Here is a 55,661-nt window from a genome sequence, read left to right as displayed (position 1 = left end):
CGCTGCCTCAACCGGATGAACGACACCATCGACATCTGCCGCGTCAAGGGCGACATCCTGCTGGATGGCGAGGACATCTACGACAAGCGCGTCGATCCGGTGCAGCTGCGCGCCAAGGTCGGCATGGTGTTCCAGAAGCCGAACCCGTTCCCCAAGTCGATCTATGACAACGTGGCCTATGGCCCGCGCATCCACGGTCTGGCCAAGAACAAGGCGGAACTGGATGAAATCGTTGAAAAATCCCTGCGACGCGGTGCGATCTGGGATGAGGTGAAGGACCGTCTGGACGCCCCCGGCACCGGCCTGTCCGGCGGCCAGCAGCAGCGCCTGTGCATCGCCCGCGCCGTCGCGACTGAGCCCGAAGTTCTGCTGATGGACGAACCCTGCTCGGCGCTCGACCCGATCGCCACCGCCCAGGTCGAGGAGCTGATCGACGAGCTGCGCAGCCGGTATTCGGTGGTGATTGTCACCCACTCGATGCAGCAGGCCGCCCGGGTCAGCCAGAAGACCGCGTTCTTCCACCTCGGCAATCTGGTGGAATTCGGCCCCACCGGCCAGATCTTCACCAACCCCGAAGATCCGCGCACCGAAAGCTACATCACCGGCCGGATCGGCTGATCTATAGGAATATCAACATGGTAGAACAGCATATTGCATCGGCATTCGACCGCGATCTGGAGGCAATCCAGGCCCGGATTATGAAAATGGGCGGCCTGGTCGAGGACGCCATCCGCGAGGCGGCCCGCGCGCTGGAAACCCGCGACGAGGAACTGGCGCTGACGGTGCGCCAGGGCGACAAGGCGATTGACGGGCTGGAAGAGCTGATCAACGAGGAAACCGCCCGGCTGATCGCGCTGCGCTCGCCCACGGCCTCCGACCTGCGCCTGGTGCTGTCGGTGATGAAGATCGCCGGCAACCTGGAACGCATTGGTGATTATGCGAAAAACATGGCCAAGCGCACCGCTGTCCTGGCCCAGGGTCCTGACATCACCGAAGGCGCCGCCGCCCTGCGCCGGATGGCGCGCGAGGTGGAGCGGATGCTCAAGGATGCTCTGGACTCCTACATCCAGCGCGACCCTGAGCTGGCCGCCGACGTGATCGCGCGCGACCGCGATGTGGACCAGATGTACAACGCCCTGTTCCGCGAATTCCTGACCCACATGATGGAAGACCCGCGCAACATTTCGGCCTGTATGCACTTGCATTTCATTGCAAAAAACACCGAGCGCATGGGCGACCACGTGACCGCGATTGCCGAGCAGGTGATCTATCTGGTGACCGGCGAGAAGCCGGAGGAAGACCGCAAGAAAGCTGACACGACCTCGACGACACCGCAGGAGATCTGACCGATGGCTGCCGATCAGCCCACCGTTCTTGTTGTTGAAGATGAAATGGCCCAGCGGGAAGTGCTGGCCTACAACCTCGAGGCCGACGGCTTCCGGGTGCTGCGCGCCGAACATGGCGAAGAGGCGCTGCTGGTGGTCGAGGAGGACATGCCCGACATCATCATCCTCGACTGGATGATGCCCAACCTCAGCGGCATCGAAGTGTGCCGCCGGCTGAAAACCCGTCCGGAAACCCGCAACATTCCGGTGATCATGCTGTCGGCCCGCTCGGAAGAGGTCGACAAGGTGCGCGGCCTGGAGACCGGCGCCGATGATTACGTGGTCAAACCCTATTCGGTGATCGAGCTGATGGCGCGGGTGCGCACCCAGCTGCGCCGGGTGCGGCCTTCGACCGTGGGGGTGCGGCTGGAGTACGACGATATCGTGCTGGATGCGGAAACCCACAAGGTCAGCCGCGCCGACAATCCGCTGAAGCTGGGGCCGACGGAATTCCGTCTGCTCTCCACCTTCATGGAGAAGCCGGGCCGGGTGTGGAGCCGCGAGCAGCTCTTGGACCGGGTCTGGGGCCGCGACATCTATGTCGACACCCGCACCGTCGACGTTCACATCGGGCGGCTGCGCAAGGCGCTGACCCAGCACGGCGGCAGCGACCCGGTGCGCACGGTGCGCGGCGCGGGCTACGCGCTCGGCTGAAACGGCATCAGGGGGTGTACAGGCGGTGCACAGGGGGTGCACACATGTCACCCCCTTGATTTCCGCTGCCGGTCAGCGCGGCAGCGGATCCTCTGGCTGCGCCTGGCCCGCCAGCCACTCCCGGAATTTCATCAGCGCCGGCGCGCCTGACTTCCGCTCCGGCCAGACCAGGTAATAGGCACCGGCGGACTCCAGCGGCTCCGGGTGCAGCGCCACCAGACGGCCTGTCGCTAGGTCCTGTTCCACCAGGTAATCCGGCATCAGTGCCACCCCAAGGCCATGCAGAGCAGCCTGGGTGATGGTTGCGAATTGATCATAGATCGTGCCGCTCAACCCGTCATCGGCGACGATCCCTTGCCGGTCGAACCAGTCCCGCCAGGCGGTGGTCCGGGTTTGAATGTGCAGCAGCGGCAGTTTCAGAATGTCCTTGGGGTCCGTGACTGTCCGGCCCTCGAGAAGCTGCGGCGCACAGACCGGCAGCAGCTGTTCGTGCTTGAGCAGCAGGGATTGCGTGCCGGGCCATTGAGCGTTTCCGAAATGGATAGCCGCATCAAAGGGTTCCGTGGAGAAATTGAAAGGCTCCAGCCGGGTGGCCATATTGATTGTCACATCCGGGTGCAGCCGGGAAAATTCCGGCAGCCGCGGCATCAGCCAGCGCATCCCGAAGGCGGGAAGAATGGCCAGGTTCAGCGTGCCGGCCAGCGGCGCGGCCTGCAAACGCAGGGTGGATTGCACGATCTGGTTCAGCGCCTGGCGGATCTCCGCTGCGTAATCCTGCGCTTCGGAGGTCAGCATCAGCCGTTTCTGATCCCGCTGCACCAGTTCCATCCCCAATTGCCGTTCCAGCGTTTGCAATTGGCGGCTGACGGCGCCTTGTGTCAGCGCGAGTTCCTCGGCGGCAGCGGAGGCGCTGCCCAGACGGTCCAGCGCTTCCAGCGCGCGCAGGGAGGAGATGGACGGCAGAAATTTGCGAGGCACAGACATGTATGAGTGTTTGTCATGGATCCTTGCGAAAGTCTCGCTGTTTTTTCCGTTCACCTCCCGTTAGGGTTTGGCCAAATCGCGAACCACTGAGGTGACAAGATGACCGACAAACCCGCACTGCGCGCCAAAGATGCCCCGGACCTGGGCCGTTTCAACTGGGAAGACCCGCTGCGGCTGGAGGACCAGTTGACCGAAGATGAGCGGATGATCTCCGCCTCGGCCCGCGCCTATGCCCAGGAAAAGCTTCAGCCGCGCGTGCTAAGCGCTTATGAAAACGAGGAAACCGATCCGGAAATCTTCCGCGAGATGGGCGAGATGGGCCTGCTCGGCACCACCATTCCGGAAGAATACGGCGGCCTCGGCGGCGGCTATGTCTCTTATGGCTTGGTCGCGCGCGAGGTGGAGCGTGTCGACAGCGGCTACCGCTCGATGATGTCGGTGCAAAGCTCGCTGGTGATGTATCCCATCTACGCATACGGCAGCGAAGAGCAGCGTCAGAAATACCTGCCGAAACTTGCCACCGGCGAATGGATCGGCTGCTTTGGCCTGACCGAACCAGATGCCGGTTCGGACCCCGCCAGCATGAAGACCCGGGCCGAAAAAACCGAAGGGGGCTATCGGCTTACCGGCTCCAAGATGTGGATCTCCAACGCGCCGATCGCAGATGTTTTTGTGGTCTGGGCCAAGTCCGAAGCGCATGGCGGCAAAATCCGCGGCTTTGTTCTGGACAAGGGCCTGAAGGGTCTGAGCGCGCCGAAGATTCAGAACAAGGCGTCGCTGCGCGCGTCGATCACCGGCGAGATCGTGATGGACGGCGTTGAAGTTGGCGAAGACGCACTTCTGCCTCATGTTCAAGGGCTTAAGGGTCCTTTCGGGTGTTTGAACCGCGCCCGTTACGGCATCAGCTGGGGCGCAATGGGTGCGGCAGAGGCCTGCTGGCACGCAGCGCGCCAGTACGGGCTGGACCGCACGCAGTTCGGCCGTCCGCTGGCCAACACCCAGCTTTTCCAGCTGAAACTGGCGAATATGCAGACCGAAATCACCTTGGGCCTGCAGGCGTCCCTGCGCGTCGGGCGGCTGATGGATGAAGCCAATGCGGCGCCTGAGATGATCTCGATTATCAAGCGCAACAACTGCGGCAAGGCGCTGGAGATTGCCCGGATGGCCCGCGACATGCATGGCGGCAATGGCATCAGCCTGGAGTTCAACGTGATCCGCCACATGGTGAATCTGGAGACCGTGAACACCTACGAAGGCACCCATGATGTGCACGCTCTGATCCTGGGCCGGGCACAGACTGGTTTGCAGGCGTTCTTCTGAGGACTGCGAGCAGCGCGGGATACGGTCTCGCGCTGCATTTTTGCATTATGGTCCTGCAGATTTGCCGGTGATGGTTATCCGGTGAGTTTTGCAATGGTTCCTGGCGCGGCTTGCCGGTGAATTGCTCTGCCATCGGATCCAAAACTCTTAGCCCGAATTTGACAGCTGGCCGGGAAAAAGGGCTTTTCCTGCTGGTGCCAGATTCACTGGTTAACGTCATGGGGCATGCCTGCACAGAAGTGCAGCCTATGGCCGTCAATCCGTACCTCTGCTTTGCGTTTCCTCAGGCTGTGGTTTCAGCGCCTTTGGGGCGATTGTGTTTTGCATACTTCCAACGGTGCTAATCGTCCGAAGACTCCGGTAACACTGCTCGTTGCATTTTCGCAGGATGGTTTTGCAGAAATGCGCCTGAAAAATTGCAGGCCTAACCCCGTTTCTGAGCGCCGCTATTTGCAAAACATCCATTATTAACAAAGGGTTATCACAAGGTTGGTGGCTGTGAAAGCCAATAGTTTAAGTTTTAGTGGTTTCAGGTTCGCTGTGCGGAAGGAGCAAGGCCAAACAAGCGCTTTGCCCAGCTGGCAGGGATTTGCCAAAACGGCACAGAAAAACGGGCCGGAATTTCCGGCCCGTTTGCACGCGGTAATGCCGGTTACGCCGGCAGATAGATGTTGAACTTCTCCCGGATCGCCATGTCGGTAGCGGCGTCAAACCGGGCCGCGGCGCGCTGCGACAGGATCTTTTCCTTTTTCACAATCGCCTTCTCGATCAGGTCCGGCTTGTCGCGCTCCGCCCATTCCTTGGGCGAGGTCCGGTCGCCCAGGTCGGGATAGACATAATCCATCTGCATCCGGCTGAGGGTCTGGTCGGTGCCAAGATAGTGGCCGGGTCCGCCGAGGCAGGTTGCACGCATCTGGTCCAGGGCCAGTGTCTCTTCGTTCACCTCGATGCCGCGCACGCAGCGTTGCGCCTGACCCAGCAGATCGTTGTCGAGGATCAGCGACTCATGACAGAAGCCCAGCAGCGAGGCATGCATGCCCGCGGCCTCGTAAACCATGTTGAGACCGGATAGCCCTGCCATCACGGCTGAGCACATCTGCTCCCAGCCGGCCTGCATGTCGGGCATTTTCGAATCCGAGGCGCCTGCAGCGGCGCCGCCGGGCAGGTCGTAGAACTTGTGCATCTGGGCGCAGCCAGCGGTCAGCAGCGCTTGCTCGCCGGAGCCGACGGACATCGCGCCGGTGCGCAGGTCCAGGCCGAACGGCCAAGTGCCGAAAATCGCTGGGGCACCGGGCTTTACAGCGTTTACGTAAACCAGTCCGGCCAGGCATTCCGCTACCGCCTGGGCAATTGCGCCGGCAATGGTGGAGGGAGCGGTGGCACCCGCCATGCCCGCCGACAGCAGCAGTACCGGCATGCCGCCCTTGATGCATTCCTCCATCACTTCGCAGGATTCCGTGGCGAATTTCATCGGCGGAACCACAAAGCAGTTGGAGTTCGAGACAAAGGGGCGCTCGCGCCACTTGTCTTCGCCGCCGGCAATCATGTGCAGCAGTTCCAGCCCCGGCTTCACGAACCCCGGCTCGGTGAAGGAGACACCGACATGCTTGGTGGTGCCGGCGGTGGTGGCGTAGATCGAGTTCAGATCCATCTCGCAGTTGTCGGCGATGTCGCGGCACACCATCGGTCGCTGGACGAAGTGGATATTGTCGAGCTGGTCGCAGATGCGGGCCGCGTCGTGCAAGTCCTGCACGGTGGAATCGCGGTAGGTCTTGCCGTGCACGTCCACCATGCTGACCGCGGCGCCGGCGGTGCCGTAATGGACGCGCCCGCCGGAGAGCTGCAGGTCGGTCTTGCCGTCGCGGCTGTAGAGGGTAACGGAGCGGTTCGCCTTGGCAATGGTGTCCTCGACCAGGGCGCGGGGGAAGCGGATACGGCCGTCATCGCCCAAGGTGCAGCCTGCTGCGGTCAGGTAATCGATGCCGCTTTGGGGAGCATCGGCCAGGCCGATCTCTTCAAGAGCGGTCAGCGCGGTCTGGTGGATCTGCTCCATGTCCGCCTGGCTGAGCATCTTCAAAGCGGTGGATTCCATTCCCGGGCGCACGGGGCGCAGATGGTCCGGCAGTGCGGCAGCCCGGGCTGCACGGCGCGCATTGCGCCCGCCGCTGCGGCCGGCGCGGGAGGAGGAGGCTTGGTCGTTCATTATTTTGAGCCTTTCAGGTGGGTGAGTGGAAGTTTCTGGATTTCCAACTCAAAGCGGCCGTCCTCTGGCCGCACGCCCGCGTGCTGCACCAATGGTGCGGCAAATCAGGCTGACAAGGCAGCGTTCTCCCTGCATGCGGACTCCCGTCTGTTTTGCTGCAAATTGCCACGCTAGGAGGGGGTTTCTAGCACATTAGCGACCAGGATGAAAAAAGCGACAAAAATTTCACTCGGCTTGGGAGCGGCGTCCGCGAAGCCTTGAGACAGTGATTTTAAATAAATGCACTTACTTTTAATGGTGTAACTGCAATTTTTAACGCTATGCGGGGCGAGCGGATATTGGCAGTATGGCTCCGGGAACCAAATATTAAGCGTTAATGGCGATACTGGGGCCCAAGGGATGGCGCGCTGAAACGGCGCATTTCGAAAAGGCACAGCCACATGCCAATGGTTAGGACAACCGCACTTATTCATGCTTTTGCCGCTGGCCTCGCGGTGGCGGTCACTTTAGGCCAGTCATGTTCGGCAGAAGGGTGGACCGGGCCGGTGTTCAGTAACCCCGTTCACACCGCATCCGGCGCCGGCAGCGCGGAGACTCATTCTTTCCAGCTGGCATTCATTCAGGAGGTCGGCAACCTGATCTTTGGCGGCACGGTTGCCTCCGGCCAGACCGGCCTGCTGACACAGGCCGTTCAAGCAGACGAAACGCACCAGCTGCGGCTCCATGCCGGCTATGATTTCGGTCCGGCAACCGGTGTAGTCACCCTGGGCGGGCTGCAGGCTGAGACCTCAAACGGCAAGCGGCAGGGGCCGCTGTTTGGGTTGGGCATGCGCGTCTCTCTCAACCGGGCGCTGCAGCTGCGGGGGGAGTTGCTGCACCACGAAGCGGGGCCGAGGGACGGCAGCGGCCGCCCGCGCGGCGAGACTCTGTCTGTCACCGCTGCGTTCCGCTTCTGACAGTTGTTGTCCAATGGGCAGCCTTGCACCAAGGCAGCCCGATGCGGCGCTAGGTGCGTCCAAACGAAATTCAATGGGTTAGCAAAACTCCGCCAGTGAAATCCGGCGGAAAAGCGCACGTTTCAGGGGAATTTCGGCCAGTCGTTGCCAGTTCAAGGCAACGTGAGCCGGAGGGGCTGGAAGTTCTGAGGCAGAGACCTTTTGTAGGCTCCAACGGCGCACAACCTGCGCCGGGACTGCAAAAGGAGAAGTCTGAATGACTCGTTTCGTAGCTATGACAGCCATCGCAGCCGTAATGGGCAGTGCAGCATTTGCCGGTAACATCAGTGAACCGGTGGTTGAGCCTGTGCCGGCTCCGGCGCCCGTGCCGGTGGCCAATGATGGCGGCGACTGGACCGGTTTCTACCTGGGTGGCCAGATCGGCCAGCTGGACGCGGACGCAACCAACGGTGCCTCGGGTGATGATGCCGCATACGGTATTCACGGCGGCTACAACTATGACTTTGGCCGTTTCGTCCTGGGCGGCGAACTGGATTATGACACCACCGACCTGGACCTGGGCGGCGGCGCATCCGTCGACTCGGTTGCCCGTGCCAAACTGAAGGCCGGCTATGATTTCGGCAACGTTCTGGCCTATGTGACCGGCGGTGTGGCTGAGGCCGACAGCTCGCTGGGCAGCGAAACCGGTGAGTTCTACGGAGTCGGCCTGGCCTATCAGGTGACCGACCAGTGGCAGATCGGCGGCGAAGTGCTGGAGCATGAGTTCGACGAGTTCGGCAGCTCCGGCGTTGGCGCAGATGCCACCTCGGTCTCGCTGCGCGCGTCGTTCAAATTCTAAGCTGACGCAAACGCGGGCGCGGCACACACCTGTTGCGCTGCGCCGCTGGCCGCCCGGTCTGTACCCAAGGCAGACGGGGCGGCCTTTGCTTTTTGAGGCAAAAGGCTTGGCGGGATCTCTGACCCGTGCTAAGCAGCCTCTATGAACCAGAAATGCACCGCCATCATCTGCTGCATTACCTGCTGACATATCAGCGGGCTGGTTTCTGTCGTTTTCATTTCCCTGACAAGTTGCTAAGCCCGCGCTGCGCGCAATGGGTGATGCCGGCCGTTTTGAGCTGGGCATGGGAAAGGAACCGGGCATGGGAACCAAGGACATAGTGATCAAGCTGCACAATACAAAGACCCGCAAGAAAGAGGTCTTTGAGCCGATCGACGCCAGCGACGTGCGGATGTATGTCTGCGGCCCCACCGTCTATGACCGGGCGCATCTGGGCAATGCGCGTCCGGTGGTGGTGTTCGATGTGCTTTACCGGCTGCTGCGTGAAGTTTATGGCGCGGACCAAGTAACTTACGCCCGGAACTTCACCGACGTTGATGACAAGATCAACGCCCGCGCCGCCGAAAGCGGACGCCCGATCGGCGACATCACCGCGGAAACCACCCAGTGGTTCCTGGATGACATGGGCGAGCTTGGCGCGCTGCAGCCGAACCACATGCCGCGGGCAACCGAATACATCCCGCAGATGGTGGCGATGATCGAGGATCTGATCGCCAGGGGCCACGCCTATGCGGCGGAGGGCCATGTGCTGTTTGCTGTCGACAGCTGGAAGGAGCTCTATGGCAAACTGTCGGGCCGGTCTGTCGATGACATGATCGCCGGCGCCCGGGTTGAGGTCGCGCCTTACAAGAAGAACCCGATGGATTTTGTGCTGTGGAAACCCTCCACTGACGATCTGCCGGGCTGGGACAGCCCCTGGGGCCGCGGGCGGCCGGGCTGGCACATCGAATGCTCGGCGATGTCCTACGAGCTTCTGGGCGAGACCTTTGACATTCACGGCGGCGGCAACGACCTGATGTTCCCGCACCACGAGAATGAAATTGCGCAAAGCTGCTGCGCCCATCCGGAGGGCGAGTTTGCACGTTTCTGGCTGCACAACGAGATGCTGCAGGTGGAAGGCAAGAAAATGTCCAAATCGCTGGGCAACTTCTTCACCGTGCGCGATCTGCTGGACCAGGGCTATCCCGGCGAGGTGATCCGGCTGGTGTTCCTGCAGACCCATTACCGCAAGCCGATGGACTGGACCGACAAGAAGGCCAAGGAGGCCGAGGCGACGCTGCGCAAGTGGCGGGCGCTGACCGCGGGCATCGAACCCGCGTCCAGCGCTGCTGCCGCGGTCCTGGAGGCACTGGCGGATGACCTCAATTCCGCGGGCGCCATTGCCGAGCTGCACAAGCTGGCAGCGGCGGGCGATGCGGCGGGGCTGCTGGCCTCGGCCCAGTTGCTGGGGCTGCTGACCGAAGAAATGGGAACCTGGGCCTCCACGCCTGCCATCGATCTGTCTGCCTTTGAGGAAAGGCTGTTCGCAACGCGCCAGAAGGCGATGGAAAGCAGGGACTTTTCCGAAGTCGACAGGCTAAAGGCGGCTTTTGTCGAGGCAGGCCTTGAGGTACGGATGAGCAAGACCGGCGTGGAACTGGTGCCGGGTGCGGGGTTCGACCCCGCCAAGCTGGGGGCGCTTTGATGGCCAAGGAACGCCTCTATCTTTACGACACCACCCTGCGGGACGGGCAGCAGACACAGGGCGTGCAGTTCTCGACTGCGGAAAAAAAGCAGATTGCCCAGGCGCTGGACGGCCTGGGGGTTGATTACATCGAAGGCGGCTGGCCGGGTGCAAATCCGACCGACAGCGCCTTTTTCGGGGAGGCGCCGGAAACCCGCGCCACCATGACCGCTTTCGGCATGACCAAACGGGCTGGGCGGTCCGCGGAAAATGATGATGTGCTGGCGGCGGTGATGAACGCAGGCACTCCGGCGGTCTGTCTGGTCGGCAAGAGCCACGACTACCACGTGACCCATGCGTTGGGGATCACGCTGGAGGAGAACCTCGACAACATCCGCGCCTCGGTCGCCCATATCGCGGCGCAGGGGCGCGAGGCGCTGTTTGATGCCGAGCATTTCTTTGACGGCTACAAGGACAATCCGGATTACGCGCTGGCGGCCTGCCGCGCGGCGCTGGAGGCCGGGGCGCGCTGGGTGGTGCTGTGCGATACCAACGGCGGCGCCTTGCCAGCCGAGGTGAGCCGTATCGTTGCGGAGGTTGTCGCCGCCGGAATTCCGGGTGAGAAACTGGGGATACATACCCATAACGACACGGAAAATGCTGTTGCCTGCTCGCTGTCAGCGGTGGATGCCGGGGCGCGGCAGATCCAGGGAACGCTGAACGGTCTGGGCGAACGCTGCGGCAATGCCAACCTGACCGCGCTGATCCCGACACTGCTGCTGAAGGAGCCCTATGCCAGCCGGTTCGAAACCGGTGTGAGCCGGAAGGCCCTGGCCGGGCTGACCCGGATCAGCCGGATGCTGGATGATATCCTGAACCGGGTTCCGGTGCGGCAGGCGGCCTATGTGGGGGCCTCGGCCTTCGCTCACAAAGCGGGGCTGCATGCCAGCGCGATCCTCAAGGATCCTTCGACCTATGAGCACATCGAGCCGGGCAAGGTCGGCAATGCGCGGGTCATCCCGATGTCGAACCAGGCCGGGCAGTCGAACCTGCGCAAGCGTTTGACCGATGCGGGGCTGATCGTTGAAAAGGGCAACCCGGCGCTGGCGCGGATCCTGGAGCGGATCAAGGAGCGCGAGGCGGAAGGCTATTCCTACGATACGGCGCAGGCCTCGTTCGAACTGCTGGCGCGCGATGAGCTGGACCAGTTGCCGGAATTCTTTGAGGTCAAGCGCTACAAGGTCACCGTCGAACGGCGCAAGAATAAATACAACCGGATGGTGAGCCTCTCCGAGGCGGTTGTGGTGGTGAAGGTCGACGGCGAAAAACGCTTGTCTGTCAGTGAGTCACTGGACGAAACTGGCAGCGACCGCGGGCCGGTGAACGCGCTGGCACGGGCGCTGATCAAGGATCTGGGGCGTTATTCCGCGCAGCTGGAAGACATGCGGCTGGTGGACTTCAAGGTGCGGATCACCCAGGGTGGCACCGAGGCGGTCACCCGCGTCATCATCGACAGCGAAGACAGCCAGGGCCGCCGCTGGTCCACCGTGGGTGTCAGCCCCAACATCATCGACGCGTCATTCGAGGCGCTGCTGGATGCGATCCGCTGGAAGCTGGTGCATGACTGCGGGGCCGGGCAGGCGGATGCAGTTTGACGCCGACCTGACGGCCTGCGCGGAGCTGGTGCAGAAAAGCGACCCGGACCGGTTCCTGGCCGCCATGGCCGCGCCGGTCCAGGCGCGGCCCCTGCTGTTCGCGCTGTACGCCTTCAATATCGAGCTTGCCCGGGCACCTTGGGCCAGCCAGGAGAGCATGATTGCCGAAATGCGGGTGCAATGGTGGCGTGACGTTGGTGCAGAGATCGCCGAAGGCAAACCGGTCCGGCGCCACTATGTGGCAACACCTTTGTCGCAACTGCTGAAGCCGGAACTGGCGGCGTGTATTGACGGCATGGCGGAGGCGCGGCGCTGGGACATCTACAAAGACCCCTTTGAAGATGAGGCCGCCTTTGACAGCTATATCGACCGCACCAGCGGATCCCTGATGTGGATGGCGGCGGCGTCTTTGGGGCAAGCGGATGAGGCTGTGGTGCGCGATTTTGCCTATGGCACGGGCGTTGCCAATTGGCTGCGCGCGATTCCCGAGCTGGAGTCCCAGAAGCGGATACCGCTGTTGGATGGCACCCTTGAAGGTGTGCAAGCTTTGGCGCGTAAGGGGCTGGAAAAAATTCAAAATTCCCGTTCCTGCGGCGGGGTGATTTCGGCGCAGTCGGGCGCTGCGATGCTGGCCGGGTGGCAGGCGGAAAGCATGCTGAGACAGGCCATCCGTCAGCCGGAACGGGTGGCCCAAGGTGCGCTTGGGCAGAGCGAGTTCCGGCGCAGGGCCGGATTGATGTGGCGGGCCGCCTTGGGGCGCTGGTAGAGATCGGACCCAAAGAAAAAGGCGCCTTCCGGGGCGCCTTTGTTGTTTCTTGCGGTTACGGCGTCAGGCCTCTTTGGGGCGCAAGACCAGCCACATCAGTGCGCCGCCTGCCAGCACCAGGAAGGGGGCCATGGCCATGTTCACCGCGCTCCAGCCGTCCACCGGGCTGCCGCCCGAACAGTTCATCAGCCCGCCAGACGCCAGCGACGCCATGGTGACGCCGCCAAAGACCAGCAGGTCGTTGAGCCCCTGCATACGGCCGCGCTCATAGCTTTCATGCGCGCCGGCCAGCATGGTCGTTGCGCCGATGAAACCGAAGTTCCAGCCGATACCCAGCAGCACCAGCGCAATGAAGAAGTTTTCAAGCTCAACACCTTGCAGCGCGACGGCGCCGGCACCTGCGAGGATCACCAAACCGGCAGAAACGATTTTCTCAACCCCGAAACGGGCAATCAAATGGCCGGTGAAGAAGGAGGGCACATACATCGCCAGTACATGCCAGGTGACCACATCCGCGGCGTTGCCCTCGGTAAAGCCGCAGCCGACCACGGCCAGCGGCGTCGAGGTCATCACCAGGTTCATCAGCGCATAGGAGACCATGGCGCAGATCACCGCCACCGCGATCACCGGGGTCTTCAGCAACTCCATACGGCTGCGGCCCTTGGGACTGTCTACAGCGGGGACAGGTGGTTTGGGGATGTCGAGGAACAGAAACAGCGCAGCCCCCAGAACGTTGACCGCAATCACCGCGAGATAGGTGCCAAGGAACGGAATAACAAAGGCTTGGCTGGTGGCCTTCACAATCTGCGGGCCGATGATCGCCGCTGCCAGACCACCGGCCATGACGTATGAAATCGCCTTGGGCCGGAAGGCATCGGAGGCGGTATCGGCCGCGGCAAACCGGTAAAACCCGTGCGCGCTCATGTATACGCCGGTCAGCAGGCTGCCGAGCAGGAAGATCGGGAAGGACCCGAGGTACAGACCGTAGGCGCCGACCAGACCTCCGACAGCGCCAAAGGCGGCCCCGACAAAGAACCCCGCGCGGCGGCCCCAGCGCTGCATGATCGCCGAGATCGGGGTGGCTGCCAGCATTGAGCCGCCGACGATCAGCGAGATCGGCAGCGTTGCAAAACAAGGGTTGGACGCCAGCGACTGCCCCGCAAGGCCGCCAATGGTAAAGATCATCGGCATCTGCGCGCCAAGGATCGCCTGCGCCAGCACCAGGATGGCGACGTTTTTCTTGGCGACGGCGTCGCTGGGGGTGGTCATGCTCATGGTCATGTGGGATGCGTAGCGGTGAATATGTTGAGGGGCAAGCCAGCGGAATTGGCTTGGCGATCACGCTTTCTTTCAACAGCCGCCAATCAGGGGGTGACGTGGCGTCAGAAGTGCAAACATTCCTCCCGGGCGTGGGCCGGATCATCCAATACGACGCCTGCGTGGCCGAAGGAGCCGCGTGGCTGGCGGCGCAGGACAGCCGGTTTGGCCATGCGCTGGAGCTGACCGGCGCGCTTCCGCTCAGGCGCAGGCCGGACGGGTTTGCGGAACTGCTGAGCGCGATTGTCAGCCAGCAGGTGAGCGTGGCCTCGGCGAATGCGATCTGGAAGCGGATGAAAGACGCAAAGCTCACCGGGCCGCGCAAGATACTCTGGGCCACGGACGAGGACCTGCGCGCAGCCGGTCTTAGCCGCCAGAAGATCCGCTATGCCCGGGCTCTGGCGGAAGCACGCATTGATTTCAAAGCCTTGCGCGACGCCCCTGATGCCGAGGTGATTGAGACTCTGGTCCAGGTTCCTGGGGTTGGCGTCTGGACGGCAGAGATTTATGCGATGTTCTCGCTGGGCCGCGCAGATGTGTTCGCCCATGGTGATCTGGCCTTGCAGGAAGCGGCACGGGTGCTGTTTGATCTTCCGGCCCGCCCCAAGGAGCGCGAGATGCGGCAAATGGCCGAAGCCTGGTCGCCTTGGCGGTCGGTTGCGGCGCGCATTCTCTGGGCCTATTACCGGGTGGCGAAGGACAGGGAAGGGATCCGATGACTCGTGTACTGAATGCCGGCCGCAAGGAGCCGGTCTCTGGCGAAACCCGCTCGATTGTTGTGTTCCTGCATGGCTATGGTGCCAATGGGGCCGACCTGCTGGGGCTGGCCGATCCGCTGGGGGAGCATCTGCCGGATACGCTGTTTGTCGCCCCGGATGCGCCGGAAGCCTGCGCTGGTGCGCCTTTTGGCTTCCAGTGGTTTCCGATTCCCTGGATCGACGGCTCCTCGGAAGAGGAAAGCATGCGCGGGATGCAGGCGGCGGTCGAGGACCTGAACGCTTTCCTGGATGCGCTGATGGTGGACGAGGATGTGCTGCCGGAACAGGTTGTGCTGTTCGGATTCAGCCAAGGCACCATGATGAGCCTGCATGTGGCACCGCGCCGCGAGGATCCGGTATTGGGGATTGTTGCCTTTTCCGGCCGGCTGCTGGAGCCGGAACTGCTGAAGGACGAAGCCGTCTCCAAGATGCCGGTGCTGCTGGTGCATGGCGACCAGGATGATGTGGTGCCGGTGCAATCGCTGCCCGAGGCCGCGGAAGCGCTGCAGGAAGCCGGGTTTCAGGACGTCTTTGCCCATATCCAGAAGGGCACAGCGCACGGTATCGCACCAGACGGGTTGAGCGTGGCACTGGCCTTCATGCGCGACAAGCTGGGGCTCTAACCAATTGAGAACTCTTGCCTTCCGGTTCTTCGGGATGTCAGGGGGTCCACAGATGCGGCTCGGCGATTTCTAGGGAATTGCCGGCCGGGTCTCGGAAATATATGGACCGGGCGCCGCTCGGCCAGTCGAACTCCGCGTCGATCGCAACGCCGGCCTCCAGGAGCCGGGCGCGCATCAGGAGCAGTTCGTCTCTCGGTTGCGAAAAACACACATGCCCCGGCCCGCGGGCACCATGCGGCGGTACCGGCAGGCGCGGGTTTCCCGGCGGTTTCACCGTTTCCTCAGCGTTGAACAGCAGCAGAACAGAGGCTCCGCAGCGGAAGAAGACATGCCGGTTGCCCACCCGCTGGATAGGCTCCAGCCCCAGGATTTCACCATAGAACGCCTCTGCCGCATCCAGGTCGTCCACATAGAGCGACGCTTCGAGGATGGCATTTGGGGCGGGGGCGTGCGGCAGCATGAGGGCAGGCTATCAGCGGCGGCGGGGTCTGTCACCTCTTGGCGGGCGCGCGGCTGACGCCTTGGCCCTGCGTGGCGGCTTCTGCGAGGGCTTTGGCGGGCCGGGAACCCGGGGCGGCTCCAGATCCTCCCAAGTGCCTTGCGCCAGGCCGTCGAGGGACCAGGCGCCGATGCTGTAGCGGATCAGGCGCAGTGTCGGATGCCCGGCCGCTGCCGTCATCCGGCGTACCTGGCGGTTGCGGCCCTCCCGGATGGTAAGTTCGATCCAACTGTCGGGAACGGTCTTGCGCACCCGGACCGGCGGGGTGCGGGCCCACAGGCCCGGCGGTTCCGGGATCAGCCGGACCTTGGCCGGCATGGTCATTCCGTCTTTTAATTCAACGCCCTCCGCTAGGCTCTTGAGGGCTTGCCGATCCGGAACACCCTCCACCTGGACCCAATAAGTCTTGTCCATCTTGTGCTTGGGGTCGGTGATCCAGGCCTGCAGGCGGCCGTTGTCGGTCAGCAGCATCAGTCCTTCGCTGTCGCGGTCCAGCCGGCCGGCCGCATAGACACCCGGGCAGTCGATGTAATTGCTCAGCGTCGCCCGCGGGCTGTCCTGGCTGCCGCGGTCGGTGAACTGGGGCAGCACGTCATAGGGTTTGTTGAAACGGATCAGGCGGGTCATGGCATGGCAATAGGCGGGCGGAGGCTGCGGGGCAAGGGGGCCGCGCGCCATGTCCCTGTGGATAACTGTCACCGCGTTGTCACGGAATCAGCGCAACTTGCTCCCGACATATTGTGGATCATCAGGGCTTGTCAGGCGCTAACCACGAGATATAGTCAAAGTTAGGCTGGGGCGGGTTCCCCGCTCTGGTTCCGCAACACGGAAGATCAGGGCGAGGAAGACGTTCACAATGGATGGCGATTTCAGAGCAGAGTTTGTCAGATCTCCGGGCGCGCTCAAGCAGCACCCGGCGCTGGTGCTGAACGCGGACTACCGGCCACTGTCTTATTATCCCTTGTCTTTGTGGACCTGGCAGGATGCCGTCAAAGCGGCCTGGCTGGACCGGGTGGCCATCGTGGCCGAATACGACGAGGTGGTGCACAGTCCGAGTACCGAGATTCGAATACCGTCTGTGGTGGTTCTGAAAGATTATGTAAAACCTCAAAAGCGCGTGGCCTTCACGCGCTTTAATTTGTTTCTGAGGGATGAATTCCGCTGCCAGTACTGCGGCAGCAAGGGTGAGCTGACCTTTGACCATGTGGTGCCGCGCGCGTCCGGTGGGGTAACCAGCTGGGAGAATGTGGTCGCGGCCTGCAGCCCCTGCAACCTGAGGAAAGGCTCCAAGTCGCTGCACCGGGCAGGCATGTCCCTGCGAAAACCGCCGCGGCGGCCCGGGGCAGAGGAACTGCGCAACACCGGACGCAAGTTCCCGCCCAACCACCTGCACGAAAGCTGGATGGACTTCCTGTATTGGGATACTGAGCTGGACGCTTGAACTAGGCGGTGCAACTGTCTGAAAAATTAGGTTTCCGGCCTCTTTATCTGCATGCCTGTTCCCGAAGGAGGAAGCTGCTCAGATCCCCATGAGCAGTGCTGCAGGTGCCGCTCAATGCGATCTACAGACTAGGAGGCCGGAGGTGTCGGCGACCTCAGTTGAGCGGGCCGCCTTTGCATGGTGTCAGGGCTTGGCGCGCTGAAGCATGCCGAACAGATCGCGCGGATCGTCCGGATCGGCGAGCATGTCCAGGTCGATGAAGTAATCGGTGCCCTTGATGCGGTCGCGAATGTAGCGCAGCGCCGAGAAGTCTTCGATGGCAAAGCCGACGCTGTCGAACAGGGTGATCTGACGGTCACCGGTTCGGCCCGGCTTTTTGCCTGCAATCACTTCCCACAATTCGGTCACGGCGAAGTCTTCCGGCATCTGCTGGATTTCGCCCTCGATCCGGGTTTGCGGCGGATATTCCACAAAGACGTCGGAGCGGCTGAGGATGCCCGCCGCCAGTTCGGTCTTGCCGGGGCAGTCGCCGCCAATTGCGTTGATGTGGACGCCGCTGCCGACCATGTTGTCGGTCAGGATGGTCGCATACTGTTTGTCCGCGGTGCAGGTAGTGAGGATCTGCGCGCCTTCGATCGCCTCTTCCGGCGTCTTGCAGGAGACGACCTCTACCCCCATCCCCTGAAGGTTGCGGGCGCATTTCTCGGTCGCGGCCGGGTCCTTGTCATACAGGCGCACGGATTTCAGGCCGATGATCGCCTTCATCGCCAGCGTCTGGAATTCCGACTGGGCGCCGTTTCCGATCATCGCCATCGTGGTTGCACCTTTAGGCGCCAGATACTTGGCGGCCATTGCTGAAGTCGCGGCAGTACGCAGGGCGGTCAGCATGGTCATTTCGGTCAGCAGCACCGGGTAGCCGGTGTAGACATCCGCCAGCAGGCCGAATGCGGTGACGGTCTGCAGCCCTTCGGAGGTGTTCTTGGGGTGGCCGTTCACGTATTTGAAGCCGTAGGCCTCGCCATCCGAGGTCGGCATCAGCTCGATCACACCCACATCGGAGTGGCTGGCGACGCGCGGGGTCTTGTCGAACAGTTCCCAGCGCTTGAAGTCATCTTCCACATATTCCGCCAGATCACGCATCATCTGCTCGATGCCGACGTGATGAATGAGGCGCATCATATTGTCGACGCTAACAAAAGGCACCAGCGCCTTATCCGAAGGCTGTGTCATGCGGTTTTCCTTTCACGGGGGCTGAGGTGGATGCCTGCCAGCATGCAGCGCACCGACCCGCCTGCGGTTTCGATGGTGGGGATGGTCAGCGGCAGCGGCTCAGCGCTCTGCTCGATGACCGAAATCTGATCCGGGCGCAGCGCGTCCAGCGCCTTAGCGGAGAGCGCCAACAGCCGCCTGCGGCCCGTGAGTTCCAGCGCGTTCCCGGCGAAACAGGCGATCTGTTCCGGGGTGAGGTCAATGACACGGCGCCCGGTTTCTTCCAGCCGCGCAGCGACCTCGGCGCGGCGGGCGGGATCGACGATCATGTCCAGGCAGATCAGCGCATACTCAGTGCCGATGCCCATCAGAACATTGGTATGGTAAACGTCGCGCCCTGCCTCATCTTTGGCTTCGAACACCATGGGTTCAAAGTTGAAATGGGTGCAGAAGCGCTCCAGCAGCACCGGATCGGCGCGGTTGGATTTCACCGTGTAGGCGATGCGGCCGATATGGTCGAGTACCATGGCACCAGTGCCTTCCAGCGACAGCCCGTCCTGTTCCAGGCCGGAATAGTCGATCACGTCCTGAACCCGGTACTCCCGTTTCAGCAACTCGATCACATCCCAGCGCCGCTCCTTGCGGCGGTTCTCGGCGAACATCGGGTAGACCGCCACATGGCCGCCGGCATGGGTCGAGAACCAGTTGTTGGGAAACACGCTGTCCGGGGTATCGGTGCCGGTATCGTCAAACACATGCACCGCGACGCCCGCGCCACGCAGGGCTTCGACGGCGCCGTCGAATTCCGCCAGCGCCTGGGCAGAAGTCGCCTCTGCCGAAGTGCTTGCCAGAGTTTGGAAGGCGTTGTCGCCTTTGGTTTCAGGGTTGGAGCGGAAATTGTGCGGCCGGATCATCACGACCGCAGAGGGGGCTTGCAGGCTGGTCACTGGTAGCTCCGGGTCGGGCGGTCAAACACACGGCGGCCCAAGGCCGACGCGCAGAGGTCTACCATCAGATGCGCGGTGCGGCCGCGCTCATCCAGGAACGGGTTCAGCTCCACCAGGTCCAGCGAGGTCATCAGTCCGGAATCATGCAGGATTTCGCAGACCAGATGCGCCTCGCGAACGGTGGCGCCGCCGGGCACGGTTGTGCCAACAGCCGGGGCAACCGATGGGTCCAGAAAGTCCACGTCCAGCGAAACGTGCAGCATGCCATTGGCTTCGGCAACCTGATCCAGGAACCGGTTCAGCGGACCGGCGATGCCGTTTTCGTCGATGTCGCGCATATCATGGGTACGGATGTCGCTGTCCTCTAGCGCCAGCCGCTCCTGCGTGTCTACAGACCGCAGGCCGATCATGCAGACGTTTTCCTGCGGCACTGGGTTGGTAACTTCAGGAAAGTCCTCGAACCCCCTGCGTCCGGTGAAATATCCGACTGGCGTGCCATGCAGGTTGCCGCTGTCCGTGGTTTCCGGCGTGTGGAAATCGGTGTGTGCGTCCAGCCAGAGCACAAACAACGGCCGGCCAACCTTGGCTGCGTAGTTTGCAGCGCCGGCAACCGAGCCCAGCGACAGCGAGTGGTCACCACCCAGGAAAACCGGCAAACCGCACTCAACTGCGTCCTCCGCAGCCTGTGCAAGGCGCGAGGTCCAGCCGATGGTTTCATTGCGGGCATAGACCAGCCCGTCATTGGTGTCGGCGGCGTGTGTCTCAGGCGCGAGGTTGCCGAGATCCTCGACAGTGTGGCCAAGGCTTTCCAGTGCGGCGGCAATGCCGGCTGTGCGGTAAGCGTCCGGGCCCATCAGGCAGCCGGCACGGCGCTTGCCGCTGTCGACCGGGGCTCCAATCAGGATGCAATGTTGTGAAGTCACGGTTTTGCTCTCTCAAAAAGTCAGCTTTCTTCCTATAGACTTCCGAAATGCGATGGAAACCAGTCAGCATTTTGCTCATAATGGGTGCTGTTTGATCGAACTGAGGTGGGAAATGGACAAAACGGATGAGCGCTTGATCTCTGCGCTGCGCCACAATGCTCGGGCATCGCTTTCGGACCTCGCGCTGGAGCTGAACTTGTCGCGCACCACGGTGCGGGCCAGGATAGAACGCCTGCAGGCCCGTGGCGATATTCTGGGATTCACTGTGGTGCTGAAGGAGGATGTGCTGCGGGATCCGGTGCGCGGGCTGATGATGATCGGGATCGAGGGCCGCGGCACCAGCCGGATTACACGGCAGTTGCAGGGGCTGCCGGAAGTGCGGGCAATTCACACCACCAACGGCCGCTGGGATCTGATCGTGGAACTGGGCACCGAAACCTTGGAGACACTGGATGCAGCGCTGGCCAAGATCCGAACCTTCGAAGGAGTGGTGAGCAGTGAAACAAATCTGCTTCTGGCCACCAAGAAGGACACTTGACCCTGAAGTTTCTTAAATGCAGCCAGCGGGTTAGCGTCCGCATTTCAGCTTGCCAGCAGGTTAACCCTTCTTGCGGACATGGTTGGCGGCGGCAATCCAAAGCAGTGCGAGGCCAAAGGAGGCAACTGCATTCCAGCTGGCCATGGACAGGGAAAACAGCTCCCACGGCACCTCGTCGCAGCGCACCAGCGGCGCGGCCATGATCTGCTCCATCAGCTGATCAGGCGACAGCCCGCCGATCGGGCCGGAGGTGCAGGTGGAGGGGCCTTCCCACCAGCCGCGCTCAACCCCGGTGTGAAAGGCGCCGACCCCGGCGGTGGCCAGGGCTGCCAGTGCTCCCAGATACGGCAGCACCGCACCGGGAATGATCAGCGCCAGGATGCCGATGCCGGCGGCTGCTGCATGCGGATAGCGCTGCCAGTAGCAAAGTTCACAGGGGGGCATCTCGCCGATGTACTGGAACCCCAGGGCTCCAACAAGCAGGGCAGCGGAGCCGCAGGCGGCAATGACGATCAATAAACGGTGCATTATCAGATGAACCTCACCATCAGGAAACCGCCGAACAGGACCACCATGAAGGCCGAGAAGACCAGCCCCAGGCGGCGCTCAATGAAATTGCGGACCGGGGGGCCGAATTGCCACAGCAGGCCGGCAACGATGAAAAAACGCAATGCGCGTGCGAGGATAGAGGTGGCAACGAAGGTGCTGAGCGGCATTCCCGTCCAGCCCGACATGATGGTGATCACCTTGTAGGGAAACGGTGTTATGCCTGCGCCCAGAACCGCCCAGAAGCCAAAGTCGTTGAAGCGGGTGTTGAACTGCGCCATCGCATCGCCTTTGCCCATCGCCTGCAGCACCGGCTGGCCGATGCTGTCGTAAAAGAAGGCACCAATTGCATAGCCAAGCAAGCCGCCCGCAACGGAGGCCGCCAATGCCACCAGCGCAACCAGCCAGGCGCGGGACGGGCGGGCCAGGATCATCGGAATCATCAGAACGTCCGGCGGAATCGGAAATACCGAGCTTTCCACAAAAGCCACGGCGGCCAGACACCAGAGCGCCCTGGGATGGTCGGCCAAGGCCATTGTCCGGTCATATAGCGGTTTCAGCATGCTGCGCCCTGCGTCCTCAACGGCGTTTGCAGAGGGAGGTGGCATGTGTGCCGGGCTCCGTCAACCTTTGCTGCGGATGAATCTGCAACGGCATGTGTTTTCGGCGCAGAGGTGCCGTTTTGCCTCTGGACCTTGGCGGCGGGCTTGGCTAGGAACGGAGCGTGGCCCAAGTGGCGGAATGGTAGACGCAGGGGATTCAAAATCCCCCGATGGCAACATCGTGAGAGTTCGAGTCTCTCCTTGGGCACCACATTTCCCCGATACGTTTCAAGAGCTTGCCAGGCGGATCTAAGACGGCTTCAAGCCCGTTCCTAGTGTAAGTTCGTATCAGGATAAGACCGGTTTGCCTTGTCATCCCGGCCGTGGCGTCAGCGGCTGTCTTTCAATCCGTAGTCAGCGAAGGCAGCCATGACATCCGCCATTTCTTCCTCACCCAGGATATGCGGCTTGCCCAATGTGAGACTGGTCGCGTAGCCCTTTGCCAGCGTTTCAAGTTCCACCATCCGCCAGAGCGCTCGGGGAAGGCTTTCGCCCGTGGCCACCGCGCCATGATTGGCCATCAGGCAGGCGCTGCGCTGCTGCAAGGCCCGGGTGATATTCTCCGACAGCTGGCGGCTGCCGAACAGGGCGTAGTCCGCCACCGGCACGTCGCTGCCGCCAAAGGCCGCGACCATGTAGTGGCAGGCGGGGATTGCCTGCCGGTTCATCGCCAACGCGCTGCAATAGACCGGGTGGGCATGAACCACTGCGTTGACGGCAGGCTTGGCCTGCAGGATCGCCAAATGAAACGGCCACTCGGTGGAGGGTTTCAGCTGGCCCTCTGGCGCGGCGCTGCCGTCCAGCGGCATCCGGACCAGGTCCCCGGGCGTCATTTTTTCATAAGGCACGCCGGATGGGGTGATCAGCATCTGATCGCCGACGCGCACGGAGATATTGCCGGACGTGCCCTGATTGATGCCGGTGGCATTCATCTCCAGGCAGGCGTCGATCACCGCTTGCCGCAATTCGGTGCAGTCCTGATAGGGCGGTTTCACTTGCAAGTTTCCCGATCAGGCGGACTTCGCCGCGGCCATTTCCGGGAACAGCCCTGCCAGGCCTTTCTCGGAGGCGTCGCAGATGCCACGCTCGGTGATCAGCCCGGTGACCAGCCGGTTGGGCGTCACGTCAAAGGCCGGATTGCCGCCCGGGGTGCCATCGGGCGTGACCTGAACCACACCGATCTCACCGCTCTCCGTCTTGCCCTGGACATGGGTGATCTCGCGTTCGCCGCGTTCTTCGATCGGGATTTCGGCGACACCATCCGAGACAGTCCAGTCGATTGTCGGCGAGGGCAGGGCGACATAGAAGGGCACGCCATTATCCTTGGCCGCCAGCGCCTTGAGGTAGGTGCCGATCTTGTTGCAGACGTCACCGCGGCGGGTGGTCCGGTCGGTGCCGGTGATCACTAGATCGACCTGGCCGTGCTGCATCAGGTGGCCGCCGGCGTTGTCGGTGATGTAGCTGTGGCTGATGCCGTGGCTGCCCAGCTCCCAGGAGGTCAGCGCCCCCTGGTTGCGCGGGCGGGTTTCGTCGACCCAGACGTGGATCGGAATGCCCGCGTCATGGGCCTGGTACATTGGGCTGGTGGCGGTGCCCCAGTCGACGGTGGCAATCCAGCCGGCGTTGCAATGGGTGAGCAGCCTGACCGGCTCGCCCGCGGGTTTCCTGGCGGCGATTTGCTTAATTAGTTCAAGGCCATGAGCGCCGATGCTGCGGTTGATTTCCACATCTTCGTCAGCGATTTCATGGGCCAATGCCAGGGCCGCGGCAGCCCGTTCGCCTTCGGCCAGGGGCCGCAGATGGTTGCGGCAGCGGTCCAGCGCCCAGCGCAGGTTGATGGCAGTCGGGCGGGTGGCGTTGAGGAAGCTCCAGGCCTGATCCATCGCGCCATCCGACGGGTCCAGCCGCATCGCCAGCGCCATGCCATAAGCGGCGGTGGCCCCGATCAGCGGCGCACCGCGAACCCGCATTTCGACAATGGCATCGGCAAACTCCTGCAGCGTGTTCACCTGCTGGAAGCGGAAGTCATGCGGCAGCCAGCGCTGATCGATGATCTGCAGCGCGTCCTTATCATGATCCCACCACAGGGACCGGTAGTGGGTTCCATTCACTTTCATCGGAGAATCCCCTTCTCGTCTCAATCCCGCGGGGCGCCTGCACGCGCCAGGTTCGCTCCCGGTTTCCCTGAAATGGGCGCTGCACGCAAGCTTTGGATGCCGGAAGGTTCGGGAATAAACTGGCTTTCGCGCCGGAAAGTCTTTTCTGCAGCGTGTGCAACTTGCGGATGGAAGCCCTGCAGTATTCAATGAAAGCCACCAATTGGATACGGGGCAAAGTGCCGTCTGGCAGGCTGTCCGGATTTTTCTGTTAAATTGAAAGGCTCAAAAATGAATCGGTTTTGGAACAGGGGCCGGTCCGGCACAGCCGGGATTGCGGTGATGGCTGCACTGGCATTTTCGGTGCCCGGGCTGGTGGAAGCGCAACAGGGCGCCGCGCCGAAGGTCTCCGTTGCGCAAGCGGTCATCAAGCCAATCAAGGACACCGCGACGTTCATCGGCCGGGGCGAGGCGATCGACAAAGCTGACATCATGGCCCGGGTCAGCGGCTATCTGGAGGAAGTGCTGGTCGCGGATGGCGCCGAGGTGAAACGGGGGGATGTGCTGTTCCGCATCGAACGCAGCGCCTATGAGGCAGTGCTTGAAAGCCGCAGGGCGGAGCTGGCGCAGGCGGAGGCCAACCTCGAGCTTGCCTCGCTGGACCTGGCCCGCAAGCAGGAACTGTTCGAGCGCGGCTCGGTTCCGGAAACTGACCGCGACACCGCCCGCGCCAATGAGCTGGTTGCGGAGGCCCAAGTGCGGGCCGCCAAGGCCGCTATTCAGCAGGCGGAGCTGGATCTGAGCTATACAGTAGTCAACGCGCCGTTTTCGGGACGCCTCGGCCGGGTAGAGGTCAGCATTGGCGATGTGGTGAGCCCCAGCGGCTCGCCGTTGGTCAATATCGTGCGGGAGGCCCCGGTTTATGTCTCCTTCTCGCTGAACGAAAAGCAGTTTGTCGAAATCCTGCAGGAGCTTGAAGCCGAAGGCATTGACCGGTCGAACGTTGAAACCGCGCCGGAAGTGTTTGTTGTGCTGCCCAATGGCGAAGAACTGGAGGAAAAGGGCCGGATCGCCTTTGCCGGCAACCGGGTCGACCCGGACACCGGAGCCGTGACCGTGCGGGCAAAATTCGAAAACGATAACCGGCTGATCCTGGACGGTGCCTTCCTGACCGTTGGCTTGCAGTCGCAGGAAGCTGTTGACCGGATCATCATCAGCCAGGCTGCAATCCAGCGTGATCAGCAAGGGCCGTTTGTTCTGGTTGTAGACGACCAGAACCAGGTCCAGCAGCGCTATATCGCCACCGGCGACGTTCAGGGCACTGGCATCATCGTGCTGGATGGGTTGACCCAAGGGGAAACCGTAGTGGTGCAGGGCCTGCAAAAGATCCGGCCCGGCGTCGAGGTGGATCCGGTGCCGGCGCCGCAGGCTGGAGAGTAAGCGATGTTTTCCTCCATCTTCATCTCCCGCCCGAAATTCGCGATCGTCATTTCCCTGGTGCTGACGGTCATGGGGGTGATCGGTTACTTCGCGCTGCCTGTTGCGCAGTTCCCGGAAATCACTCCGCCAGTGGTGAATGTCACAGCGGACTACCCAGGCGCCAATGCGGAAACCGTCGAAAAGAGCGTCGCCGCGCCGATCGAGGCGCAGGTCAACGGGGTGGACGGGATGCTCTATATGTCCTCCACCTCCGCCGACAACGGCAGTTATTCGCTGTCCGTGACCTTTGAGGTCGGCACCGACCCGGACATCGCCTCTGTCAACGTTCAGAACAGAGTGGCGCAGGCGGTCGCGGCATTGCCCGCTGAGGTCACTGCCAATGGCGTGGTAACGCAGAAAAGCTCCTCCAACATGCTGCTGGTGACGGCGCTCACCTCGCCCAACGGGTCATATGACAGCGTGTTCCTGTCGAACTATGCCGCAATCAACATCAAGGACGCGCTGGCGCGGGTTGCAGGTGTTGGCAAGGCAGACATCCTGACCAATTTCGAATACGCCATGCGGGTCTGGCTGGACCCCAACAAGATGGCCGGCCTCGGCATTTCTCCCGGCGACGTGATCAACGCGGTGAAAGAGCAGAACATCGAGGTCTCGGCGGGGCAGGTGGGTGCACCGCCGGTGCCCGGCGACCAGGTGTTCCAGTACACCATCAAATCTAAGGGCCGCCTGACCGAGGTCAGCGAGTTCGAGGACATCGTGATCCGCACCGGCGGCGGCGGCAGCACGGTCCGGCTGAGCGATATCGCCCAGGTCGAACTGGGCGCCTCCAACTACAGCTCTTCCGGCTATTTCGACGGTGTGCCGGCCACCATTCTGGCCGTCTACCAGGCGCCGGGCGCCAATGCGCTGGCGGTGTCCGAAGCTGTGCTGGAAGAAATGGAACGGCTGTCGCACGACTTCCCTGAGGACGTGTCGTATTCCGTGCCGTTCAACACCACCGATTTTGTCGAGCAATCGCTGAATGACGTGATCACAACCCTGATGATGACCTTCGCGCTGGTGATCTCCGTGGTGTTCATCTTCCTTGGCTCCTTCCGGGCGACCATTATCCCGGCTGTGGCCATTCCGGTTTCGCTGATTGGCACCTTCGCTTTCCTGCTGGCGCTTGGCATGTCGCTCAACACCATTTCGCTGTTTGCGCTGGTGCTGGCGATCGGCATCGTGGTGGATGACGCCATCGTGGTGGTGGAAAATGTCGAACGTATCATCGCCGAGGAGGGGCTGAGCCCGGCTGACGCGACCCGCAAGGCGATGGGCCAGATCACCGGACCGGTCATTGCGACCACGCTGGTGCTGCTGGCGGTGTTTGTGCCGGTCACCTTCATGCCTGGGATCACCGGGCGGCTGTACTCGCAATTTGCGGTGACCATTTCGGTTGCGGTGGTCATCTCCTCGGTCAACGCGCTGACCCTGTCTCCGGCGCTGTGCGCCATCGTTCTCAAACCCCGCTCAGGCCCGCCCAAGGGGCTGCTGGCGATGTTCGAGAACGCGATCGGCGGGGTGCGGACCGGCTATCTGAGCATCGTCACGCGGTTGCTGCGGCTGCCGGTGATCGGGCTGGCCATCATCGCGGCTGTTGCCATGGGCGCAGGCGGCATCTTCACCTCCACCTCCAAGGGGTTCCTGCCGTCTGAGGATAACGGTTATCTGTTTGTCGACGTCCAGTTGCCCGATGCAGCGGCGCTGGGGCGGACGGAGACGGTGACAAGCCGGATTGATGAGCAGATCCGCCAGATCCCGGGCGTGCAAGGCACCGTGCTGGTCAATGGTTTCAGCCTGCTGAATGGCGCCAGCGCCAATGGTGCGATGATCATTGCCAACCTGGCCCCCTGGGATGAACGGAAAGACGAGGCCTTGCAGCCAAATGCGATCCTTGGCCAGATCTACGGCATCGCCAACAGCGAGGCCGCGGCCAGCATCGTTGCCTTCAACCCGCCGCCGATTTCCGGTCTTGGCATGTCGGCCGGTGTCGAAATGGCGGTGCAGCAGACCGCGGGCGGCACGCCGCAAGACCTGGCGCAGTCGGTTGGCTCACTGGTCTATTCCGCCAACCAGCGCCCGGAGATCGCCCAGTCCTACACCACTTTCCGGGCGAATGTGCCGCAGGTGTTTGTCGATCTGGACCGGGAAAAGGCCAAGACCCTGAACGTGCCGATTGCCGAGGTGTTTCAAACCATGCAGGCACACCTTGGGTCTTACTATGTCAACGATTTCAACCTGTTCGGACGCGTTTACAAGGTAATGCTTCAGGCCGAGGGGTCCTATCGGGACAAGATCGAGGATATCGGCGGCCTTTACGTGCGGGCGCAGTCGGGGGAGATGGTGCCGCTGTCGACCCTCATAGATGTGGAGAACGTCTTGGGGCCGGTTCTGCTCAAGCGGCACAACATCTTCCGCTCAGCTACTGTGACAGCAGTGCCCGCACCCGGGCTGTCGACCGGTGATGCCATCAGGGTGATGCAGGAGGAGGCCGCCACGGCGCTGCCGCCAGGCTATGCCTTTGAATGGACCGGCACAGCGCAGCAGCAGCTGGACTCGGCGGGGCTGGTGACGGTGATCCTGGCGATGGCGGTGCTGTTCGGCTACCTGTTCCTGGTGGCGCAGTACGAAAGCTGGACCATGCCAGTGGCGATCCTGCTGTCCGTTATTGTCGCCTTGTTCGGGGCGGTTGCTGCGGTGGCAATCGCGGGCAATGACATCAATCTCTACACCCAGATCGGGATGATCATGCTGATCGGCCTTGCGTCGAAAAACGCAATCCTCATCGTTGAATTTGCGATGGAGCAGCGCGCTGCGGGCCTGAGCATTCGTGACGCCGCGCAGGAGGCCGCCAAGCAGCGCTTCCGTGCCGTGATGATGACTGCGTTGTCCTTCCTGCTGGGGGTGGTGCCGCTGATGGTTGCCTCCGGTGCCGGGGCTGCCAGCCAGCAAGCCATCGGCATTGCCGTCTTTGGCGGCATGCTGGCGGCGACCGTTGTCGGTGTAATCGTTGTGCCGGTGCTTTATGCGATGATGCAGGGCGTTCGCGAGCGCGTCAAAGGCACTCCGGCGGCCAGCCCGGCAGAGTGATGAAACAGCCCCGCTGCCCGTCCGGCTGGCGGGGTCATTCTCACATCGGGCGCTTGGCGGTTTTGAGTTCAGGCCTGGCGCGCCCGCAGGCCGCGTTCATGGGCTTCCGACAGGATCAGGTCCCATTTCCGCGGCGTACAGCGGAATTCCGGCTCCACATCACAGGTCAGCGGCGCGCTGGCCTCCCGGGGTATTTTGCGGGCGGCGGCGGAGACACAGCGCTCCAATGCCCAGAAATCCGTCAGCGACGGGTTGTCGTGAATTACTTGGCTCAGCAGCATTGCCGCAAGCTCCCTGTCCTGTTGCCCGCAGTTTCGGAATTTGAACCGCCGGTCAATTTTTTGTGTGACGCTTGTTAGCGCCATCCGCCGGATTTGTCACCCGGCCAATCGTTTAACAGACATAATTCAGCGTAAAAAGCGAAGCCGGACATCATCCGGCAATCGCCCGTGAGAACACAATTTCTGCGGCGCGGGAATCGCGCCGGCGCAGATTTTCCTTGCAAGAAAATTCTTCGTATGCCGGTACCTGGACGCGCCCGGAAACTGACGGGGAAAATTATCTAACTGTCGTCAATACAGAGAAAAACGCAGTTTAAAGGGGTGCGTCAATAAATAGCACTCTTGACTTGAGAGGGTGCCGGTGAAACCCTTGGGAACGTGCAAAAAAAACCGCACATGCCTTGCTTGGGTGCCGAATTCTCCGGCCGCGCGTCAAGTAAACCACCGCTTTCGCTGAACTCCGGGCAGGGCTGCAAATCATAAGACAAGTGGGAGAGACTTGATCATGAAACACACCAAGCTGGCGATCGGTGCTTTGGTGACCGCAGCCTTTATGGCTCCGGCAGCATCTGCGCAGGACTTCATCACCATCGGCACCGGCGGCGTGACCGGCGTGTATTATCCGACCGGCGGCGCCATTTGCCGTCTGGTGAACAAGGGCCGCAAGGAGCATGGCTTCAAATGCGCCGTCGAATCCACCGGCGGCTCGGTCTACAACATCAACACCATCCGCGAGGGCGAGCTGCAATTCGGCGTGGCCCAGTCCGACTGGCAGTATCACGCCTACAACGGCTCCTCCAAATTCGAGGAAGCGGGCCCGTTCGAAGGCCTGCGCGCTGTCTTCTCGGTGCATCCGGAGCCGTTCACCGTAGTGGCCCGCGCCGATGCCGGCATTTCCACCTTTGACGACCTCAAGGGGAAGCGCGTCAACATCGGCAACCCGGGTTCCGGCCAGCGCGGCACCATGGAAGTGCTGATGGAAGCCAAGGGCTGGGGCATGGAAGATTTCGCTCTGGCCACTGAGCTGAAGGCGGCAGAGCAGTCCGCGGCGCTGTGCGACAACCAGATCGACGCGATGATCTACACTGTTGGCCATCCGTCCGGCTCCATTCAGGAAGCCACAACGGCCTGTGACTCGGTGCTGGTGACCGTTGATGGCGAAGCTGTCGACAAGCTGGTTGGCGACAACTCCTTCTACCGCACCGCCACCATCCCCGGCGGCATGTACCGCGGCACCGATGAAGACGTGAAAACCTTTGGTGTGGGCGCGACCTTCGTGACCTCGGCAGACGTGTCCGAGGAAGCGGTTTACGCGGTCGTCAGCTCGGTCTTCGAAAACTTCGAGGCCTTCCAGAAGCTGCACCCGGCATTCGCGAACCTGAAGCCGGAAGAGATGATCGCGGACGGCCTGTCGGCACCGCTGCATGATGGCGCGGCCAAGTACTACAAAGAAAAAGGCTGGATCGAGTAATCCGCTGAAACGATGGGACGGGGCGCATAAGCGCCCCGTTTCCAGCCCCGGGTCCGGGGAGGGAATCTGAGGCCGCGCCGCTTTGGGCCGGCCCAAGGGGAGATTATCCATGACATCCGATGCTCAGGGAAATCGACCGCTCAGCGAAGAAGAGCTGCAGGAACTGGTCGCGTCTTCCGACGCCGGCGCCCGCGCCCCGGTGGGGAGTGTAGGGCTGTTCCTGGCGATCGTCGCAGTCATCTGGTCGGTTTTCCAAGTCGTGCTGGCCTCGCCGCTGGCCAATCAGCTGCTGCCGGGCAGCGTGATCAACAATTCAAGGCAAATCCATCTGGCGTTTGCCATTTTCCTGGCCTTTGCCGCCTATCCCGCACTTAAATCCAGCCCGCGCGATTATGTCCCGGTGCAGGACTGGATCTTTGCAATCGCGGGCACCGCCATCGCGCTTTACGGTTATATCTTCTATCAAAAAATCGTCGACTCCGGCGGCCTTGCCGATGACGTGGACAAGTGGTTTGCGCTGGCCGGCCTTCTGTTGCTGTTCGAGGCCGCCCGCCGCGCGCTGGGGCCGGCTATGGCAATCATCGCGACGATCTTCCTTCTCTATGTTTTCTTCGGCTCATCGGAATACGTGCCCGAAGTGATCCGCTGGAAAGGGGCCAGCCTGAAAAAGGCGATGAGCCACATGTGGATCACGTCTGAGGGCGTGTTCGGCATTGCCTTGGGGGTTTCCACCAAGTTCGTGTTCCTGTTCGTTCTGTTCGGCGCGCTTCTGGATAAGGCGGGCGCTGGCAACTACTTCATCAAGATGGCCTTTGGCGCGCTTGGGCACCTGCGCGGCGGCCCCGCCAAGGCGGCCGTGGTGGGTTCTGCCGCCACTGGCCTGATCTCCGGCTCTTCGATCGCCAACGTGGTCACCACCGGGACCTTCACCATCCCGCTGATGAAGCGAGTGGGCTTTACGTCAGAACAGGCGGGCTCGGTCGAGGTTGCGTCCTCCGTGAACGGGCAGATCATGCCGCCGGTGATGGGCGCTGCGGCCTTCCTGATGGTCGAGTACGTCGGCATCTCCTATGTCGAGGTGATCACCCACGCCTTCCTGCCGGCCGCCATCTCCTACATTGCGCTGGTCTACATCGTGCACCTGGAGGCGGTGAAGCGGAACATGCCGACACTGGGCAACCGGGTGGTGTCCATGGGCCGCACCATTGGCGGCATGGCGCTGTTCTTTGCCGGCTTCGCAGCACTTTGCTATGGCGTGCAGTATCCGGTGAAGTGGATCGTCGCGGCCATGCCGGGCGCCTCCGGGCTGACCCTGTCGGCACTCGTTGTGGCGGCCTATTTCGCCCTGCTGTGGCTGGCCGCTGGTGTAGATGACCTGGTGCCGGATGACCCAAATGCCGAAGAGGTCGAGCTGCCCGTCGTGGCAGAGATCTACAAGGCAGGTCTGCATTACCTGTTGCCGATCATCGTGCTGGTCTACTTCCTGATGATCGAGCAGAAGTCGCCCGGCCTGTCCGCATTCTGGGCCACCGCGCTGCTGTTCGTGATCCTGCTGACCCAGAAACCGCTCAAGGCCATCTTCCGCGGCCAGAGCGACATGGCCAATGCCTTCATGCAGGGTGTCAGCGACCTGTGGCACGGGCTGATCGACGGTGCCCGCAACATGATCGGCATCGCGCTGGCCACGGCCACCGCAGGCGTGATCGTGGGCACCGTGACGCTGACCGGTGTGGGGCAGGTGATGTCAGAGCTGGTCGAGTTCATCTCGGGCGGCAACCTGATCCTGATGCTGGTGATGGTCGGCCTCCTGTCGCTGGTTCTGGGCATGGGTCTGCCGACCACTGCCAACTACATCGTCGTCAGCTCTCTGATGGCCGGTGTGGTGGTAGAGCTAGGCGCCCAGTCCGGCCTGATCGTGCCGCTGATCGCCGTGCATCTGTTCGTGTTCTATTTTGGGATCATGGCCGATGTGACGCCGCCAGTGGGGCTTGCCAGCTTTGCGGCGGCGGCTGTTTCGGGCGGCGATGCAATCCGCACCGGGTTCACCGCCTTCTTCTACAGCCTTCGGACTGTGGCGCTGCCGTTTGTATTCATCTTCAACACCGATCTTCTGCTGATTGATGTGAACTGGATACAGGGGATCCTGGTCGCCATATCAGCGACCATCGCGATCCTGGTCTTCACCGCGGGCACCATGGGCTACTTCATCAGCCGCAACCGGATCTATGAAAGCGTCCTGCTGATCTTTGCCGCCTTTGCGCTGTTCCGGCCGGACTTCTTCATGGACCGGATCATGCCGCCGTTTACCGAAGTGCCGCCGGCCCAGCTGGTGCAGGCGCTGGATGAGGCTGAGGCAGGCGCAGAGCTGCGGATCACCGTGGAAGGGCCTGATTTCGACACCTCCGGGATCACCTCCACCACGCTGCTTCTGACGGCCGACGGCAGCGGCGGCCAGCAGGCGGTGGATGCCTACGGCCTGCTTCTTCTGGAAGAGGACGGCGTGGTAAAACTGGAGGAGCCGATGTTCGGCACTCCGGTTGCGCCCAGTCTGGAAAGCTTTGACTTCTACGCCGACGAGCCGGTGCAGATCATCGCTATCCAGGCCCCGGCCAGCCAGCTGCCCAAGGAACTGATCTTCATCCCGGCGCTGCTGCTGGTGGCGCTGATTGCGTTTCTGCAGCGCGGGCGCGCGCCTGAACAGGAAGGAGTACCGGCATGAGCAAACCCGTTCTGTGTGCCCTGGAACTGAGCGATCAGGCCCTGGACGAGAAGGTGCTGACCGAGGCCGCCAGGCTGGCGGACCTAGACGGCGCCCAGTTGGATGTCGTCAACGTCCTGCCGGATTTTGGCGAGAGCTGGGTGTCGGGCTTTTTCGAAGAGCACCACCACGAAAAGGCGGTAGAGGATGCCACCAAGCGGCTGCAGGATCTGTGCAGGAAGGTGCTGGGGGAAGAGCGCAATGCCAAGGTGCGCCATCTGGTGGCCACCGGCACAGCGTACCAGGAAATCCTGAAAGTTGCCGAAACAGCGGGCAGCGGGCTGATCGTGATCGGCGCGCATAAGCCGGACCTGAAGGACTATCTGCTCGGGCCCAATGCGGCCCGGGTGATCCGGCACTCGGATTGCTCGGTCTTTGTGGTTCGCTGAAGACCTTGGGGGCGCCTTCGGGCGCCCTTATTCGTACCCGGTCATTTCAAGGTAGCCTTTGCCGGTGTGGCTGCCGGTGACAGCAACAGGCCCCTCCCAATACGAAAACGAGGTGCCCATCCAGCTTTGAGGGTTAAGTGCCTGGACTTCCACGGAAACACCTTTCTGCGGCAGGCTTGCGCTCCAGCGTGTCGGGATCCTCCGGCCCTGTACCTCGCTGAATTCCAGAGGATTGGCCTGAAAGGTCCCCGGCTCAAGCGGCTCAGCCGTCCCATCAGCAGAAATCCAGGTGCCGGAAGTGAAATCACCGCTTTCACCCCGTAGGACAAACCCCATCAGTTTGGCACCGCTCTCAAAGCTGAGCGAAAACCAGTCCCACCCGCTTTGATCCTCAGCCAGCGGCTGGCTGGACCATTCCCTGTCGAGCCACCCATGGCCCGTGACCTCAACCGCACCGTCCGGAAGCGTCACGGTGCCGGTGATCTGGTAATGCGGCTGGGAGTAGTAATAGCTCGCCTGGCCGCTTGCGGATTTGACGGAGTAGCCGTCCTCCCCATGCAGCACCAGAGGCCCATCCGCCGTGAGCTGAAGATCATAGGAGAAGGTTTCACCCGAGGCCGTAAGCTTCAGGCTCTCAAGAGATTTTCCGGTGGAAGCCATCTGCCAGTTGTCGATCCAGGCCACGAAGGGCTGTAATGTGACACCTGCCTGGCCGATGCCGCCGCGCGCAATGCGTTCGGCAAACAGGTGCTGATCCGGCCCGGTCACCGCCGCATGGGCCATCCAGATCTGCGGGCTCTGCCAGCCATTGCCTTCGCCCGGTGCGAGCGCCGAGCGGAACAGCGTCCACTGGATGCCGTAATCCTGGCCATCCGCGCCTTCAAGATTTGCGGTCAAGTACCACCATTCAATACGGAAATCCGGGTGCGCTCCGTGGTCTTCCGGAAAGGTCAACTGGTGGCCTCGCTGCGGAATGGCAAAACCTTCAGCCTCGGTGCCCAACCCGGCATAGCCTTGAGGCTGCGCAGCCGAAGCGCAACCAGCGAAAACAAGCGCGAGTGTAATTCTAGCGTTCATTGGCAAACACCTTGAGCAGTTCGGCCGGATCCAGCCGGCTGAGCCGGCGCGCGGGCAGGGCGGCGGCCACCACGGCGGCCAGCAGCGCCAGCAGGAACAGCCGCAGCCAGTCGCCCGGGAATACATGCATGGGCAGCTTCCAGCCAAAGGCCTCGACATTAATCACCGCCAGCAGCGCCCAGGCCAGGATCAGCCCCAGCGGCAACGCCAGCACCGCGGTGATCGCGGCGAGCAAGAGGCTGCGCAGCACTTCGGTTGCGGCCAGCTGGCGGCGGCTGAGCCCCATTGCCCAGACCGGCGCCAGCTGCGGCAGGCGCTGGCTCCACAAGGTCAGCAGGCTCGTCAGCATGGCAAAGGCAGCCACCCCAAGCGTCAGCAGGTTGAGCGCTGCAGTGATGACAAATGTCTGGTCAAACACGGCCAGTGACCGCGCCTTGAGGCTCGCCTGATCGATGATGTTTTCCCTCAGGATTTCAAACCGCTCCCGCATGGCGCTGACAAGCTGCGGAACCTCCTCCGGCGGCAGCCGCAGGCCGAACTGCCGGTTAGGAACATCAGGTGCGCGGGCAAGCAACTGGTGCAGCGCGACGAGAGCCTGGCCATTGGGGTTGCCATAGTCGGAATAGATCCCGGCGATGGCCAGCTCCCATCCGGGCTCTAGCTGGAGCATTCCGCCAGGTGCCAGATCGTGGCGGCGGGCAAGCTGCTCGTTGACCAGCACAGCCTCTCCGGCCGCCAGCCGGTCCCAAACTTGCGGCAGGGCCTCCAGCAGCGGCCAGTTTTCCCGGTAAGTCGCATCGTCCACCACGCCATAGATCCGCAGCGGCGCCCCTTTGAACCGAACATCGCTGCGGCGGATGGGCAGCGCAGTAATCCCTTGGCTGTCGAGCCAATGCGCAATCTCTGCGCCCTGGGCGTCGCTTCCGGCGGTGACGTAAACCTCAGCCGCCAGGCGCTGGTCCAGCCAGCCCACGAAGGTGAGCCTGAAACTGGAAACCATTGTTCCTACGCCGATATTGGTCGCCAGCGCCAGCAGCAGCGCCATCAGCGCAAGCGACATGCCCGGCAGCTGGGCGCGCGTATCGGCCCAAAGCCATTCCGCATATGGACGCCGGGCCAGCCGCGCGCCCAGCCGGAGGCCTGCGGAAATCAGCAAGGGCAGCAGCAAAGCAGCGCCCAGCATCAGGCCGCCAAGGAAAAAGAAGCCTGCGACAAGTCCTTGGAAAATTGCGAGAATTGTGCAGCCTGCCACGATGCAAGCGACACCGGCGGCAGCAGACAATAAATGCGACCGGCCAGCCTGCTGCCCGCGGGCCAGGGTCGCTGGTGCCGCCAGAAGCGGCATCCGCCACATCTCGAAAAGCGCCTTTGCCCCGGCCAGGAATGTACCGCCAAGCGCCATGGCCAGCCCGGACAGCACCCAGCCCGGGCGCAGGGACAAGCTGCCATCGACCGGCGCCCCGTACAGCCCGGCCAGCGTCGCGCTGACGTCCGGCAAGAGCGCCGCCGCTACCAGATAGCCGCCTGCCAGACCTGCCGCGCCCGCGATCAAAGCAACCGCCGCCAGTTCCGCGGCAAACAGGCCGGCCAGGACTTGCATCGGCACACCAAGCCCGCGCAGCGTTCTGATCAACCCGCGGCGCTGCTCCAGGCTGAGGGTGATGGTGCCCTGCACGATAAACAGCCCGACCGCGAAGGAAAGCAGGCCAAAGGCGGTCAGGTTGAGGTGAAAACTGTCGGTGAGCCGCGCGGTATCCGCCGCTGCGCTTTGGGCGGCAACGCGGGAAAGCCCTGGGGCGAGCTCTGCCAGCGGTGCCAGGCCTGGGATCTGGTTTGGAAAGACCAGCAGGTAACTCAGCGTGTCCGGCTGTTTCAGCAGGCGGCTGGCCAGGCTTAAATCGGCCACCAGCACACCGCGGGGCAAGGCGCTTGTTTGGCTGACCGGGTGCTGCTGTTGTACGGCCGCAAGCTCCGCCGCAGTGTCCGGATGCGCAAAGAAGCGGCCCGGCGACAGCAGCGCGTCCAATGGCGGCGCGCCGTCCTGTTCTGCAGCCGCTGCCAAGTCCGCGACCAGCGGATGGCTGAGCAGATCAACGCCCATGATATCAAAGCTTTGCCGCCCGAACCTGATGGTGCCTTCCAGCACCGGCGCCAGGGTCCAGCCCGCCCGGCGCAGGTCTGCATACTGGTGCAGCGGGATACCGCCGCTATCCGGCACCAGCCGGTCAGCCCCGGCCGTGCCCAGCTGCTCCGCCGCCCGGGCATAGCTGGCGCGGGCCTCGCCATTGATCGCCTGAACTGCCGACCACAGGCCAGTCGCCAAAGCCAGCCCGATGATCAATGTCGCCAGCTGCAGCGGGTGGCGCCGCCAATGGGACAGAATGGCTGTCAGCGCGGCGCGGATCATGCCGCCTTGCCGTGTTTGAGGTGCAGCTGCCGGTCCAGCATCTGTGCAATGGCCGCGGAATGCGTGACAAGGAACAGTGCGGCACCGCTTTCCCGGACCAGCTCCAGCATCAGCTCCATCACCGCCGCGCTGGCGGTCTCGTCCAGGTTCCCGGTCGGCTCATCGGCCAGCAGCAGTTTGGGACGCAAAGCAAGGGCGCGCCCGATTGCAACCCGTTGCTGCTGGCCGCCTGAAAGCTGCTCCGGATAGCGGTCAAGAAGCGCGGACAGGCCGAGACGGTCTGCCAGCTGCTGGCCCCAAACCGCGTCCCAGCGGCCCCCAAGCCGCGCATGCAGTGAGATGTTCTGCCGGACGGCGAGTGAAGGGATCAGGTTAAATTGCTGGAAAACAGAAGAAACATCTTGCCTGCGAAGCGCCGCGCGCTGGCTGTCGCCGAGGTCTGAGAGACGCGTCTCTCCGACCTCGATCTCGCCGCTGTCGAAATGGTCCAGCGCTCCGGCCAGGTGCAGCAGGGTGCTTTTGCCGGAACCGCTGTCACCCGTCAGGGCCAGGCTGGTTCCGGCTGCCAGGTCCAGGGAGACGCCGCGCAGCACCGCGGTTTCTGCGGTTTGGCCAGGATAAGCCTTGGTCACGTTGCGGATTTTCAGAACCATCCTGCGGCATCCTCCGGCGTTTGGCCGTCCGTTCCTGCAAATGCACTCAATACCTCTGGCCCTTGGAAGTCCAGTGCGGCACAAAGACAGGGCCGGATGCCCGCTGCTGGCGATCCTTGATACAAGTGTTTAAGAACAGAAACCAATTGAGCGGCCAGGAGTGGCCAGGCTACCGACGGACACGAGGGCCGGAATGACACTGTGGAACCAGTTGCTGTGGGGCTCGATCTATCTGAGCGTCTGTCTGATCCTGGAGATCTCGGTTCTGGTCTGGTGTGCGTCAGTTCTGAACAAGCTGTCCGCCCGCTTTGCCAAACCCTACCGGCGATGGCAGATCGGCCTGATGCTGGTGGCAGCGATCTTCATCATTCTTGGCGGCCACACTGCTCAGGTGTGGATCTGGTCCTCGGCCTTTGTTCTGGTTGGCGCGCTTGATGACTGGAACACCTCCGTCTATTTCTCGCTCGCGACCTATACCACGCTGGGCTACGGAGATGTGGTGCTGGGGCCGGCGCTGCGGATCTTTGCCGCCTTTGCAGCCGTAACCGGGCTGTTCGGCTTCGGCATCAGCACGGCCTTTCTGGTCAGCGCTATGGGACGGCTGTTTTCCCTGAATGGCCAGACGGATGACCACGAGGATTAAAGCACCGGAGCCAGCAGCCGGGCCACCGGGGCCAGCAGCCGGATGCTGAGTTTCTGGCGCTCCAGCGGCACGCTAAGCTCGGTAGAGCGTTGAAAATCCTGACCCAGCATTGCTGCAATTTGCGTGGCGGAATTCTGGTCGAAGAACAGCGCCATCGTCTCAAAATTCAGGCGGAAGGAGCGGTTGTCCAGATTGGCGGTGCCAACACCTGAGATCGTGTCATCAACCACAAAGCACTTCTGATGCATGAAGCCGCCCTGGTAGCGCATAATGCGCACGCCTGCGTCCCGCAGTTCGTCGAAATAGGCAAAAGATGCAAGCCAAGGCAGGACATGATCGACGGTTTCCGGCAACAGGATCCGGACATCCAGTCCGCGCAACGCCGCGTGCTTCAAGGCGGCAAAGACATCCTGATCCGGAACGAAATAGGGCGAGGCCAGCCACACTCTCTCCTCCGCCGCAGAAATGGCGGAGAAGTAGAGCATCGAGCCGTTGCCGGTGGTGTCACCGGGCCCGGTGGAGGCAATCAGGGCCGGGCGGTCCTGCGGCGAAACGGAAGCTTCCCAGTTCAGCAAGTCCAGAACCGGTTCCTGGGTGCGCCAGTGCCAGTCTTCCGCAAACGAAAGCTGAAGCTGCTGAACCACTGGACCGGTGAGGCGCACATGGGTGTCGCGCCACGGACCAAAAGCGGGGTCAAGCCCCATATATTCATCCCCGACGTTCAGGCCGCCGGTAAACCCGATGCGGCCGTCCACGACAACGGTTTTCCGGTGATTGCGGAAGTTGATCCGCAGCCGGTGCCAGGGGCCCCGCTGAACCGCCGGGTCGATGAGATTGACACCGGCGTCCTCCAGCGCGCTGGTGTAGGCGCGCGGCAGCTTGCGGCTGCCGATGCTGTCGGTCATGAACCAGATGGTCACCCCGCGCTCTGCCGCGGCGATCAGCCGTTTTTGCAGCGCCATGCCCAAGTCGTCCGCATGCAGGATATAATACTGCACAAGGATGTATTCCTGTGCGTTTTCAACAGCCTCGAAGATGGCTTTGAAGGTTTCCGGACCATCGGCAAGCAGCGTCATGCCATTGCCGCGGCACACGTTCATGCCGGCAATCACTTCAAACGGGCTGGTGTTGACCGGCAGTTCATGTGCGTCCTCAGATTGGGCGCTGGTATAATTGCGGGTGGCAATCACCGCCTGTTCCGCGCGGCGGCGGGCTTTCCAATAACCTCTGAACCTGTGATGCCCGAAGATCATGTAAGCGGGCAGGGCAACGACTGGCGCTGCCAGCAGGAACACCACCCAGCCGATTGCTCCTTGCGGTGTGCGGGCCGTCCGGGCCGCGCTCAGGGCGGCCAGCCCGGCCGCCGTCCAGGTTGCGATCAGCACGCCCGTGCTGAAAATTAGCCAGAACATTCCGGAACCCCGAATTAGCACCTTTGCATTTACCTAGTATGCGAACCGCCTGCACGCCATAGGCGGTTATGCTACAGGGATCAGTAAAACCGCATAAAGGGTCATTGCTGCTGGATATTTGCCGGCGGCTGTGGAACCTTGCCTGCATGCCGATCCTGCCCCCTCTGAGCCGCTGGCCCGCAGCTTTGCTGACCGCCGCCCGCCGTTTCGACCGGAAGAACGGCTGGGTCATGAGCAGCCATATCGCGATGTCGATGATGCTGGCGCTGTTTCCTTTTGTTCTGTTCACGGTTGCGCTGGCGGGCACGGTCGCCGAGATGCTGTCGCAAGAGGTGGAGATGGACCTGATGACCGAGCAGGTTTTCAGCGTCTGGCCGGACGCCGTGGCGCGGCCAATTCTGACCGAACTGAAGGCGGTGCTGCGAACATCAAACACCCAGCTTGTGACCTTGGGGGGCCTGTTCGCGCTCTACTTTGCGTCCAACGGTGTTGATGCGGTGCGGGTGGCCATGGTGCAGGCCTATCATGACACCGACACCCGGCCGTTCTGGCGCGCGCGGGCCTTGTGCATCGGGCTGGTCATCATGGGTGGGGCAGGCGTTCTGGCAGTGGCCTTTTTCGAGGTTTTCCTGCCGCTGTATGTGCGGCACATCACCAAGCTGCTGCCCTTTGCCACCGTGCCGCAGGGCTGGGAGCAGGGGCTGAGCGGTATCCTGGCACTGGCGCTGCCCGTCGGCGCGGTGCTGGCCTTTCACATCCTGCTGCCAGGCCGGGTGCACCGGCTGCGGCGGATCCTGCCGGGCGCGGTGCTGACCCTGCTGCTGTGGCTGGCCTGCGGCAGCGGTTTTGCGATCTATGTGAGCTCGTTTGCTCAGTACTCAGCCACTTATGCCGGCCTCGCCGGAGCAATGGCGGCAATGATCTTCCTTTATCTGAACTCGGTCATTCTGATCCTGGGGGCTGAATTCAACGGGGCGCTGATAGACATGGCCAACGGGATGGGACGGATCTGACATCTGCGGGTTTTGTGCAACTGTTTCCGTATTTGCAACAATAAGGCAGCCTTGCCACAATTGAGCCCAGCTTCCGGCTCAATCCCCTTTTACCTCTGCAAGAAAGCAGCGTAACCAGAAGGGGCCATCATGACAAAACTGCAAAGCAAACTGCGCGACATGCGCCTGTTCGAGCTGATGCGCCAGCGTGAAATGGCCAGCCGCGTCAGCCGCAAGCTGCGGGTCTCGCGGCTGACTGATGACGACGGCGAGGAAGCGATCCTGCTGCGCACGCTGGCAAGCCGGTCGCTGACAACCCCGCACAACCGGCCTGTCTGATCCCGCTTAGCCGCGGAATCCAGTGGCGACGACAAATTTCTCGGAGCTGTCCGACCGCGAGGAGGGCGGCTTCATGTTCATCACCTTTGTGAACTTCTGCTTCAGCAGCTTCTGAAGCTCGCCCTCGGCACCGCCGGCCAGAACCTTGGCGACAAAGGTGCCGCCCTCTTCCAGCACGTCAAAGGCAAAATAGGCCGCGGTTTCGCACAGCGAGATGATCCGCAGATGGTCGGTCTGCTTGTGGCCGGAGCTGGCCGCCGCCATGTCCGACATCACCACATCCGCCTTGCCGCCCAGCCATTCCTTGACCTTGTCGTCGGCGCCGTCGTCCATGAAGTCGAGCTGGTGGAATTCGGCCCCCGCCAGCGGCTCGACCTCCTGCAGGTCGACGCCGATGATGCGGCCGACCGCCTTGCCCGGCTTTTCCCCCAGGGCATTGATCCGCTTGACCGCAACTTGGGCCCAGCCGCCCGGCGCGCAGCCCAGGTCGACAACACGGGCACCATTGACCAGGAACCGGAATTTGTCGTCCAGCTCCATGATCTTGTAGGCGGCGCGGCCGCGGTAACCCTCGGCCTGGGCCCGTTTTACATAGGGGTCGTTCAACTGCCGCTGCAGCCAGCGGGTCGAGCTGAGCTTGCGTCCGCGGGCCGACTTCACCTTGACCTTCAGGTCGCGCTGTCCGCGACCGGATGTGTTTTTACCTGTCGGTGTCTTAGCCATTTCCGCCACCATTTGCGCCGGGGTGCGGAATTTTGCAAAAAATTCCGGCCCGGAAAAATCCAATTTTTCCGGCCCCGCCTAGTAGGGGCCGTCCTCCAGAACGCCATCCGCGCTCATCTGCGCATAGAGCAGGCCCTCGCGCAGCCCGCGGTCCGCAACCGACAGCCGGTCGGTGGGCCAGCAGCGCAGCAGCGCTTGCAGGATGGCGGAGCCGGACATGATCAGAGCCTGCCGGTCCTCGCCGATGCGGGGGTCGCGGCGGCGGCCCTGAGGGCCGAGTTCTAGATAACCCCGGATCACCTTGTCAATCTGATCGCTGGTCATCCGCAGACCGTCCACCTTGGTGCGGTCATAGCGTTTGAGCCCCAGATGCGATGCGGCAACTGTTGTCACGGTGCCGGAGGTGCCAACGATCTGAAAGCCCTCGCGCGTCTGCTCGTCCTTGTAGGGCGCAAAATCCGCCAGGTTTTCCTCAAAGAACCAGCTCATCAGTGCAAAGCGGGCGGCATCATCCTCCACATCGTTGAACTGATCGCGCAAGGTTGCCACCCCCAGCGGCACGGAAATCCAGTCCACCACCTTGGCCGCCGGGAAGGGGCTCTCGGTCGTGTGGAACCCGTTATGCAGCCGCATGATGGCCGACGGCCGGTCGCGCCGCGGCACCGAGGAGATATCGATCCACACCAGCTCGGTCGAGCCGCCGCCGATATCGACGACCAGCAGCTGTTCCGTTTTGGTCGAAACCAAGGGCGCGCAGGAGATTACCGCAAGCCGCGCCTCTTCCTCCGGCTGGATGATTTCCAGCGTCAGGCCGGTCTCCCGTTTCACCTGCCGGATAAAATCGCGCGCGTTCTTCGCCCGGCGGCAGGCCTCGGTCGCCACCAGCCGCATCCGTTTGACCTTGTTGCGTTTCAGTTTCTGCTGACAGATCCGCAGCGCCTGAATGGTGCGCGCCATCGAAGACCGCGACAGCCGTCCGGTCCGCTCCAGCCCGGCGCCCAATTGCACCGACTTGGAGAAACTGTCCACCACATGAATGCCGCTGCCCTTGGGCTGGGCGATCAGCATGCGGCAGCTATTTGTACCCAGATCCAGCGCCGCATACAGCGCGTCGGGATCGGGCCGGGCCGGTGCAGGGGTCTCAACCGCCTTGGGAAACGCGCCCGCACCTTTCGAGCGCCTGGGCGCCATGATTCACGCCCTCCGATTATCGTGTTAACTGTGACAATAGGTGCGCAGCTGCGGCGGTGCAAGCTCCAGCCGCCAGAAGCGGAGCAATTTCCGCCGCCTAGCGGGTTTCTCATAATCCACATGAATATTTTGGCGGAAAACCCCTGTGGCATTCGAAGGTGCACAAAGCTAGTGTCCCGGCAGCAAAACGTCGCTCAATCCCATCGTGTTGTCGAAAATCGACCAACTTACTGAGCGCCACCGCACTAGAACGTGGTCTATCCAGGCTAGGAGGAAAGCAAGGCATGCCCGACGTTACGATCGTATACTGGCGCGATATCCCCGCGCAGGTCATCGTTGGCAAAGGCCGCCGCGGCGCCAAACGGCAGCTCGAAGAGCGGTTCGAGCAGGCCATCGACCGCGCGGCCATGAAGGTGAACGCCAAGGACGCAGACGCCTATCTTGCCGAGTGGCGCAAGGCCGAGCCGTTTGCTGCCGAGGGCGAGGCTGCCGAGATTGCCGAGGCCGAAGCAACCCGCCTGGAAACGGAATACGATCAGGACCGCCTGAAGGCGCTGATCGCAAATGACGGATGGGCGTGAGCCTGACACCACTTATGGGAGGCCGTGATGGCTTTGCTGAACTTTAAAAAACGTGACTCTGGCGCTGCCCAGCCCGTCAACCCGCAGGTCGAGGCCTTCCTGCAGGGCTATTCGATCGAGGTGATGCCGCGCACCGCCGAGAAGGTCGACGATTTCCGCGACCTGCTGCCGGCCGGCACCCGCGTTTACATCGCGCACATCGAAGGCACCCCGATCGAGGACATGGTGGCCACCGCCAAGCGCCTCAACGCCGAAGGCTTCCCGGTGATGCCGCACTTCCCGGCGCGTATCATCAAGGACGAGGCCACCCTGGCCGACTGGATTGCCCGCTACCAGGGCGAAGCCGACGTCAAGCAGGCGCTGATGCTGGCTGGCGGCGTGGCCAAGCCGCATGGCGACTTCCACAGCTCCATGCAGCTGCTGGAAACCGGCCTGTTCGACAAAGCTGGTTTCACCAACCTGCACGTTGCCGGCCACCCGGAAGGCAACAAGGACATCGACCCGGACGGCTCCACCAAGAACGTCTCCGAAGCAGTGCAGTGGAAGCAGAAATTCTCCGAGCGCACCGACGCCAAGATGGCGCTGGCCACCCAGTTCGCCTTCGAAGCCAAGCCGATCATTGCGTGGGCAAACGGCCTCAAGGCGGCAGGTGTTGACCTGCCGATCCACATCGGCATCGCCGGCCCGGCCAAGCTGCAGACCCTGATCAAATTCGCGATTGCCTGCGGCGTGGGTCCGTCGCTGAAGGTCCTGCAGAAGCGCGCAATGGACGTGTCCAAGCTGCTGCTGCCTTATGAGCCGACCGACGTTGTTGCCGAACTGGCGGCCTACAAGGCCGAAAACCCGGATTTCAATATCACCAACGTTCATTTCTTCCCGCTGGGCGGCATCAAGAGCAATGCCACCTGGGCCATCAACAACGGCGGCGCCTCGGCGAAGCCGGTCAACTCCTAAGGATCAACAATGACCCGTACAGTCGTAGAATCAAAAACCAAAACCGCGATCCTGGGCTTTGATCAGCCGTTCTGCGTGATCGGCGAACGCATCAACCCGACCGGCCGCAAGAAGCTGGCGGCCGAGCTGGAAGCGGGCGATTTCTCCACCGTCGAGAAGGACGCGCTGGCCCAGGTGATGGCTGGCGCCAACATCCTCGATATCAACGCGGGCGTGGTCTACAACTCGAACCCGAACCCGAACGAGACCGAGCCGCCGCTGATGACCAAGATCGTCGAGCTGGTGCAGGGCCTCACCGATGTGCCGCTGTGCATCGACTCCTCGGTTCCGGGCGCGCTGGAAGCCGGCCTGCAGGCAGCCGAAGGCCGCCCGCTGCTGAACTCCGTCACCGGCGAGGAAGAGCGCCTGGAGCACGTTCTGCCGCTGGTCAAGAAGTACAACGTGCCGGTCGTGGCGATCTCCAACGACGACACCGGCATCTCGGAAGACCCCGATGTCCGTTTCGCGGTGGCCAAGAAGATCGTCGAGCGCGCAGCCGATTTCGGCATCCCTGCGCATGACATCGTGGTTGACCCGCTGGTGATGCCGATCGGCGCCATGGCGACCGCTGGCCAGCAGGTGTTCGCCCTGGTCCGCCGCCTGCGCGAAGAACTGGGCGTGAACACCACCTGCGGTGCGTCCAACATCTCCTTCGGCCTGCCGAACCGTCACGGCATCAACAACGCCTTCCTGCCAATGGCAATGGGTGCGGGCATGACCTCCGCGATCATGAACCCGGTGGCGCTGCCGGTTACACAGAAGGCAATCGCCGAAAAGAAGGCCCTGGTCGAAGCGGCCGGCATCATCCTGCCGGAAGGCATGGATGACGAGGCGTTTGTGACCATGTTCGGCCTGGGATCGACCCAGCCGCGCGCCGGCAAGGAAATGGAGGCCATCCGTGCCGCCAACCTGCTGACCAACAACGACCCGCACGGCGGTGATTGGATCAAGTTCAACAAGCCGCCGGCAGCCGAAGGTGAAGAGACCCGCGGCCGTGGCGGCCGCGCCGGCGGACGCCGCCGCCGCGCCTGATCCGCGCAAGGCACGAATAGCCGTAGGCCGGACGGAAACGTCCGGCCTTTTTTCGTTTAATTGAGTGGTGTTAGATAAAGACTTTCAGGCAAGCTGCTATCGGCAGTCCAAGCGGCAGGGGCAAACGCGAAGCATCATTCCGTGGGGGAAGCACGTGTTGATTGGGAGGCGGTCTATAGGGGAAAGTGGCGGAGAGACAGGGATTCGAACCCTGGGTGGGCTTGCACCCACAACGGTTTTCGAGACCGTTTCCGAGGACGTGCGCAGAAGGTTTACATCAATAAAATAAGGACTTTGTGACGGTGGATTAGGCAATCTCGGCACAGAAAGAAGGCAGGGGTGTCATAGAAAAGTGTCACAGTAAGCGGAGCTGGATGCGCCTATTGAGCGCTCGCTCAATAGGGAGGAGTCTTTCTGAAAGGGCGGTTTCCGGCCATTCTCTGCGTTCTGCTTGAACGTCCGCTCCCCACCTTCAGCAATAGATGCGCGTGGTTTTGTTCAGACCAAATTGCAAATACGCAAGGCGTCGAGAATTGCGGCGTGCATATTGCGGCCTGCGACTGCGTCACCAATGCGAGCCAGATGAAACTGGCCGGTCTGCTCTTCGTCCTTGAACGGGAACACGCCATTGATCAGCGCTTTGTGGTCGATCTGTCCAAGGTTTCGCGAGCTTGGCTTAAGGTCATGATAGAGCTCATCTATTGGGGTCAAGCCATGCTCGACGACCACGTGGTCGACAAAACGTTCGGTGATATCGCCCGTCAATACATGGCGCAGGCAGACGCGAACCTGGTTTCCCTCGCGTGTCAGAGTGTGGAGTTCTTGAAGGCAGGTGAAGGTAACGCCATTGGCGGCCAGATCGCGCAAGGCGACGGCTGAGACCGTTGGGCCAAGGTCATGCAGAAGCGCCCGGTCGGGGGTCACAAACTCGACGCTGTAACCGGCGCCTGCGAGCGTGTCGGCCGTGACCGCGGCGGGGTGGTCGCCGACCTCGTCGAACAAAAGCACCTCGCCCGAGACACGCGCTTCTCCGGAAAGCACCTCCCAGCTGGAGAGCGCCAGATCGCCGCCGGGGATGGCCAATGGCCCTGGCCAGCCGCCGGTGGCAATGATGACCAGATCCGGGGCCTCCGCGAGCACGTCAGCAGCTTCGGCATAGGTATTCAGGCGGAGGCCAACGCCGAGTGCGGTCACCTCGGAAATCAGCCAGTCGGCAACGCCCCAGACCTGCCTGCGTGTCATGCCCTTGGCGGCCAGAACGAGCTGCCCACCCAGCCGGTCTGACGCCTCGAACAGAACAACATCGTGACCGCGCAGGGCACTGACCCGCGCGGCCTCCAGGCCGCCAGGCCCGCCGCCGACAACAACCACCTTCCTTCGGGTGCTGCTGGCCGGAATGACATGGGGCAAAGTTTGCTCCCGCCCGGTGGCGGCATTGTGCCCGCATACGGCGGGCTTGCCCTGATTGACCCGGTCCACGCAATACCCGAGGCCGACACAGGGGCGGATGCGTTCCTCTTCCCCGCGTGCGAGTTTTGCCACCAGATAGGGATCGGCCATCTGCGCGCGCGTCATGCCCACCAGATCGACATGGCCGCCGGAAACCGCGTGGCGGGCGGTTGCGATGTCGGCGATGCCACCTGCGTGCAGGATCGGCAGGCTGACGGCCTCGCGAATGCGCCCGGCCACGGTGATATGCGGGGCGGCGGGCAGGCCCATAGGGCGCACCCATTCCGCAAGACCAAGGTCATCGTAGGGCGCCCCGGCCAGGATGTTGAGCAGGTCGACATGGCAACTGTCCTCCAGCATCCGGGCGGCGGCGACGCAGTCCTCGGCGTTCAGCCCGCCCTCGGTCAACTCATCGCCGGTGATGCGCATGGACAGAATGAACTTCGGGCCGACCTCTGCGCGCACGGCGTCCAGAACCTGCAGGGTCAGGCGCATGCGGTTCTCCAAAGGTCCACCATAGTCATCGTCGCGTTGGTTGGTCAGGGGGGACAGAAACTGGCCCAGCAGGTGCGAGTGGGACAGAATCTCGATCCCATCGAACCCGCCTTGCTGACAGCGCCGCGCCGCGGCGGCAAAATCGCCGATCACCCGGTCGATGTCCTCTTGTTCCATCACTTTGGGAAAGGCGCGGTGTGCGCGTTCGCGGACTCCGGAGGGTGCCAGAACCGGCAGCCAATGCCCGTCGTCCCAAGCGGTTCGGCGACCCATATGGGTGATCTGGCACATGACAGCGGCCCCGTGCGCGTGAACGCCATCCGTGAGCTTCCGGAACCAGGGAATGATACTGTCGTCGCCAGCATAGAGTTGGCCGAACACAGAGGGGCTGTCGGGGGCGATATTGGTCGATCCTCCGATCATGGTCAGGGCAACGCCACCCTTGGCCTTCTCTTCGTGATACAGCCTGTAGCGGTCCCGCGGGTGGCCGTCCTCGACATAGTTGGGAGCATGAGATGTGCTTACGATACGGTTGCGCAGCGTCAGGTGCTTGAGCTGAAACGGATCAAGTAGTTTAGCCACGATTATTTTCCTTCGGTCACACCACCAGTTTGAAAGCCGCTCTGCGTCGGGTCCGCTGACCCGCTTCAATGTCCGATAAGGTGCGTTATTGAAGGTATGCTACTTGTGAAGTTCGCATGAGATTTCACCGCTTCCGACACGGAGCCTCAAAAAGACGACCAGACCAAGTGACACAAATGTGGAAACCGCGTTAGGCAGAGAGGGGACCTGACACTCGCCGCACGATCCACCAATGGTGGCAATGGGCCGAATGGGAGCTGGGCGGAAAGACGTGCTGGCCTAAGCAGACTTGTTTGCCGAATGCGGAAAACTATTTTGGTCTATTTGCAAACGAACCCATCTGTTGTTCAATGGAAAGACCGCCTGATAGTATAAGCAGCATGCTATTGCGCGTCGTTCTTTGTAGAGTGTCGCGATCTCAGGGGGAAAGTGGCGGAGAGACAGGGATTCGAACCCTGGGTGGGCTTGCACCCACAACGGTTTTCGAGACCGCCCCGTTCGACCACTCCGGCACCTCTCCGCGGGGGGTGAGGCGCGGTTTAATGTTGATTCCGGACCGGCGCAAGGGCGAAATGCGCCTTTGCCAAAAAAAGCCGGATTTCCGTTGCCAGCCAAAGGTTTTTGCCTAGATTTGCCCTATGCAGATGATTACCCCAATCCCCGCTGTGCTCGTGCGTTTCCTTGCTGTGCTGTGTTTGGCCATGGCGGCCCTGCCGGCTTTGGCTGCAGACAGGGAGCGGGTGAAGACGTTCTTGGAGGTGACCGGGTTTGATGTGGCGCTCGACAGTATTGCGCTGTCCGCCTCAAGCGCGCCGGAAATGCTGGGTTTCGATACCGGTGCCTTTGGCAGCCAGTGGACCGCCTTGTCCGAAGAAGTGTTCGATACACGGGAAATGCGCGGGCTTGCCCTGGAAATCCTGGAGAAGACCCTGGACGATGAGGCGCTGGACCATGCCGCAGCCTTTTACGCCAGCGATCTGGGCAAGCGCCTGGTGCGGGCGGAAAACGCCTCCCACATGGTTGAAGATGACGAGGTAAAGCAGCTGGCGGGCAACCGGATCATCTCCGATCTGGTCAAGGAAGGCAGCGAGCGTGTTGCCATGTACCAGCGCATGGGAACGGCCATTGATGCGGCCGGCACCGGCGTAAAGGCGCTGCAGCAGATCCAGTTCCGCTTTCTGATGGCCGCCGCCGCTGCCGGTGTGATCGAACTGGAACTGGACGCAGACGGCCTTCGGGCGCTGATGAAGGAGCAGGAAGGGGACCTGCGCCTCAGCCTGCAGGCCTCCAGCCTGGCGGCCTCTGCCTACACCTATCAGGAGTTCACCGACGCCGAGGTCCAGACCTATGTCGAGGCGCTGGAGGAGGCGCCGATGCAGCGGGTCTACGAGCTGCTGAATGCGGTGCAATATGAAATCACCGCCAACCGCTTTGAGGAACTGGCCCACCGGATGGCGGAGCTGACACCGGGGCAGGATATCTGAACCCGGCAAGCCATTGGCGCTACCTGTGGAAAACGGTTGACAGCCTTGGCATTCCGAACCATAAGCCCGCATCCCGGCCCGGAATCCGCGTGCCGGGATTCACTTGTAATCCGCCCTGCAAACGGGCGCGCTGTTCGAGGCGGCATCAGCCGGAACGCCCGCAAGGGGGGCCGTAGGACGCGGTAAGAAAAGGAAAGACGCACATGTTTGCGGTCCTCAAGACTGGCGGCAAGCAGTACAAGGTTCAGGCGGGCGATGTGCTCCGCGTTGAAAAGCTTGCTGCAGATGCTGGCGACACCATCCAGTTCGACGAAGTTCTGATGCTTGGCGGCGACGCACCCGTTGTGGGCGCTCCGCTGGTGGAAGGCGCTGCCGTGAAGGCAGAAGTGATCGACCAGATCAAAGGCGAAAAGCTGATCAACTTTGTGAAGCGCCGCCGGAAGCACTCCTCCAAGCGCACCAAAGGCCACCGTCAGAAACTGACCCTGGTCCGGATCACCGAGATCCTGGCATCGGGTGCAACCAAAGCTGCTCCGAAAGCCGCTGCCAAAGCTGCCCCGGCCGCTGAAGCTGCTGCAGGCGCAGACGACCTGACCAAGCTGACCGGCGTCGGCCCCGCAGCTGCCAAGAAACTGGCAGAAGCAGGCCTCACCAGCTTTGCCCAGATCGCAGCCTTGTCCGAAGACGACATTGCTGGTATCGAGGCAATCAAAGTGAAGCCCGAGTGGGTTGAGCAGGCCAAAGAGCTGGCCAAAGGCTAAGGAGAGAGAGAATGGCACATAAAAAAGCTGGCGGTTCCTCCCGTAACGGCCGCGACTCTGCCGGTCGCCGCCTTGGCGTGAAACTCTACGGTGGCCAGGCGGCCATCGCAGGCAACATCATCGTGCGTCAGCGCGGCACCAAGTTCTGGCCGGGCGAAGGCGTGGGCATTGGCAAGGACCACACTCTGTTTGCCACTGCTAACGGTGCTGTAAGCTTCCGCAAAGGCCTGAAAGGCCGCACCTTTGTATCGGTTCTCCCAGTGGCGGAGGCCGCTGAGTAAGCCGACCCGAAGGGTAAAGAAGTCTTTAGGGGGATCGGCTATATAGCCGGTCCCCTTTTCTGTTTTGCGTAAGCGAGTATCTGATGATTTTTCCTGCAGGGGCCATTGCCCGCAATGCAGCGCTGCCGCTCCCGGGTGTTCACGCCCGGCCAACGGGAAGTTTTGCCCCATTTGAAGGGGGTGCGTCTTGCCGTCGGGGCAGGGCGTGCCCATCTGAAATTGGCCGCCATAAAAAACAGGGCATTGTCCGCCCGTACAAATTCGGCAGAGGAGGAGCACATTCATGAACCTGGATCAAATCGTGTGCCAGCAGGTGATCGAAACCGAGCGTTTCATTCTGCGGCCGCTGCGAAAATCTGACGCCGGTCTGATCGAGCATTATGTCAGCGATGAACGCGTCGCCCGCATGACCCGGTCGATCCCGCACCCGCTGCCGCCCGGCGCGGCAGAAGCCTTTGTGGCGCGCGCCATGGCGGATGACCGCGACGAGGATGTCTGGGTGATTGACGGCACCGTTGATGGCGACGCCGAACTGAAGGGTGTGATCGGCCTCAAGCGGATGGACCGCAACCAGTCGGAGGTGTCCTATTGGACCGCGCCGCCGTTTTGGAATACCGGGCTAGCCTCTGCGGCACTCAAGGCGCTTGTCGATGCAAATCCGCAAAACAACGCGGCGATGTTCGCCTCGGTGTTTCAGGATAATCCCGCCTCGGCCCGTGTGCTGATCCATTGCGGCTTTGACTACCTTGGCGACGCCGAGAGCTTTTCCGTCGCGCGCGATGCCACTGTCCCAACCTGGACCTACAGCCGAAAACTGTGATTGGCGCGGCGCGCGCTTTGCGGTAAGGCAAACGAAACATTCCCGTCAAAGCCCCGGGCCTTGGCGGGACACTTGTACTGCGCGGGCAGGCAGCAAGACCCTGCCGCATTAAGGAGCTGTCATGAAATTCCTCGATCTGGCAAAGGTCTATATCCGCTCGGGCGCCGGCGGGAACGGCTGCGTCAGCTTCCGGCGTGAAAAGTACATCGAATTTGGCGGCCCGGACGGCGGCGACGGCGGCAAGGGCGGCTCGGTCTGGGCTGAGGTCACCGAGGGGCTGAACACCCTGATCGACTTCCGCTACCAGCAGCATTTCTTTGCCAAGAACGGCCAGTCTGGCATGGGCCGCCAGCGCACCGGCAAGGACGGCGACGACATCATCCTGCGGGTCCCCGTGGGGACCGAGATCCTGGACGAGGATCAGGAAACCGTTCTGGCCGACCTGACCGAACCCGGCCAGCGTGTGCTGCTGGCCAAGGGCGGCAATGGCGGCTTTGGCAACCTGCACTTCAAGTCCGCCACCAACCAGGCGCCGCGCCGCGCCAACCCGGGGCAGGAGGGCGTCGAGCGCACCATCTGGCTGCGGCTCAAGCTGATTGCCGATGCGGGGCTTTTGGGCCTGCCGAACGCAGGCAAGTCGACCTTTCTGGCGGCGACCTCCAACGCGCGCCCCAAGATCGCCGATTACCCCTTTACCACCCTGCACCCGAACCTGGGCGTCGTGGGGATCGACAACACCGAATTCGTGGTGGCCGACATTCCCGGCCTGATCGAAGGCGCGCATGAGGGCCGCGGCATCGGCGACCGGTTCCTAGGCCATGTCGAACGCTGCGCGGTGCTGCTGCACCTGGTGGACGGCACCTCGGAAACGGTGGTGGAGGATTACGAAACCATCATTGGTGAGCTCGAGGCCTATGGCGGCGAACTGGCCACCAAACCCCGCATCACCGCTCTGAACAAGGTCGACGCCCTCGACCCTGAGGAGCGGGACGAGAAACGCGCCGCGCTGGAAGCCGCCGTGGGCGGGCCGGTGATGATGATGTCCGGCGTCAGCCGCGAAGGGCTGAACGAGGTGCTGCGCGCTGTGCGTGCCGAAATCGACGATGACCGCGTGCGGATGAAACCCGCTGAGGAGGAAGAGCCTTGGCAGCCCTGAGTTCGGCCAAACGGATTGTTGTCAAGATCGGCTCGGCGCTGCTGGTCGACCGGGACACCGGAGAGCTGCGAGCCGGCTGGCTGCACTCGCTGGCCAATGATGTCGCCTGGCTGAAATCCCGCGGCACCGATGTGGTTCTGGTGTCCTCCGGGTCCATCGCCTTGGGCCGTGGCGTGCTGGGGCTGCCCCGTGCAGACTTGCCGCTGGAACAATCCCAGGCCGCCGCCGCCGTCGGCCAGATCCGCTTGGCACGCGCCTATGAAGAGGCGCTGGCGCCGCACCGGATCACCACCGCGCAGGTGCTGGTGACGTTGGAAGACAGCGAGAACCGCCGCCGTTACCTGAACTCCCGCGCGACGCTGGAGACGCTGCTGAGCATGGGCGCGGTGCCCATCGTCAACGAAAATGACACCATCGCCACGGATGAGATCCGCTATGGCGACAATGACCGTCTGGCCGCCCAGGTGGCCGTGACCGTTGGCGCCGATTGTCTGATCCTGCTGTCAGATGTCGACGGATTCTACAGCGGGAACCCAGCGCTGGACCCGGATGCCAAACGCTTCGACCGCATTGACGAGATCACGCCCGAGATCGAGGCGATGGCGGGCGATGGTGTTTCCGGCCTGTCAAAGGGCGGCATGATCACCAAACTGCTGGCGGCCAAAATGGCTACTGCCGCAGGCTGCACCATGGCGATTACTGAAGGTTCTCCATTGAACCCCTTGAAAACGCTAGAGGAAGGAGCACCTTGCACCTGGTTTGCGGGGCAGGGTGATCCGCAGGCTGCGCGCAAGCATTGGATCGCGGCGATGAAGACGCGCGGTGTTCTGACAATTGATGACGGCGCGGCACGCGCGCTGATGTCCGGCAAAAGCCTGCTGCCCGCAGGCGTCCGTCACGTGGAGGGTGACTTTGGCCGCGGTGATCCGCTGGCCATCCTCGGCCCAGACAGGCGCAAGCTGGGGCAGGGACTGTCGCGCTACACCGCCGACGAGGCCCGCGCCATCCAGGGGCGCCATTCGAAGGAGATCGAGGCCACGCTGGGCTATCCCGGCCGCGCGGCCCTGATCCACCGCGATGATATGGCGCTTTGATCAGACCACCTGATAGGTTATTCCAGCCGGCAAGCACTGAAGTGCCAGACAGGGACCGGCAAGGGCGCGAGACATATGAAAGACAATGAGAATATCCCCGCCGTGATGGCGGAGCTTGGCAAACGTGCAAAGCAAGCGGCACAAGTCCTGGCGACAGCCAGCGCTGAACGCAAACATGCGGCCCTGATCGGCGCTGCCGAGGCGGTCTGGAGCCGCCGGGCGGAGATCATCGCAGCTAATTCCAAGGATCTGGAGTTTGGCAGGAACAAGGGCCTGTCGGACGCGATGATGGACCGGCTGATGCTGGACGAGGCCCGCATCCAGGGCATCGTCGATGGCTTGCGTGCGGTGGCGGACCAGCGCGATCCGGTTGGCGAAGTGATGGAAGAGTGGGAACAGCCCACCGGCCTGAAAATCCAGCGTGTGCGCACCCCGCTGGGGGTAATCGGCGTGATTTACGAAAGCCGCCCCAACGTCACCGCCGATGCCGGCGCGCTGTGCCTGAAATCGGGCAACGCAGTGATCCTGCGCGGCGGCTCGGAAAGCTTCCATTCCTCCCAGGCGATCCACGCCTGCCTGGCGGAGGGCCTGAAGTCTGCAGGCCTGCCCGAAGAGGCCGTGCAGCTGGTTCCGACCCGCGACCGCGCCGCGGTGCAGGAACTTCTGACCATGACCGAATTTGTCGACGTCATCGTGCCCCGCGGCGGCAAGGGCCTGGTCGGGCTGGTCCAGCGCGAGGCGCGGGTGCCGGTCTTTGCCCATCTCGAAGGCATCGTGCACATCTACCTCGACAAGGCCGCCGATCCGCAAAAGGCGCTGGACGTGGTGCTGAACGCCAAAACCCGGCGCACCGGCATCTGCGGCGCTGCTGAGTGCCTGCTGATCCATCAGGATATTGCGGACACGCTGGGCAAGGCAGTGCTGGAGGCGCTGTCCGGCGCTGGCGTGGAGATCCGCGCCGAGGCAGGTCTTCCGGGGCCGGATGGCATGGCTACGGCCAGCGACGAGGATTGGGGCAAGGAATACCTGGATTCGATCATCGCGGCGAAACAGGTCGCGGACATTGACGAGGCGATCCAGCACATCCGCACCCATCACTCCCAGCATACCGACTGCATCATCACCGAGGATGAGGCCGCGGTTCAGAAATTCTTTTCTGAGCTGGACAGCGCCATCCTGATGCACAATGCCTCGACTCAATTCGCCGATGGCGGCGAATTCGGGATGGGTGCCGAGATCGGCATTGCCACCGGCAAGATGCATGCCCGCGGGCCCGTGGGTGCCACCCAGCTCACCAGCTTCAAGTATCTGGTGCGCGGCAACGGCACCACTCGCGCCTGACCCTCAGAAATGCAAAACGCCGGGCGAACTGCCCGGCGTTTCTTTGTGAGTATCCGCGCAGTTCAGAACTGCAGTGTGATCTTTTCCAGGTTCAGCTCCAGCCGCACAGTGCGGCCTGCCTCTTTGGCCGCTTCCGGCAGCAATGCGAATTGAACCAGTGCCGGGGTGATTTCAGCGTTCGAATTGCCGCCGCTGACCCGCGCCCACAGTTCATCATCGACCGTGACCTTGCGGCCTTCGCCCATGACCGTCCATTTACCGTCAGCACAGAAGATCTTGACCGTGCCGCCATAAGGCAGCGCCGATTCCAGGCACAGCGCGGACAGCAGCGCCAGACGCGCCTCGCTGCGGGTGCAGCCTTCCAGCGGCGACCATTGGTACTTGATCCGCCCGCCCTTGCTGACGTCTTCCAGCACGGAAACCACCTCGGCCCGCGGTGTCTGCTGGTCGCCGGCAGCGCCAAAGGCGATCCGGAAGAAACGGATGCGGGCATTGGCGTTGGCCACGCTGTCGGAAATCAGTTCGAGCTCTGGCCCGGACATGCTGCCGGCCATGCCCAGCAACTCCAGACCGTTGTTGATGGCGCCGACCGGGCTGATCAGATCATGACAGATCCGGGACCCTACCAATGCAGCCAGATTGGCGTTATCTACACCCATAACTTCTACTTCCTCCGAACTGGGCCACCCGCCAATGAATGACCTCAACGCTATTTTAGCCCCCGGCATGTTCGTCCGGCACCCCGATCACCCCGAATGGGGCGT

The 55,661-nt window shown here is 62.4% G+C and carries 53 protein-coding genes and 2 tRNA genes (2 of these 55 cut by a window edge); 33 read left to right on the top strand and 22 right to left on the bottom strand.

Features of this window, described 5'->3' with window-relative positions; all coding sequences use genetic code 11:
- The 3 genes in view from pstB to phoB are tightly spaced (at most 17 nt apart) and all read left to right on the top strand, a layout consistent with a single transcriptional unit that may run on beyond the window.
- Positions 1-618, top strand: partial view of a phosphate ABC transporter ATP-binding protein PstB gene (pstB, locus tag ACFMBG_RS14675; RefSeq protein ID WP_421055444.1) — the 3' portion only. It extends 180 nt beyond the left edge of the window; the window shows 618 of its 798 coding nt (coding positions 181-798); the start codon falls outside the window, past its left edge; it ends in the stop codon at positions 616-618.
- Between the two features lie 17 nt (positions 619-635).
- Entirely contained in the window at positions 636-1,346 is a 711-nt protein-coding gene (gene phoU / locus ACFMBG_RS14670) for a phosphate signaling complex protein PhoU (RefSeq protein WP_421055443.1), read from the top strand.
- Positions 1,347-1,349: 3 nt separating this feature from the next.
- Positions 1,350-2,039, top strand: coding sequence for a phosphate regulon transcriptional regulator PhoB (gene phoB / locus ACFMBG_RS14665; RefSeq protein WP_058286894.1), 690 nt, complete (start codon positions 1,350-1,352; stop codon positions 2,037-2,039).
- Positions 2,040-2,111: 72 nt separating this feature from the next.
- Here phoB and ACFMBG_RS14660 read toward each other — a convergent pair whose 3' ends face one another.
- Positions 2,112-3,023: a LysR family transcriptional regulator gene (locus ACFMBG_RS14660; protein ID WP_421055442.1), complete on the bottom strand. Its 912-nt coding sequence runs from the start codon at positions 3,021-3,023 to the stop codon at positions 2,112-2,114.
- Between the two features lie 99 nt (positions 3,024-3,122).
- On the opposite strand from ACFMBG_RS14660, the gene ACFMBG_RS14655 reads away from it, so the two are divergent.
- Positions 3,123-4,343, top strand: a complete 1,221-nt coding sequence (locus ACFMBG_RS14655; RefSeq protein WP_421055441.1) for an acyl-CoA dehydrogenase — start codon at positions 3,123-3,125, stop codon at positions 4,341-4,343.
- Between the two features lie 652 nt (positions 4,344-4,995).
- Here ACFMBG_RS14655 and ACFMBG_RS14650 read toward each other — a convergent pair.
- Positions 4,996-6,546, bottom strand: coding sequence for a trimethylamine methyltransferase family protein (locus ACFMBG_RS14650; RefSeq protein WP_421055440.1), 1,551 nt, complete (start codon positions 6,544-6,546; stop codon positions 4,996-4,998).
- Positions 6,547-7,091: 545 nt separating this feature from the next.
- Between ACFMBG_RS14650 and ACFMBG_RS14645 the strand changes: the two genes are divergently transcribed.
- From ACFMBG_RS14645 to ACFMBG_RS14625, 5 genes are all read left to right on the top strand, one after another.
- Positions 7,092-7,502 (top strand): hypothetical protein, encoded by a 411-nt coding sequence (locus ACFMBG_RS14645; protein ID WP_421055439.1) that lies wholly within the window; start codon positions 7,092-7,094, stop codon positions 7,500-7,502.
- A gap of 256 nt (positions 7,503-7,758) precedes the next feature.
- Complete coding sequence (locus tag ACFMBG_RS14640; RefSeq protein ID WP_421055438.1) at positions 7,759-8,340, top strand: outer membrane protein; 582 nt, start codon at positions 7,759-7,761, stop codon at positions 8,338-8,340.
- Positions 8,341-8,641: 301 nt separating this feature from the next.
- Positions 8,642-10,024: a cysteine--tRNA ligase gene (gene cysS, locus ACFMBG_RS14635; protein ID WP_421055437.1), complete on the top strand. Its 1,383-nt coding sequence runs from the start codon at positions 8,642-8,644 to the stop codon at positions 10,022-10,024.
- Positions 10,024-11,658, top strand: a complete 1,635-nt coding sequence (gene cimA / locus ACFMBG_RS14630; protein WP_421055436.1) for a citramalate synthase — start codon at positions 10,024-10,026, stop codon at positions 11,656-11,658. Before cysS ends, cimA begins: the two co-directional genes overlap by 1 nt.
- Positions 11,648-12,424 carry a squalene/phytoene synthase family protein gene (locus ACFMBG_RS14625; protein WP_421055435.1) on the top strand — a complete coding sequence of 259 codons (777 nt, stop codon included), beginning with the start codon at positions 11,648-11,650 and terminating at the stop codon, positions 12,422-12,424. Before cimA ends, ACFMBG_RS14625 begins: the two co-directional genes overlap by 11 nt.
- A 63-nt stretch (positions 12,425-12,487) precedes the next feature.
- Here ACFMBG_RS14625 and ACFMBG_RS14620 read toward each other — a convergent pair whose 3' ends face one another.
- The gene (locus ACFMBG_RS14620) at positions 12,488-13,705 is read right to left on the bottom strand and encodes an MFS transporter (RefSeq protein ID WP_421055434.1); all 1,218 of its coding nucleotides are present in this window, start codon (positions 13,703-13,705) and stop codon (positions 12,488-12,490) included.
- 107 nt (positions 13,706-13,812) lie between these two features.
- Between ACFMBG_RS14620 and ACFMBG_RS14615 the strand changes: the two genes are divergently transcribed.
- Both ACFMBG_RS14615 and ACFMBG_RS14610 read left to right on the top strand, forming a co-directional pair.
- The gene (locus ACFMBG_RS14615) at positions 13,813-14,460 is read left to right on the top strand and encodes a DNA-3-methyladenine glycosylase family protein (RefSeq protein WP_421055433.1); all 648 of its coding nucleotides are present in this window, start codon (positions 13,813-13,815) and stop codon (positions 14,458-14,460) included.
- On the top strand, positions 14,457-15,122 hold the full coding sequence (locus ACFMBG_RS14610; RefSeq protein ID WP_421055432.1) for an alpha/beta hydrolase: 666 nt from the start codon (positions 14,457-14,459) through the stop codon (positions 15,120-15,122). Before ACFMBG_RS14615 ends, ACFMBG_RS14610 begins: the two co-directional genes overlap by 4 nt.
- A gap of 37 nt (positions 15,123-15,159) precedes the next feature.
- Here the strand turns inward: ACFMBG_RS14610 and ACFMBG_RS14605 are convergent, their stop codons facing one another.
- Complete coding sequence (locus ACFMBG_RS14605; RefSeq protein WP_421055431.1) at positions 15,160-15,582, bottom strand: VOC family protein; 423 nt, start codon at positions 15,580-15,582, stop codon at positions 15,160-15,162.
- 12 nt (positions 15,583-15,594) lie between these two features.
- Positions 15,595-16,248 carry a pseudouridine synthase gene (locus tag ACFMBG_RS14600; RefSeq protein WP_421055430.1) on the bottom strand — a complete coding sequence of 218 codons (654 nt, stop codon included), beginning with the start codon at positions 16,246-16,248 and terminating at the stop codon, positions 15,595-15,597.
- A gap of 229 nt (positions 16,249-16,477) precedes the next feature.
- Here ACFMBG_RS14600 and ACFMBG_RS14595 point away from each other — a divergent pair, with 229 nt between their 5' ends.
- Positions 16,478-17,062, top strand: a complete 585-nt coding sequence (locus tag ACFMBG_RS14595) for an HNH endonuclease (RefSeq protein WP_421055429.1) — start codon at positions 16,478-16,480, stop codon at positions 17,060-17,062.
- Positions 17,063-17,245: 183 nt separating this feature from the next.
- Here the strand turns inward: ACFMBG_RS14595 and ACFMBG_RS14590 are convergent, their stop codons facing one another.
- From ACFMBG_RS14590 to rocF, 3 genes are read right to left on the bottom strand one after another with little or no spacing between them, the layout of a single operon-like run.
- The gene (locus tag ACFMBG_RS14590) at positions 17,246-18,292 is read right to left on the bottom strand and encodes an ornithine cyclodeaminase (RefSeq protein WP_421055428.1); all 1,047 of its coding nucleotides are present in this window, start codon (positions 18,290-18,292) and stop codon (positions 17,246-17,248) included.
- The gene (ctlX, locus tag ACFMBG_RS14585; protein ID WP_421055427.1) at positions 18,289-19,218 is read right to left on the bottom strand and encodes a citrulline utilization hydrolase CtlX; all 930 of its coding nucleotides are present in this window, start codon (positions 19,216-19,218) and stop codon (positions 18,289-18,291) included. Before ctlX ends, ACFMBG_RS14590 begins: the two co-directional genes overlap by 4 nt.
- Complete coding sequence (rocF, locus tag ACFMBG_RS14580; RefSeq protein ID WP_421055426.1) at positions 19,215-20,141, bottom strand: arginase; 927 nt, start codon at positions 20,139-20,141, stop codon at positions 19,215-19,217. The genes ctlX and rocF overlap by 4 nt, the downstream gene beginning before the upstream one ends.
- A 112-nt stretch (positions 20,142-20,253) precedes the next feature.
- Here rocF and ACFMBG_RS14575 point away from each other — a divergent pair, with 112 nt between their 5' ends.
- A complete protein-coding gene (locus ACFMBG_RS14575) occupies positions 20,254-20,679 on the top strand; it encodes an Lrp/AsnC family transcriptional regulator (RefSeq protein ID WP_058286910.1) in 426 nt (141 codons plus the stop codon).
- A gap of 60 nt (positions 20,680-20,739) precedes the next feature.
- Here ACFMBG_RS14575 and ACFMBG_RS14570 read toward each other — a convergent pair whose 3' ends face one another.
- Together ACFMBG_RS14570 and ACFMBG_RS14565 are read right to left on the bottom strand one after the other, a co-directional pair.
- On the bottom strand, positions 20,740-21,207 hold the full coding sequence (locus ACFMBG_RS14570) for a disulfide bond formation protein B (protein ID WP_421055425.1): 468 nt from the start codon (positions 21,205-21,207) through the stop codon (positions 20,740-20,742).
- Positions 21,208-21,209: 2 nt separating this feature from the next.
- A complete protein-coding gene (locus ACFMBG_RS14565; protein WP_421055424.1) occupies positions 21,210-21,788 on the bottom strand; it encodes a YqaA family protein in 579 nt (192 codons plus the stop codon).
- Between the two features lie 164 nt (positions 21,789-21,952).
- Here ACFMBG_RS14565 and ACFMBG_RS14560 point away from each other — a divergent pair.
- Positions 21,953-22,038, top strand: a tRNA-Leu gene (locus tag ACFMBG_RS14560).
- Positions 22,039-22,156: 118 nt separating this feature from the next.
- Here the strand turns inward: ACFMBG_RS14560 and ACFMBG_RS14555 are convergent.
- Both ACFMBG_RS14555 and mtnA read right to left on the bottom strand, forming a co-directional pair.
- On the bottom strand, positions 22,157-22,822 hold the full coding sequence (locus ACFMBG_RS14555) for a class II aldolase/adducin family protein (RefSeq protein ID WP_421055423.1): 666 nt from the start codon (positions 22,820-22,822) through the stop codon (positions 22,157-22,159).
- Between the two features lie 15 nt (positions 22,823-22,837).
- Positions 22,838-23,944 (bottom strand): S-methyl-5-thioribose-1-phosphate isomerase, encoded by a 1,107-nt coding sequence (gene mtnA / locus ACFMBG_RS14550; protein ID WP_421055422.1) that lies wholly within the window; start codon positions 23,942-23,944, stop codon positions 22,838-22,840.
- Positions 23,945-24,265: 321 nt separating this feature from the next.
- Between mtnA and ACFMBG_RS14545 the strand changes: the two genes are divergently transcribed.
- Positions 24,266-25,363, top strand: a complete 1,098-nt coding sequence (locus tag ACFMBG_RS14545; RefSeq protein WP_421055421.1) for an efflux RND transporter periplasmic adaptor subunit — start codon at positions 24,266-24,268, stop codon at positions 25,361-25,363.
- 3 nt (positions 25,364-25,366) lie between these two features.
- Positions 25,367-28,492: an efflux RND transporter permease subunit gene (locus tag ACFMBG_RS14540; protein ID WP_421055420.1), complete on the top strand. Its 3,126-nt coding sequence runs from the start codon at positions 25,367-25,369 to the stop codon at positions 28,490-28,492.
- 68 nt (positions 28,493-28,560) lie between these two features.
- On the opposite strand, the gene ACFMBG_RS14535 is transcribed toward ACFMBG_RS14540, so the two are convergent.
- Positions 28,561-28,773, bottom strand: coding sequence for a hypothetical protein (locus tag ACFMBG_RS14535; RefSeq protein WP_421055419.1), 213 nt, complete (start codon positions 28,771-28,773; stop codon positions 28,561-28,563).
- A 505-nt stretch (positions 28,774-29,278) separates the two neighbouring features.
- Between ACFMBG_RS14535 and ACFMBG_RS14530 the strand changes: the two genes are divergently transcribed.
- From ACFMBG_RS14530 to ACFMBG_RS14520, 3 genes are all read left to right on the top strand, one after another.
- The gene (locus ACFMBG_RS14530) at positions 29,279-30,244 is read left to right on the top strand and encodes a TAXI family TRAP transporter solute-binding subunit (RefSeq protein ID WP_421055418.1); all 966 of its coding nucleotides are present in this window, start codon (positions 29,279-29,281) and stop codon (positions 30,242-30,244) included.
- 109 nt (positions 30,245-30,353) lie between these two features.
- Entirely contained in the window at positions 30,354-32,963 is a 2,610-nt protein-coding gene (locus ACFMBG_RS14525) for a TRAP transporter permease (protein ID WP_421055417.1), read from the top strand.
- Positions 32,960-33,391: a universal stress protein gene (locus tag ACFMBG_RS14520; protein ID WP_421055416.1), complete on the top strand. Its 432-nt coding sequence runs from the start codon at positions 32,960-32,962 to the stop codon at positions 33,389-33,391. The genes ACFMBG_RS14525 and ACFMBG_RS14520 overlap by 4 nt, the downstream gene beginning before the upstream one ends.
- 27 nt (positions 33,392-33,418) lie before the next feature.
- Here ACFMBG_RS14520 and ACFMBG_RS14515 read toward each other — a convergent pair whose 3' ends face one another.
- From ACFMBG_RS14515 to ACFMBG_RS14505, 3 genes are read right to left on the bottom strand one after another with little or no spacing between them, the layout of a single operon-like run.
- Positions 33,419-34,468, bottom strand: a complete 1,050-nt coding sequence (locus ACFMBG_RS14515) for a lipocalin-like domain-containing protein (RefSeq protein WP_421055415.1) — start codon at positions 34,466-34,468, stop codon at positions 33,419-33,421.
- Positions 34,458-36,875: an ABC transporter permease gene (locus tag ACFMBG_RS14510; RefSeq protein ID WP_421055414.1), complete on the bottom strand. Its 2,418-nt coding sequence runs from the start codon at positions 36,873-36,875 to the stop codon at positions 34,458-34,460. The genes ACFMBG_RS14515 and ACFMBG_RS14510 overlap by 11 nt, the downstream gene beginning before the upstream one ends.
- Entirely contained in the window at positions 36,872-37,528 is a 657-nt protein-coding gene (locus tag ACFMBG_RS14505; protein WP_421055413.1) for an ABC transporter ATP-binding protein, read from the bottom strand. Before ACFMBG_RS14505 ends, ACFMBG_RS14510 begins: the two co-directional genes overlap by 4 nt.
- A 193-nt stretch (positions 37,529-37,721) precedes the next feature.
- On the opposite strand from ACFMBG_RS14505, the gene ACFMBG_RS14500 reads away from it, so the two are divergent.
- The gene (locus tag ACFMBG_RS14500) at positions 37,722-38,171 is read left to right on the top strand and encodes an ion channel (RefSeq protein WP_421055412.1); all 450 of its coding nucleotides are present in this window, start codon (positions 37,722-37,724) and stop codon (positions 38,169-38,171) included.
- Here the strand turns inward: ACFMBG_RS14500 and cls are convergent.
- The gene (gene cls / locus ACFMBG_RS14495) at positions 38,168-39,583 is read right to left on the bottom strand and encodes a cardiolipin synthase (protein WP_421055411.1); all 1,416 of its coding nucleotides are present in this window, start codon (positions 39,581-39,583) and stop codon (positions 38,168-38,170) included. The two genes, ACFMBG_RS14500 and cls, sit on opposite strands and share 4 nt — an antisense overlap.
- Positions 39,584-39,729: 146 nt before the next feature.
- On the opposite strand from cls, the gene ACFMBG_RS14490 reads away from it, so the two are divergent.
- Complete coding sequence (locus tag ACFMBG_RS14490) at positions 39,730-40,596, top strand: YihY/virulence factor BrkB family protein (protein ID WP_421055410.1); 867 nt, start codon at positions 39,730-39,732, stop codon at positions 40,594-40,596.
- Between the two features lie 129 nt (positions 40,597-40,725).
- Positions 40,726-40,914, top strand: coding sequence for a hypothetical protein (locus tag ACFMBG_RS14485; protein WP_421055409.1), 189 nt, complete (start codon positions 40,726-40,728; stop codon positions 40,912-40,914).
- Between the two features lie 6 nt (positions 40,915-40,920).
- Here ACFMBG_RS14485 and ACFMBG_RS14480 read toward each other — a convergent pair whose 3' ends face one another.
- Both ACFMBG_RS14480 and ACFMBG_RS14475 read right to left on the bottom strand, forming a co-directional pair.
- Positions 40,921-41,637, bottom strand: a complete 717-nt coding sequence (locus ACFMBG_RS14480) for an RlmE family RNA methyltransferase (RefSeq protein ID WP_421055408.1) — start codon at positions 41,635-41,637, stop codon at positions 40,921-40,923.
- A 78-nt stretch (positions 41,638-41,715) separates the two neighbouring features.
- Positions 41,716-42,828, bottom strand: coding sequence for a Ppx/GppA phosphatase family protein (locus tag ACFMBG_RS14475; RefSeq protein ID WP_421055407.1), 1,113 nt, complete (start codon positions 42,826-42,828; stop codon positions 41,716-41,718).
- A 284-nt stretch (positions 42,829-43,112) separates the two neighbouring features.
- Between ACFMBG_RS14475 and ACFMBG_RS14470 the strand changes: the two genes are divergently transcribed.
- The 3 genes from ACFMBG_RS14470 to ACFMBG_RS14460 are packed head-to-tail and all read left to right on the top strand — an operon-like array spanning position 43,113 to position 45,434.
- Positions 43,113-43,409, top strand: a complete 297-nt coding sequence (locus tag ACFMBG_RS14470) for a virulence factor (RefSeq protein WP_222475782.1) — start codon at positions 43,113-43,115, stop codon at positions 43,407-43,409.
- Positions 43,410-43,436: 27 nt separating this feature from the next.
- Positions 43,437-44,363, top strand: coding sequence for a methylenetetrahydrofolate reductase (locus ACFMBG_RS14465; RefSeq protein WP_421055406.1), 927 nt, complete (start codon positions 43,437-43,439; stop codon positions 44,361-44,363).
- 9 nt (positions 44,364-44,372) lie between these two features.
- A complete protein-coding gene (locus ACFMBG_RS14460) occupies positions 44,373-45,434 on the top strand; it encodes a methyltetrahydrofolate cobalamin methyltransferase (RefSeq protein ID WP_421055405.1) in 1,062 nt (353 codons plus the stop codon).
- A 498-nt stretch (positions 45,435-45,932) separates the two neighbouring features.
- On the opposite strand, the gene ACFMBG_RS14455 is transcribed toward ACFMBG_RS14460, so the two are convergent.
- On the bottom strand, positions 45,933-47,960 hold the full coding sequence (locus tag ACFMBG_RS14455; RefSeq protein WP_421055404.1) for an oxidoreductase: 2,028 nt from the start codon (positions 47,958-47,960) through the stop codon (positions 45,933-45,935).
- Between the two features lie 430 nt (positions 47,961-48,390).
- Positions 48,391-48,480 (bottom strand) — tRNA-Ser (locus tag ACFMBG_RS14450).
- Between the two features lie 118 nt (positions 48,481-48,598).
- On the opposite strand from ACFMBG_RS14450, the gene ACFMBG_RS14445 reads away from it, so the two are divergent.
- From ACFMBG_RS14445 to ACFMBG_RS14415, 7 genes are all read left to right on the top strand, one after another.
- Complete coding sequence (locus tag ACFMBG_RS14445; protein ID WP_421055403.1) at positions 48,599-49,444, top strand: DUF2059 domain-containing protein; 846 nt, start codon at positions 48,599-48,601, stop codon at positions 49,442-49,444.
- 203 nt (positions 49,445-49,647) lie between these two features.
- The gene (gene rplU / locus ACFMBG_RS14440; protein ID WP_421055402.1) at positions 49,648-50,205 is read left to right on the top strand and encodes a 50S ribosomal protein L21; all 558 of its coding nucleotides are present in this window, start codon (positions 49,648-49,650) and stop codon (positions 50,203-50,205) included.
- An 11-nt stretch (positions 50,206-50,216) separates the two neighbouring features.
- Complete coding sequence (gene rpmA / locus ACFMBG_RS14435; protein ID WP_421055401.1) at positions 50,217-50,486, top strand: 50S ribosomal protein L27; 270 nt, start codon at positions 50,217-50,219, stop codon at positions 50,484-50,486.
- Between the two features lie 283 nt (positions 50,487-50,769).
- Entirely contained in the window at positions 50,770-51,306 is a 537-nt protein-coding gene (locus ACFMBG_RS14430; protein WP_421055400.1) for a GNAT family N-acetyltransferase, read from the top strand.
- 121 nt (positions 51,307-51,427) lie between these two features.
- Positions 51,428-52,462: a GTPase ObgE gene (gene obgE, locus ACFMBG_RS14425; RefSeq protein WP_421055399.1), complete on the top strand. Its 1,035-nt coding sequence runs from the start codon at positions 51,428-51,430 to the stop codon at positions 52,460-52,462.
- Positions 52,450-53,556 (top strand): glutamate 5-kinase, encoded by a 1,107-nt coding sequence (proB, locus tag ACFMBG_RS14420; protein WP_421055398.1) that lies wholly within the window; start codon positions 52,450-52,452, stop codon positions 53,554-53,556. Before obgE ends, proB begins: the two co-directional genes overlap by 13 nt.
- A 75-nt stretch (positions 53,557-53,631) precedes the next feature.
- Positions 53,632-54,897, top strand: coding sequence for a glutamate-5-semialdehyde dehydrogenase (locus tag ACFMBG_RS14415; RefSeq protein WP_421055397.1), 1,266 nt, complete (start codon positions 53,632-53,634; stop codon positions 54,895-54,897).
- Positions 54,898-54,959: 62 nt separating this feature from the next.
- Here the strand turns inward: ACFMBG_RS14415 and ACFMBG_RS14410 are convergent, their stop codons facing one another.
- Positions 54,960-55,556, bottom strand: a complete 597-nt coding sequence (locus ACFMBG_RS14410) for a histidine phosphotransferase family protein (RefSeq protein ID WP_421055396.1) — start codon at positions 55,554-55,556, stop codon at positions 54,960-54,962.
- Between the two features lie 34 nt (positions 55,557-55,590).
- On the opposite strand from ACFMBG_RS14410, the gene ACFMBG_RS14405 reads away from it, so the two are divergent.
- Positions 55,591-55,661, top strand: partial view of a DUF3553 domain-containing protein gene (locus tag ACFMBG_RS14405; RefSeq protein ID WP_027237671.1) — the start only. Its footprint extends 112 nt past the window's final position; 71 of the gene's 183 nt are visible here — the first part of the coding sequence; it begins with the start codon at positions 55,591-55,593; its stop codon lies beyond the right edge, outside the window.

Origin of the sequence: Leisingera coralii (genome assembly GCF_049056525.1) — a bacterium.
Classification (GTDB): domain Bacteria; phylum Pseudomonadota; class Alphaproteobacteria; order Rhodobacterales; family Rhodobacteraceae; genus Leisingera; species Leisingera coralii.
The sequence above is the reverse complement of the archived record's forward strand: the minus strand, read 5'-3'. Positions and strand labels throughout refer to the sequence as shown.

Bases quoted from the DNA above. Each gene is read 5' to 3' on its own strand.
- phoU (WP_421055443.1), top strand. From the start codon at position 636: ATGGTAGAACAGCATATTGCATCGGCATTCGACCGCGATCTGGAGGCA.
- phoB (WP_058286894.1), top strand. From the start codon at position 1,350: ATGGCTGCCGATCAGCCCACCGTTCTTGTTGTTGAAGATGAAATGGCC.
- ACFMBG_RS14660 (WP_421055442.1), bottom strand. From the start codon at position 3,023: ATGTCTGTGCCTCGCAAATTTCTGCCGTCCATCTCCTCCCTGCGCGCG.
- ACFMBG_RS14655 (WP_421055441.1), top strand. From the start codon at position 3,123: ATGACCGACAAACCCGCACTGCGCGCCAAAGATGCCCCGGACCTGGGC.
- ACFMBG_RS14650 (WP_421055440.1), bottom strand. From the start codon at position 6,546: ATGAACGACCAAGCCTCCTCCTCCCGCGCCGGCCGCAGCGGCGGGCGC.
- ACFMBG_RS14640 (WP_421055438.1), top strand. From the start codon at position 7,759: ATGACTCGTTTCGTAGCTATGACAGCCATCGCAGCCGTAATGGGCAGT.
- cysS (WP_421055437.1), top strand. From the start codon at position 8,642: ATGGGAACCAAGGACATAGTGATCAAGCTGCACAATACAAAGACCCGC.
- cimA (WP_421055436.1), top strand. From the start codon at position 10,024: ATGGCCAAGGAACGCCTCTATCTTTACGACACCACCCTGCGGGACGGG.
- ACFMBG_RS14625 (WP_421055435.1), top strand. From the start codon at position 11,648: ATGCAGTTTGACGCCGACCTGACGGCCTGCGCGGAGCTGGTGCAGAAA.
- ACFMBG_RS14620 (WP_421055434.1), bottom strand. From the start codon at position 13,705: ATGACCATGAGCATGACCACCCCCAGCGACGCCGTCGCCAAGAAAAAC.
- ACFMBG_RS14610 (WP_421055432.1), top strand. From the start codon at position 14,457: ATGACTCGTGTACTGAATGCCGGCCGCAAGGAGCCGGTCTCTGGCGAA.
- ACFMBG_RS14605 (WP_421055431.1), bottom strand. From the start codon at position 15,582: ATGCTGCCGCACGCCCCCGCCCCAAATGCCATCCTCGAAGCGTCGCTC.
- ACFMBG_RS14600 (WP_421055430.1), bottom strand. From the start codon at position 16,248: ATGACCCGCCTGATCCGTTTCAACAAACCCTATGACGTGCTGCCCCAG.
- ACFMBG_RS14595 (WP_421055429.1), top strand. From the start codon at position 16,478: ATGGATGGCGATTTCAGAGCAGAGTTTGTCAGATCTCCGGGCGCGCTC.
- ACFMBG_RS14590 (WP_421055428.1), bottom strand. From the start codon at position 18,292: ATGACACAGCCTTCGGATAAGGCGCTGGTGCCTTTTGTTAGCGTCGAC.
- ACFMBG_RS14575 (WP_058286910.1), top strand. From the start codon at position 20,254: ATGGACAAAACGGATGAGCGCTTGATCTCTGCGCTGCGCCACAATGCT.
- ACFMBG_RS14570 (WP_421055425.1), bottom strand. From the start codon at position 21,207: ATGCACCGTTTATTGATCGTCATTGCCGCCTGCGGCTCCGCTGCCCTG.
- ACFMBG_RS14565 (WP_421055424.1), bottom strand. From the start codon at position 21,788: ATGCTGAAACCGCTATATGACCGGACAATGGCCTTGGCCGACCATCCC.
- mtnA (WP_421055422.1), bottom strand. From the start codon at position 23,944: ATGAAAGTGAATGGAACCCACTACCGGTCCCTGTGGTGGGATCATGAT.
- ACFMBG_RS14545 (WP_421055421.1), top strand. From the start codon at position 24,266: ATGGCTGCACTGGCATTTTCGGTGCCCGGGCTGGTGGAAGCGCAACAG.
- ACFMBG_RS14540 (WP_421055420.1), top strand. From the start codon at position 25,367: ATGTTTTCCTCCATCTTCATCTCCCGCCCGAAATTCGCGATCGTCATT.
- ACFMBG_RS14535 (WP_421055419.1), bottom strand. From the start codon at position 28,773: ATGCTGCTGAGCCAAGTAATTCACGACAACCCGTCGCTGACGGATTTC.
- ACFMBG_RS14530 (WP_421055418.1), top strand. From the start codon at position 29,279: ATGAAACACACCAAGCTGGCGATCGGTGCTTTGGTGACCGCAGCCTTT.
- ACFMBG_RS14525 (WP_421055417.1), top strand. From the start codon at position 30,354: ATGACATCCGATGCTCAGGGAAATCGACCGCTCAGCGAAGAAGAGCTG.
- ACFMBG_RS14520 (WP_421055416.1), top strand. From the start codon at position 32,960: ATGAGCAAACCCGTTCTGTGTGCCCTGGAACTGAGCGATCAGGCCCTG.
- ACFMBG_RS14515 (WP_421055415.1), bottom strand. From the start codon at position 34,468: ATGAACGCTAGAATTACACTCGCGCTTGTTTTCGCTGGTTGCGCTTCG.
- ACFMBG_RS14510 (WP_421055414.1), bottom strand. From the start codon at position 36,875: ATGATCCGCGCCGCGCTGACAGCCATTCTGTCCCATTGGCGGCGCCAC.
- ACFMBG_RS14505 (WP_421055413.1), bottom strand. From the start codon at position 37,528: ATGGTTCTGAAAATCCGCAACGTGACCAAGGCTTATCCTGGCCAAACC.
- ACFMBG_RS14500 (WP_421055412.1), top strand. From the start codon at position 37,722: ATGACACTGTGGAACCAGTTGCTGTGGGGCTCGATCTATCTGAGCGTC.
- cls (WP_421055411.1), bottom strand. From the start codon at position 39,583: ATGTTCTGGCTAATTTTCAGCACGGGCGTGCTGATCGCAACCTGGACG.
- ACFMBG_RS14490 (WP_421055410.1), top strand. From the start codon at position 39,730: ATGCCGATCCTGCCCCCTCTGAGCCGCTGGCCCGCAGCTTTGCTGACC.
- ACFMBG_RS14485 (WP_421055409.1), top strand. From the start codon at position 40,726: ATGACAAAACTGCAAAGCAAACTGCGCGACATGCGCCTGTTCGAGCTG.
- ACFMBG_RS14480 (WP_421055408.1), bottom strand. From the start codon at position 41,637: ATGGCTAAGACACCGACAGGTAAAAACACATCCGGTCGCGGACAGCGC.
- ACFMBG_RS14475 (WP_421055407.1), bottom strand. From the start codon at position 42,828: ATGGCGCCCAGGCGCTCGAAAGGTGCGGGCGCGTTTCCCAAGGCGGTT.
- ACFMBG_RS14470 (WP_222475782.1), top strand. From the start codon at position 43,113: ATGCCCGACGTTACGATCGTATACTGGCGCGATATCCCCGCGCAGGTC.
- ACFMBG_RS14465 (WP_421055406.1), top strand. From the start codon at position 43,437: ATGGCTTTGCTGAACTTTAAAAAACGTGACTCTGGCGCTGCCCAGCCC.
- ACFMBG_RS14460 (WP_421055405.1), top strand. From the start codon at position 44,373: ATGACCCGTACAGTCGTAGAATCAAAAACCAAAACCGCGATCCTGGGC.
- ACFMBG_RS14445 (WP_421055403.1), top strand. From the start codon at position 48,599: ATGCAGATGATTACCCCAATCCCCGCTGTGCTCGTGCGTTTCCTTGCT.
- rplU (WP_421055402.1), top strand. From the start codon at position 49,648: ATGTTTGCGGTCCTCAAGACTGGCGGCAAGCAGTACAAGGTTCAGGCG.
- rpmA (WP_421055401.1), top strand. From the start codon at position 50,217: ATGGCACATAAAAAAGCTGGCGGTTCCTCCCGTAACGGCCGCGACTCT.
- ACFMBG_RS14430 (WP_421055400.1), top strand. From the start codon at position 50,770: ATGAACCTGGATCAAATCGTGTGCCAGCAGGTGATCGAAACCGAGCGT.
- obgE (WP_421055399.1), top strand. From the start codon at position 51,428: ATGAAATTCCTCGATCTGGCAAAGGTCTATATCCGCTCGGGCGCCGGC.
- ACFMBG_RS14415 (WP_421055397.1), top strand. From the start codon at position 53,632: ATGAAAGACAATGAGAATATCCCCGCCGTGATGGCGGAGCTTGGCAAA.
- ACFMBG_RS14410 (WP_421055396.1), bottom strand. From the start codon at position 55,556: ATGGGTGTAGATAACGCCAATCTGGCTGCATTGGTAGGGTCCCGGATC.